General features: G+C 58.6%; 46 protein-coding genes and 1 tRNA gene (1 of these 47 cut by a window edge). 29 read left to right on the top strand and 18 right to left on the bottom strand.

The window, feature by feature from the left end:
* Positions 1–988, top strand: the 3' portion of a protein-coding gene (locus tag DLM_RS18560) for a TolC family outer membrane protein (RefSeq protein ID WP_089086375.1). 539 nt of this gene lie to the left of the window's left edge; 988 of the gene's 1,527 nt are visible here — the last part of the coding sequence; the start codon falls outside the window, past its left edge; the stop codon is at positions 986–988.
* Between the two features lie 61 nt (positions 989–1,049).
* On the opposite strand, the gene DLM_RS18555 is transcribed toward DLM_RS18560, so the two are convergent.
* The 3 genes from DLM_RS18555 to DLM_RS18545 form a co-directional block, all read right to left on the bottom strand.
* Positions 1,050–2,699: a methyl-accepting chemotaxis protein gene (locus DLM_RS18555; RefSeq protein ID WP_089086376.1), complete on the bottom strand. Its 1,650-nt coding sequence runs from the start codon at positions 2,697–2,699 to the stop codon at positions 1,050–1,052.
* 213 nt (positions 2,700–2,912) lie between these two features.
* On the bottom strand, positions 2,913–3,710 hold the full coding sequence (locus tag DLM_RS18550) for a TatD family hydrolase (RefSeq protein ID WP_089086377.1): 798 nt from the start codon (positions 3,708–3,710) through the stop codon (positions 2,913–2,915).
* Between the two features lie 34 nt (positions 3,711–3,744).
* Complete coding sequence (locus tag DLM_RS18545) at positions 3,745–6,723, bottom strand: EAL domain-containing protein (RefSeq protein WP_167467163.1); 2,979 nt, start codon at positions 6,721–6,723, stop codon at positions 3,745–3,747.
* A gap of 416 nt (positions 6,724–7,139) precedes the next feature.
* Between DLM_RS18545 and DLM_RS18540 the strand changes: the two genes are divergently transcribed.
* Positions 7,140–9,356 (top strand): TonB-dependent receptor, encoded by a 2,217-nt coding sequence (locus DLM_RS18540; protein ID WP_089086379.1) that lies wholly within the window; start codon positions 7,140–7,142, stop codon positions 9,354–9,356.
* 266 nt (positions 9,357–9,622) lie between these two features.
* Here DLM_RS18540 and DLM_RS18535 read toward each other — a convergent pair whose 3' ends face one another.
* The 6 genes from DLM_RS18535 to rsmI form a co-directional block, all read right to left on the bottom strand.
* A complete protein-coding gene (locus DLM_RS18535) occupies positions 9,623–10,693 on the bottom strand; it encodes a serine/threonine-protein kinase (protein ID WP_089086380.1) in 1,071 nt (356 codons plus the stop codon).
* Positions 10,693–11,745, bottom strand: a complete 1,053-nt coding sequence (locus tag DLM_RS18530) for a serine/threonine-protein kinase (RefSeq protein WP_089086381.1) — start codon at positions 11,743–11,745, stop codon at positions 10,693–10,695. The genes DLM_RS18535 and DLM_RS18530 overlap by 1 nt, the downstream gene beginning before the upstream one ends.
* On the bottom strand, positions 11,746–12,897 hold the full coding sequence (locus DLM_RS23190; protein ID WP_145985895.1) for a PP2C family protein-serine/threonine phosphatase: 1,152 nt from the start codon (positions 12,895–12,897) through the stop codon (positions 11,746–11,748).
* Between the two features lie 602 nt (positions 12,898–13,499).
* Positions 13,500–13,844, bottom strand: a complete 345-nt coding sequence (locus DLM_RS18525; protein ID WP_089086382.1) for a DUF1484 family protein — start codon at positions 13,842–13,844, stop codon at positions 13,500–13,502.
* A gap of 527 nt (positions 13,845–14,371) precedes the next feature.
* Positions 14,372–14,456, bottom strand: a tRNA-Leu gene (locus DLM_RS18520).
* Between the two features lie 45 nt (positions 14,457–14,501).
* Positions 14,502–15,338 carry a 16S rRNA (cytidine(1402)-2'-O)-methyltransferase gene (gene rsmI, locus DLM_RS18515; protein ID WP_167467162.1) on the bottom strand — a complete coding sequence of 279 codons (837 nt, stop codon included), beginning with the start codon at positions 15,336–15,338 and terminating at the stop codon, positions 14,502–14,504.
* Positions 15,339–15,431: 93 nt separating this feature from the next.
* On the opposite strand from rsmI, the gene DLM_RS18510 reads away from it, so the two are divergent.
* From DLM_RS18510 to DLM_RS18495, 4 genes are read left to right on the top strand one after another with little or no spacing between them, the layout of a single operon-like run.
* Positions 15,432–16,517, top strand: a complete 1,086-nt coding sequence (locus tag DLM_RS18510; protein WP_231959897.1) for a penicillin-binding protein activator — start codon at positions 15,432–15,434, stop codon at positions 16,515–16,517.
* 5 nt (positions 16,518–16,522) lie between these two features.
* Positions 16,523–16,858 carry a YraN family protein gene (locus DLM_RS18505; protein WP_089086384.1) on the top strand — a complete coding sequence of 112 codons (336 nt, stop codon included), beginning with the start codon at positions 16,523–16,525 and terminating at the stop codon, positions 16,856–16,858.
* Between the two features lie 30 nt (positions 16,859–16,888).
* On the top strand, positions 16,889–17,479 hold the full coding sequence (locus DLM_RS18500) for a phosphoheptose isomerase (protein WP_059285308.1): 591 nt from the start codon (positions 16,889–16,891) through the stop codon (positions 17,477–17,479).
* Positions 17,480–18,067: a BON domain-containing protein gene (locus DLM_RS18495; RefSeq protein WP_089086385.1), complete on the top strand. Its 588-nt coding sequence runs from the start codon at positions 17,480–17,482 to the stop codon at positions 18,065–18,067. It begins immediately after the preceding gene.
* An 81-nt stretch (positions 18,068–18,148) separates the two neighbouring features.
* Here DLM_RS18495 and DLM_RS18490 read toward each other — a convergent pair whose 3' ends face one another.
* The 4 genes from DLM_RS18490 to DLM_RS18475 all read right to left on the bottom strand — a co-directional run bounded on the left by DLM_RS18490 (position 18,149) and on the right by DLM_RS18475 (position 22,057).
* The gene (locus DLM_RS18490) at positions 18,149–19,357 is read right to left on the bottom strand and encodes an EAL domain-containing protein (RefSeq protein WP_089086386.1); all 1,209 of its coding nucleotides are present in this window, start codon (positions 19,355–19,357) and stop codon (positions 18,149–18,151) included.
* Positions 19,358–19,502: 145 nt separating this feature from the next.
* Positions 19,503–20,441, bottom strand: a complete 939-nt coding sequence (locus DLM_RS18485) for a Tim44 domain-containing protein (protein ID WP_089086387.1) — start codon at positions 20,439–20,441, stop codon at positions 19,503–19,505.
* A 50-nt stretch (positions 20,442–20,491) separates the two neighbouring features.
* Positions 20,492–21,193 (bottom strand): tRNA (N6-threonylcarbamoyladenosine(37)-N6)-methyltransferase TrmO, encoded by a 702-nt coding sequence (gene tsaA / locus DLM_RS18480; RefSeq protein ID WP_089086388.1) that lies wholly within the window; start codon positions 21,191–21,193, stop codon positions 20,492–20,494.
* A 114-nt stretch (positions 21,194–21,307) separates the two neighbouring features.
* Positions 21,308–22,057, bottom strand: a complete 750-nt coding sequence (locus tag DLM_RS18475) for a GNAT family N-acetyltransferase (protein WP_089086389.1) — start codon at positions 22,055–22,057, stop codon at positions 21,308–21,310.
* A 349-nt stretch (positions 22,058–22,406) separates the two neighbouring features.
* Here DLM_RS18475 and mnmG point away from each other — a divergent pair, with 349 nt between their 5' ends.
* The 16 genes from mnmG to glmS all read left to right on the top strand — a co-directional run bounded on the left by mnmG (position 22,407) and on the right by glmS (position 37,914).
* A complete protein-coding gene (mnmG, locus tag DLM_RS18470; RefSeq protein WP_089086390.1) occupies positions 22,407–24,299 on the top strand; it encodes a tRNA uridine-5-carboxymethylaminomethyl(34) synthesis enzyme MnmG in 1,893 nt (630 codons plus the stop codon).
* 15 nt (positions 24,300–24,314) lie between these two features.
* Entirely contained in the window at positions 24,315–24,941 is a 627-nt protein-coding gene (gene rsmG, locus DLM_RS18465) for a 16S rRNA (guanine(527)-N(7))-methyltransferase RsmG (protein ID WP_089086391.1), read from the top strand.
* Complete coding sequence (locus tag DLM_RS18460; RefSeq protein WP_089086392.1) at positions 24,938–25,729, top strand: ParA family protein; 792 nt, start codon at positions 24,938–24,940, stop codon at positions 25,727–25,729. The genes rsmG and DLM_RS18460 overlap by 4 nt, the downstream gene beginning before the upstream one ends.
* Before the next feature lie 4 nt (positions 25,730–25,733).
* Complete coding sequence (locus DLM_RS18455) at positions 25,734–26,591, top strand: ParB/RepB/Spo0J family partition protein (protein WP_089086393.1); 858 nt, start codon at positions 25,734–25,736, stop codon at positions 26,589–26,591.
* Positions 26,592–26,683: 92 nt separating this feature from the next.
* Positions 26,684–27,043 (top strand): ATP synthase subunit I, encoded by a 360-nt coding sequence (locus DLM_RS18450; protein ID WP_089086394.1) that lies wholly within the window; start codon positions 26,684–26,686, stop codon positions 27,041–27,043.
* Between the two features lie 14 nt (positions 27,044–27,057).
* Positions 27,058–27,876 (top strand): F0F1 ATP synthase subunit A, encoded by an 819-nt coding sequence (atpB, locus tag DLM_RS18445; protein WP_062787388.1) that lies wholly within the window; start codon positions 27,058–27,060, stop codon positions 27,874–27,876.
* 89 nt (positions 27,877–27,965) lie between these two features.
* Positions 27,966–28,247: a F0F1 ATP synthase subunit C gene (atpE, locus tag DLM_RS18440; protein WP_045847701.1), complete on the top strand. Its 282-nt coding sequence runs from the start codon at positions 27,966–27,968 to the stop codon at positions 28,245–28,247.
* 53 nt (positions 28,248–28,300) lie between these two features.
* Entirely contained in the window at positions 28,301–28,771 is a 471-nt protein-coding gene (locus DLM_RS18435; RefSeq protein WP_089086395.1) for a F0F1 ATP synthase subunit B, read from the top strand.
* 7 nt (positions 28,772–28,778) lie between these two features.
* Positions 28,779–29,315 (top strand): F0F1 ATP synthase subunit delta, encoded by a 537-nt coding sequence (locus DLM_RS18430; protein WP_089086396.1) that lies wholly within the window; start codon positions 28,779–28,781, stop codon positions 29,313–29,315.
* An 8-nt stretch (positions 29,316–29,323) separates the two neighbouring features.
* On the top strand, positions 29,324–30,868 hold the full coding sequence (atpA, locus tag DLM_RS18425; RefSeq protein WP_045847704.1) for a F0F1 ATP synthase subunit alpha: 1,545 nt from the start codon (positions 29,324–29,326) through the stop codon (positions 30,866–30,868).
* A gap of 39 nt (positions 30,869–30,907) precedes the next feature.
* On the top strand, positions 30,908–31,774 hold the full coding sequence (gene atpG / locus DLM_RS18420; protein ID WP_089086397.1) for a F0F1 ATP synthase subunit gamma: 867 nt from the start codon (positions 30,908–30,910) through the stop codon (positions 31,772–31,774).
* A gap of 43 nt (positions 31,775–31,817) precedes the next feature.
* Positions 31,818–33,212: a F0F1 ATP synthase subunit beta gene (gene atpD / locus DLM_RS18415; RefSeq protein ID WP_089086398.1), complete on the top strand. Its 1,395-nt coding sequence runs from the start codon at positions 31,818–31,820 to the stop codon at positions 33,210–33,212.
* Between the two features lie 15 nt (positions 33,213–33,227).
* Positions 33,228–33,650, top strand: a complete 423-nt coding sequence (locus tag DLM_RS18410; protein WP_089086399.1) for a F0F1 ATP synthase subunit epsilon — start codon at positions 33,228–33,230, stop codon at positions 33,648–33,650.
* An 82-nt stretch (positions 33,651–33,732) separates the two neighbouring features.
* Positions 33,733–35,097 (top strand): bifunctional UDP-N-acetylglucosamine diphosphorylase/glucosamine-1-phosphate N-acetyltransferase GlmU, encoded by a 1,365-nt coding sequence (glmU, locus tag DLM_RS18405; RefSeq protein WP_089086400.1) that lies wholly within the window; start codon positions 33,733–33,735, stop codon positions 35,095–35,097.
* A gap of 196 nt (positions 35,098–35,293) precedes the next feature.
* Positions 35,294–36,085, top strand: a complete 792-nt coding sequence (locus DLM_RS18400) for a DeoR/GlpR family DNA-binding transcription regulator (RefSeq protein WP_089086401.1) — start codon at positions 35,294–35,296, stop codon at positions 36,083–36,085.
* Complete coding sequence (glmS, locus tag DLM_RS18395; protein WP_089086402.1) at positions 36,085–37,914, top strand: glutamine--fructose-6-phosphate transaminase (isomerizing); 1,830 nt, start codon at positions 36,085–36,087, stop codon at positions 37,912–37,914. Before DLM_RS18400 ends, glmS begins: the two co-directional genes overlap by 1 nt.
* 209 nt (positions 37,915–38,123) lie before the next feature.
* Here the strand turns inward: glmS and DLM_RS18390 are convergent, their stop codons facing one another.
* The 5 genes from DLM_RS18390 to DLM_RS18370 form a co-directional block, all read right to left on the bottom strand.
* Positions 38,124–39,785: an ABC transporter ATP-binding protein/permease gene (locus DLM_RS18390; protein ID WP_089086403.1), complete on the bottom strand. Its 1,662-nt coding sequence runs from the start codon at positions 39,783–39,785 to the stop codon at positions 38,124–38,126.
* Positions 39,782–42,592, bottom strand: a complete 2,811-nt coding sequence (locus tag DLM_RS18385) for a M16 family metallopeptidase (RefSeq protein ID WP_089086404.1) — start codon at positions 42,590–42,592, stop codon at positions 39,782–39,784. The genes DLM_RS18390 and DLM_RS18385 overlap by 4 nt, the downstream gene beginning before the upstream one ends.
* A 53-nt stretch (positions 42,593–42,645) precedes the next feature.
* Positions 42,646–45,468: a secretin and TonB N-terminal domain-containing protein gene (locus DLM_RS18380; RefSeq protein ID WP_089086405.1), complete on the bottom strand. Its 2,823-nt coding sequence runs from the start codon at positions 45,466–45,468 to the stop codon at positions 42,646–42,648.
* Between the two features lie 95 nt (positions 45,469–45,563).
* Entirely contained in the window at positions 45,564–46,508 is a 945-nt protein-coding gene (locus DLM_RS18375; protein ID WP_089086406.1) for a FecR domain-containing protein, read from the bottom strand.
* A gap of 2 nt (positions 46,509–46,510) precedes the next feature.
* The gene (locus DLM_RS18370) at positions 46,511–47,038 is read right to left on the bottom strand and encodes a sigma-70 family RNA polymerase sigma factor (protein ID WP_089086407.1); all 528 of its coding nucleotides are present in this window, start codon (positions 47,036–47,038) and stop codon (positions 46,511–46,513) included.
* 669 nt (positions 47,039–47,707) lie between these two features.
* Between DLM_RS18370 and DLM_RS18365 the strand changes: the two genes are divergently transcribed.
* The 7 genes from DLM_RS18365 to DLM_RS18335 all read left to right on the top strand — a co-directional run bounded on the left by DLM_RS18365 (position 47,708) and on the right by DLM_RS18335 (position 57,550).
* Complete coding sequence (locus DLM_RS18365; protein ID WP_089086408.1) at positions 47,708–48,517, top strand: AraC family transcriptional regulator; 810 nt, start codon at positions 47,708–47,710, stop codon at positions 48,515–48,517.
* A 418-nt stretch (positions 48,518–48,935) separates the two neighbouring features.
* Entirely contained in the window at positions 48,936–49,322 is a 387-nt protein-coding gene (locus DLM_RS18360) for a RidA family protein (protein ID WP_089086411.1), read from the top strand.
* A 67-nt stretch (positions 49,323–49,389) separates the two neighbouring features.
* Positions 49,390–50,319: a pyridoxal-phosphate dependent enzyme gene (locus DLM_RS18355; protein ID WP_089086409.1), complete on the top strand. Its 930-nt coding sequence runs from the start codon at positions 49,390–49,392 to the stop codon at positions 50,317–50,319.
* A gap of 293 nt (positions 50,320–50,612) precedes the next feature.
* On the top strand, positions 50,613–53,258 hold the full coding sequence (locus DLM_RS18350; protein WP_119313273.1) for a type VI secretion system Vgr family protein: 2,646 nt from the start codon (positions 50,613–50,615) through the stop codon (positions 53,256–53,258).
* Between the two features lie 19 nt (positions 53,259–53,277).
* On the top strand, positions 53,278–54,150 hold the full coding sequence (locus DLM_RS18345) for a DUF4123 domain-containing protein (RefSeq protein ID WP_089084123.1): 873 nt from the start codon (positions 53,278–53,280) through the stop codon (positions 54,148–54,150).
* Positions 54,151–54,171: 21 nt separating this feature from the next.
* Positions 54,172–56,649 (top strand): T6SS effector BTH_I2691 family protein, encoded by a 2,478-nt coding sequence (locus DLM_RS18340; protein ID WP_145985894.1) that lies wholly within the window; start codon positions 54,172–54,174, stop codon positions 56,647–56,649.
* A 1-nt stretch (position 56,650) separates the two neighbouring features.
* A complete protein-coding gene (locus DLM_RS18335; RefSeq protein ID WP_089084121.1) occupies positions 56,651–57,550 on the top strand; it encodes a DUF6708 domain-containing protein in 900 nt (299 codons plus the stop codon).
* Positions 57,551–57,671: the final 121 nt, after the last annotated feature.

The raw sequence follows: 57,671 nt of genomic DNA, 5'->3' as shown, positions 1-57,671 counted from the left end.
CGGTGTCGGCCGCCGGGTGGATCTGGAACAGGCGGCAGGCCGTCTGGCGCTGGCCGAGAGCAATCTGATTACCGATACCTCCAACCTGCATGATGTATCGGTACGCTATGCCCGTCTGACCGGCAGCGATGCCCCGGCCCAGTTGAGCGATATTCCGTCGATGAAGTCTGCACTGCCCGGCAGCGGCGATTTGATCAAGAATGCCGTTGCGCACAATCCGGCCTACCTGAGCGCCCTGTCCAGCGTGCGTTCGGCCCAGGCCGAGGTGAATGTGCGTCGTGGTGCTTTCTCGCCCACGCTGGATTTGCAGGCCAGCAAGGCACCTACCGACAACTATAACGGCTACAACGGGCGTACCAAGCTCAGCTCGGTGGCGGTGATTTTCAACATGAATCTGTTCCGTGGCGGCGCAGACCGCGCCCGCCTGGGTTCGGCCGCCGAGAAGCTGAACACCACCAAGGATCTGCGCGACAAGGTGTGCCGTGACATGCGCCAGACCCTGAGCATTGCCAACAATAATATCGTCAAGCTCAAGGACCAGATGGAATCGCTGCGTCAGCACCAACTGTCCACCGAGAAGGCGCGCGACGCCTACCGCAAGCAGTTTGATATCGGCCAGCGTACCTTGCTGGATGTGCTGGACAGTGAAAACGAGTTGTTTGACGCCCAGCGCGCCTACATCAACGCCCAGTCCGATTACAAGGTTGCGGAAGCTACCGTGCTGGCCAACTCCGGCAGCCTGCTGCAAACCCTCAAGCTCAAGCCGGTGGAAGACTTCCAGACCGATAGCCTGAGTGAAGAAGAGCAGAACGCCTGCAATACCAGCTACACCCCGCCGGCCACGGTGGATGTGAAGTCGATTGCCGCCCGCCAGTACACCGCCGCCACGGCTGAGCCGCAGGCGGTGGCACCGGCAGCCGCACCGCTGGGGGTCAAGCCGCTGAAAGCCGGCAAGGCCAAGAAGCCGCAGGCTGCCAGCAGCAACTGAGCGCCCGCTGCCGCATCAGCCAAAGCCGCCTGTGAGGGCGGCTTTTTTGTGGCCTGGCGGTTTACACCCGGAAGCGGTTCAGGCTGTCATCCAGGGCGGCGGACAGTTCCTTCAGTTGCTGTGCCAGTTGATGGGATTCCTGCACCGAGCGGTTGGTGCTGTCATTCATCTGGGCAATCTGTTCCACATTGCGCGCCACGTCCTGGCTGGCCTGGCTTTGCTCCTTGATGGCCCCGGCAACATCGCCAATCTTGTCCACCGAGCGCTGTGACAATTCGCGGATCAACTGCAGCGACTGTGCCACCTGCTGGGCGCTGCCAACCCCGGTTTCAATGCGGCTATTGGCCTGCTGCATGCTGACAAAGGCCTGACGGGTGTCGGTTTGCACCCCGGAAATGCGGGTAGAGATTTCTGCCGTGGCAGAAGCCGTGCGTTCGGCCAGCTTGCGTACTTCATCTGCCACCACGGCAAAGCCGCGGCCCATCTCGCCGGCGCGGGCAGCCTCGATGGCGGCATTGAGCGCCAAGAGATTGGTTTGGTCGGCAATATCCCGGATCACCTTGACGATGTCGCCGATTTCACCCGAGCGCTGGTTCAACTGCTCAATCACTTGTGCGGTTTCGGTAATGCTGCTGGCAATCTGCTGAATCTCTGCCGCCGCCTGGCTTGCCAGTTGGCTGCTGCGGGTGGCCTCCCCGGTGGCATTGCGTACCTGCTCCTCCACGCCCTGGGTATTGTCGGACACCATCTGGATGCTGACGGTCATCTGTTCGATACTGGCGGCGCTGGCGGAGGCCGCTTCGGATTGCTGGTGCGAAGCCTTGGCCACATGATCGCTGACATGGCCCAACTGGTCGGCCACGCCAACCAGGCGTGAGGAGTAGCCGTGGGATTCCTGGATCAGCGTGCGTACCGTGCCCACCAGATCGGACACCGAGCGGCCCATGCTGCCCAGCTCGTTGCGGCCCAGATCGGGAAACTGCTGCCGCAGGTCGCGGCTTTGCGCCAGTTGCTGGCTGCTGTCGCGCATGCTGTTGAGCGGATGGCGGATGGAACGGATGATCAGCCAGGACAGCAGGATGCCCAGCAGCAAGGCAATGGCCAGCAGGGCCATCACGGCATTGCGCACCGAGGCCGAGGTGGTGTTGATCTGGCTGCCCAGGGCATTGACGGCGTCCACCGCGGCGCTGCTGATGGTCTGCAGCATCGCTTCCATCTGGTGTACGTTTTCCTTGAACTTGCCGATGGCGGCATTGCCGTCTGCCGGCGTGCTGATGCTGCCGGCTTCCACCTGGCTGCTGACGGTGTTGAAGCCGTCGGCATACGCCTGCAGTAATTCGCCCTGTTTGCGCACCGGCCCGCTCAGGCTGCTGCTCAGGCTGTTATTGCCCTCAGCCAGCGACTGCGACAGCTTGCCTACCGTTTCCTGGGCCTTGGCGTAAGTGTCTTTCCACTTGCCCAGATATTCTGCCCGCTTAGCGCTGTTGGCGATGTTCAGGTAGTAGTCTTTTTCAAAGCGCCTAAGATTGCCCATGTGTACGCGCAGTTGCGACACATCGCGGAAGAACACCAGTTCATGGCTGGAGACTTCCTCCACCCGCTGGTCGATACGACCCAGCCCTTGCAGGGTAATGCTGCCGATGATGGCCAGTGCAAGCAGCAGCAGGCCAAAACCGGTGGTGATGCGCACGGCGATGGATAGATTTTTCATTGAATTCCCCGGACTTCATTGCCAGACAGATGGATGGCGGATGGGTGTGTGCATGCGGTGCCAATCAACAGTCTGTCATGTAGATGAGCAACGGATGACGCCGGGGACGGTAGATGTTTTATGGTGGTAGCTACCCCGCGTCGTGACCATGCCAGCCACATCCGGCCGGCACATTAGCACGGTATAGCTTAACAATCACCTTTTGGCGCAGGATTATACGTTTGGCATGGCCAGGCCGATGGCCTGATAGCTATTGCGCCAGAGCGCGCCAGTTAATGTATGCAAGTCCATGGCGCGCAATCCGGCCAGGACAGCGGCAAAATTCTTTATATTGGCCGGAACATTGGGCTGCTGCTGCGCCCATTCCGGGCGGATGTCCGGCGCATCGGTTTCCAGCACCAGGGCGGACAGCGGGAGGGTGGCGGCCAGTTCGCGGATGCGGCGCGAGCCGCTATAGGTCATCGCCCCACCAAACCCTAGCTTGAAACCCAGGCCGATGAATGCCTCGGCCTGCTGCCGGCTGCCATTGAAGGCGTGGGCGATGCCGCCGGGTACCGGAATCTGGCGCAGGTATTTGAGAACGCGGTCCTGTGCGCGCCGCACATGCAGCAGCACCGGCAGATTGTATTTGCGGGCCAGCTTCAGTTGTTCCACCAGCAGGCTTTCCTGCCGCGCGGCATCCAGACCGGGCAGGTAGTAATCCAGTCCGATTTCTCCTACCGCCACCGGCGCATGCTGCTGCAGGTGCTGTTCCAGCAGTTGCAGGTGATCGTCCTGATGACGTGCCAGATAAATAGGATGCAGGCCGAAGGCAATCCAGCAGCCATAACGCGCGCGCATGGCCAGGCTGTCGGCAAAGCTGTCACTGTGGATGGAAGGCAGCAGCAACTGGCCGACACCGCAGGCCTGGGCGGTGCTGACAATCTCATCGCGCTGGCCATTGAATTCGGCGGCATCCAGGTGGCAGTGGGTGTCGATCAGGCAGGGGCCGGGGGCACTCTGAAAATGCATGCTTTCACTCCGTGATGCTTAAGCTGGGGTCAGGCTAGGCGGTTTGCAGCCGGGACAGGAAATCGGCAATCGGCATGGGCCGGCCAAACAGATAGCCCTGGAAGGCATGGCAGTGCTGCTGCAGCAGGAAGTCGCGCTGGGTGGTGGTTTCCACGCCTTCGGCAATCACCTGCAGCTGCATGCTGTCGGCCAGCGCCACAATGGTGCGGATGATGGACACATCATTGCTATTGCTGTCGATGTCGCGCACGAAGGACTGGTCTATTTTCAGTTGGTCCAGCGGCAGGCGCTTGATATAGGACAGCGAGGAGTAGCCGGTGCCAAAATCATCCAGCGAGAAGCACACCCCGTCCTGTTTCAGGGTGTTCATCTTGCGCACGGTGTCATCCACATCCTGCAGCAGCAGGCTTTCGGTCAGCTCCAGCTTCAGGCGATGTGCCGGCGCGCCGCTGTACAGCAGCGCATTGCGTACCATCTCGACAAAGCCGGCCTGGTGGAACTGGCGTGCGCTGACATTGACTGCCAGTTGCAGCCTGGCGGTGGCCGGGTTCCTGGCCCATTCCGCCAACTGACGGCAGGCGGTGTAGAGTGCCCACTCGCCCAGCGGCACGATCAGGCCGGATTCCTCGGCCAGCGGGATAAAGCTGACTGGCCCCACCAGGCCATGTTCTGGCCGTTGCCAGCGCAGCAGCGCTTCGGCACCGGTAATGTGGCCGTCGGCATCCACCTGCGGCTGGTAGTAGAGCACGAATTGCTGTTGTTGCAGTCCACGCCGCAGTGCGGCTTCCAGCTCGGCGCGGGCGGTAACGGCCTGCTGCATTTCCGGGTCGAAAAAGCGCAGCGTGTTGCGGCCGGCGGCCTTGGCCTGGTACATGGCCAGATCGGCGCGCTTGAGCAGCTCTTCCACCGAGCCGACAGCGCTGTCAAACAGTACCGCCCCCATGCTGCAGGTGCTGTGGTGCATGCCATCGAGCATGGGGTAGGGGCGGGACAGGGTTTCCAGAATATGCTGGCCAATGCTGCGTGCCTGCTGTGCTGCCAGTGCCGTTTCGCTGTCCAGGCTCTCCAGCATCACCACAAATTCGTCGCCGCCCAGCCGTGCCACGGTATCGCCTGGCCGCAGGCAGTCATTCAGGCGCTGCGCCACTTCTTGCAGCAGGCGGTCACCCATATCGTGGCCCAGGGTGTCATTGAGGGTTTTGAAATTGTCCAGGTCGATAAACAGCAAGGCACCGCATTGCTGGCGGTGCTGGCTGTATTCCAGGGCCATTTGCAGCCGGTCCAGCAGCAGGCGGCGGTTGGGCAGTTGGGTAAGCGGATCGTAGAAGGCCAGCCGCTTGATCTTGTCCTCAGCGGCCTTGCGCTGGGTGATGTCGCTCATGGTGGCCACATAGTGGCTGACATTGCCATCATCGCCCAGCACCGCGCTGATGCTCAGCCATTCCGGGTAGATGTCCCCGCTTTTGCGCCGGTTCCAGATTTCGCCTTGCCAGGCGCCCAGCTCCTGCAGGCTTTGCCACATGCGCTGGTAAAAGGCGCTGTCGTGACGGCCAGATTGCAGCAGGCTGATCTTGCGCCCCACCACTTCGTCCGTGGTATAGCCGGTGATTTTGCTAAAGGCACTGTTCACCCGCAGGATCACGGTGTGACAGTCTGTCACCACCATGCCTTCCTGTGCTTCAAATGCGGTAGCCGCAATGCGTAATAGCTGCTCGGCGTGCTTGCGTTCACTGATATCGCGCGCCGAGGCGTACAGATAAGGCCGTCCCGCGATATGCACGGTCTTGGCATTGATTTCCACCTCCAGCAGCGAGCCATCCTTGCGGCGGTGGCGGGTTTCAAAGCGCTGGCCGTGGCTGCTGCCCGCGCGTATCAACTGCTGCAGTTGTTCTGGCCGGATGTCCTTGTCCCAGTCAGACAGCACAAAGTGGCGCATCTCCGCCATCTCATAGCCCAGCATGCTGGCAAAGGACGGGCTGTATTCGGTGAGGCGGCCCTGCTCATCCAGAATGTGGATTCCGTCAGAGGCCGTTTGCAATAGGGCGGCCTGGCGCAGGGTTTCCGACAAGGCGGCATGCTCGGCAGCCTCCCGTTCCGATGTTTGCTGTTCCAGCGCACGGGTACGCAAGGCCACCAGCAGCGCCAGTTCGGCGCGGTGGCGTCGCAGTTCTGTCATTTGCCAGGCCAGCCAGCCCAGCAGGATGCTGATGGTCAGTACCAGCAGGCTGTTGATCACCAGGTGGTGCAGATTGCGCCAGCCATCCCTGGGCTGTACGTCCAGCACCCACAGTCCATTGGGCATGTTGATGCGAAAGTGAACCGGATCATCCAGTCGCAGCTCCGCCCCGCCGGAGCTGGCCAGCACCTGTACCTGACCGCTGTCCGGGTGCTGCCGCCACAGGCTGTAGTGGTAGCCGCGCTTGGACAGCCAATCCAGCCCGGCACCATGCAGCACGTCGGGAAAGCGCATCAGGGCAATCACAAAGCCCCAGAACACGGGTGGACTGTTCTTGTCCGGGTTCAGAAATACCGGCAGCCGGCCAACCGCACCCATGCCGCCCTGCACCAGCGGAAAAGGACCGGCCAGCGTCATTTGCCCGCTGTTGCGGGCCATGAAGGCTTCCTTATTGCGTGCCGGATCGGCCAGCAGATTGTGCCCCAGCGCCTTTTCATTGCCCTTGAGCGGGTAGATTTGCCGCACCACCCCGTCCGGGGCCAGTTGTAGCGACATCACGCCGGGGTAGTAGCTCATCAGCGGGCGGGCAAAGGTATCAAAATCCTCCAGCCGGCCACGACCCTGCCGCACCATGGCGCTAAGGGCATAGGTGGACGACAGCGCCCGGTCTACCGCCACTTTCACGGCATTGCCGCGGTCGGTGGCATCAGCCAGCGCCAGGGAGCGGGCCAGCTCCTCATCCTGACGCGCAGCCACATACACCACCGCCATGCCAATCAGGCAGGAGAGCAGGGCAATGCAAAGGCTGATCAGCCAGGTGCGCCAGATCTTGTTCACGGTGGTCGGTACAGGGTGGTGGAAAGTAACAGCGTCGAAAGGCCGGCAACAGGGTGCTGCACCGGTACTGACCGTTGCCGGGCAAGGCCCGAGCCAGAACGTAGTGTACTGAGCAAGTCTGGCAGATGTCATGCCGAACGCAAAGAAAATCCCTCGCATTTGCGCGTAATCAGACTACATGCATTGCCCAACCTTCCGCGCCAGCAAAATCAGCCGGCTGCGGCAATTGGTCACATCCCAGAACAAAGCCAACTTGCTACGCTCCCCTCGGCAAACGTCAAACAGTTGTTTGGCCACTGCAGGCAGGCACTGCTGTGGCCGATCGCGCCAATTGCCGCCTGCCGATAACAGTGCCGGACAAGGCGCAGTGCTTGATCCGGTATGTATTTCATTCCGTCGCTCATTTGGGAAACACCATGCAATTGCACGCCAAGCCGGCCGTCCTGGCCGTCACCCTTGCCCTGTCCGCCTTTCCCCGCATGGCACAGGCCGCCGACAGCAGCACCCAACTGGTACAACTGCCCGAAGTCGTGGTAACTGGCAGCCGCCACGACAGCCAGGCCGATGGCAACAGCCTCAGCCCGGCACAACTGGCCGCGCAAGCCGCCCGCAGCAGCGACAGCGCCCAACTGCTGCAGGACATCCCCGGCCTCAATCTGCATGCCGCCGGTGGCTTCTCCAGCCTGCCGGTACTGCGCGGCCTGGCCGACGACCGCCTGCTGGTGAAAACCGACGGTGCCAGCCTGGTGGCTGCCTGCCCCAATCACATGAATTCCCCGCTGTCCTATATGGATGCCAGCCAGGTGGACAGCGTGCAGGTATATAACGGTGCCGCCCCGGTCAGTGCCGGGGGCGACAATATCGGCGGGGTGATTGTGGCCCGTTCCGCCGCGCCGCAATTTGCCGAAGCAGGCCAGATATTGCAGACCGGCAACGTGGGTGCGTTCTACCGCAGCAATGGCGATGGCCGTGGAGCCAATGCCAGCGCCACCCTGGCCAACGACCATGTCAGCATCAACTACACCGGCTCCACCGCCCGCAGCAACAACTACGACGCCGCAGCCGATTTCAAGAAATCCGGCCTGGCCGCCACCGGCCGCGCCTGGATGGATGGCAAAACGGTAGGCTCCACCGCCTACAAAACCGAAAACCACCAACTGGGCCTGGCCTGGCGCGATAACGATCAATTGCTGGAAGCCAAAGTGGGCGTGCAACGCACGCCTTATGAGGGCTTTGCCAACCAGCGCATGGACATGACCGACAACAGCAGCGACCAGCTGAACCTGCACTACAACGGCCAGTTTGCCTGGGGCGAGCTGGATGCCCGCCTGTACAGCCAGTACGTGCGCCACAGCATGAACTTTGGCGATGACAAGCAAACTGTTTACGGCATCTATCACAATGGCATGCCGATGGATTCCGCCAGCCACACGCTGGGCGGCAGCCTGACTGCCGATCTGGCCCTGAATGCGCGCGACAAACTGAAACTGGGCAGCGAAGTCCAGCGCTACAGCCTGAACGACTGGTGGCCGGCTGCCGGTGGTAATGGAGGCATGGGCCCTAACACCTTCTGGAACATCAAGGACGGCAACCGCGACCGCGTGGACGCCTTTGCCGAATGGCAGGCGGACTGGACAGCACAATGGCGCAGCATCATCGGCGCACGGCTCAGCCAGGTGAAAAGCAACACCGGCAGCGTAGCGGGCTACAACAGCAACGTCTCCTACGCGCCGGATGCCGCCAGCTTCAACGCGCAAAACCACGCCCGTACCGACCTCAACCTCGACCTGTCCGCGCTGGCCCGCTTCACCCCGGATGACAACGCGCAATACGAACTGGCCTACGCGCAGAAAACCCGCTCGCCCAATCTGTACGAGCGCTACACCTGGTCCAGCAACACCATGGCCGCGGTGATGAACAACTTTGCCGGAGACGGCAACGGCTATGTCGGCAATGCCAACCTCAAGCCGGAAGTGGCCCACACCCTCAGCAGCAGCGCCAACTGGCACGCCGCCGACGGCGAAGCCTGGCAATTCAAGCTCAGCCCCTACTACAGCTATGTGGAAAACTACATCGACGCCCAGCGTTACGGCACGGCCAACAACAACCAGACCGCCACCACCGGCTATGTGGTGCTGCAATACGTCAACCAGAACGCCCAGCTATACGGCATGGACGTCAGCGGCAAGCTGCAACTGGCCAGAACCACCGGCTTCGGCCGCTTCGATGCCACCGCCCAGCTCAGCTACACCCGTGGCGAAAACCTCAGCACTGGCGACAATCTGTACAACATCATGCCGCTCAACGCCAAACTGGCGCTGGTAAACACGCTGGGGCAGTGGACCAGCACCGCCGAATGGCAGGCCGTCCGCGCCAAAACGGACGTCTCCGCCGTGCGCAACGAAGTCAAAACCCCCGGCTACAGCCTGTTCAACCTGCGCACCCGCTATGAAAACAAACGGTTCAGCGTGGACGTGGGCATCGACAACGTATTCAACCACTTCTACACCCTGCCGCTGGGTGGTGCCTACACCGGCCAGGGCATGACCATGAGCCGCGCCGGCATCCCCTGGGGCGTAGGCGTGGCCGGCCCCGCCCGCTCGCTGTACACCGCCTTCAACCTCAAGTTCTGACCCCGCCTGACACGCCCGCCAGATGGCGGCCACAACAAAACACCCCCGGCCATGCAGATGGAGCGGGGGTGTTTTGTTGTTTGGGGTCTTTATCGAAGTGTGGCTGGAAAGCCAATACAGACGGTGATTTCTGGTTTGTGGGAACTTGGTCGATGCACAAATTTATACACAGCAAACCCAGTTTGGCCTGAAGTCTAGATCCCTGTGGGAGGACGGTACAAGCCAGATCCCCGACAGGGATAGAAGTATTAATAGTGAAGTATATTTCACTTTTTCAACACAAAAATAGGATGTGCTCTATTTTTTGGGCTGCCTGAAAAACTAGAATAGCAGATTAGACTATTCTTCTCGGTGTCCGGTACCCTCAAGCCATAAACACTTTCCATGCTAAAGAAAACATCACTTGATTCATTGGTAGCAAATCCACTGTAGCCATTTTGAATCAAGTTAGTAACAACACCCTCTTCTCGTTCTGCAGTAATGTAGCATAGATTATCACAAAGCTCGACTAATTGATCTGCCGTCAATCTAGACTCTGGATTATAATCTAAACATCTTTCAACAATAGCTTGAAGCTCAGTAGACAGCAGAGAAAATTGAGGATTTCTAGTCATGAATTTAGGCCAAGGCTTTCGTTCCTTATTTTTTACATTAACGGCTGCCTCTAAATAAACCCCAAATGGATAATCACCAGTCAAAAGCTGAAACATCATTGCACCTACAGACCATATATCAACAGAAGGTAGTATTTTTTGGTCAGACTGTCTGAACATCATCTCAGGAGCCATGAATGGCAATGCCCCCTTAATAGTTCCAGATGTGGACTGAGTTAAGTCGCCCGCTTTTGCAGCCTCTTCAAACACCTCTTCAGTAAGTGTCGCTATTCCAAAATCAGTTATTTTTAAGTTGCTCAGTTCTACACCGGCACTAACCATAATATTGCTTGGCTTTAAATCTCGATGAATTACACCCTCTCGATGAGATGCGCTAACACCCTTCGCAATATGATGCAATATTTTTGCAGCAAAGTGAGGATCAAAATATCCAAATCTATCTAATTTCTGAGAGAGTGTTTCACCATTGATAAGCTCTTCAATCAGATAGACAGTTCCATTTTCATCAATGTAATCTAACGTTTTTGCAACATGATGATGGTTTATTCTTGCAGAAATAATTGCACTTTTTTGGAATCGTCGATTTTGCTGACCTGCTTGAGGTGTTTTCAATGCAACTTCGGTATCTAGCTCAGTATCATGGGCCAAGAAAACTTCTTGCATACCTCCACGCCCGATATGTTTTAGTATTTTATATCGCCCAGCTATGATTCTATCAATCATTACGGCATTACCTCTGGATTAGATATGTCAAATGTCACAAACATTCTTTTCTTACTATCATGCAAAGTTAGTACGCAACAACCAGGTAAAGCATCTCCAACTTTTGCATAAATGTTATTTATCGAAACAACGCCAAGAATATGTTTGACAACAAAAATAAAATCATTGTACTCAATTGAAATTGAACATCCACTTCCATACTTCACGGTTGCAATTCGATGCATCGCATTAAGTTCATTAGTTCCATTTTTAGAAACTAATAGTGCACGATGCTTTCCTGCTAGTAGATGCTTTCGAAGAATTTCCTCGACAGATGAAATGTCTGGTCTATCCGCCGGGTTATACTCCATGCATTGATTAATAATTGATATTATTTTACTAGGGAGACCGTGAAGTGCATTTTTGATTGCCAAATCATTTTTTGGCCTCGGTGGCTGCTGGGTAAGCTCCAAAGGGAGGGGAATTCCAAGCAATCGTAGTGCCATTACTCCGAAAGCATAAACATCAATTGATTTATCAAATCCAATCATGCCGTCGCCCCAGAGTTCAGGGGCCATATAACCAATAGTGCCAATAATACTAGCTGTTTTAGCTTCATCACCATTAGGGCGTGCCAAGCCAAAGTCAATAATCTTCACAACGCCATTTCTGTCAATTCTTATGTTGTTAGGCTTTATGTCTCTATGAATAATATTTGAGTTATGAATATCTTTCAGGCCGCATGCTATCTGCCAAATATCCTTAATGAAAACGGTATCCTTATGGTAGGAGCCATTCTTTAGTGTGGTTCCCTTAATGTACTCAAGAACAATTGCTTTTTTCGCGACGCTTCCTTGTGTAACTGAGATCACGTCAAATATTTGTACAACATGCTTTGAGCGCAACCGCATTAACGCTTTTTGCTCATCAATAAGACGTCGCTGATCCTCTCCGTCTTTTAGTAATTTAAAAACAACTTCTCTATTCAGATGGATATCACTTCCAATAAATATATCTCCCATACCGCCGCCATCCATTGGCCTGTGTATGTGATATCTAACTTTTGCAGTCATTTAATTGTCCGAAATTAGTTTGGTGTCAATTTCAATCAATAATTGTGGGTTTGAGCTCTCAACCTTTTTTTCTTTAGGTGCCCTTGGCTTTCTTTTTCTTTTTTGTGGTGATTGTTTAGGACCTGAATCGTGATCGGCTTTTTTCTCGGTTGGGATATTATTCTTAACTTCGTCATCGTGATTTTCATTCGCGTCAACATGCCTAGGATCAACTTCACAGTCTTCGCAATTTTTATCTAAAATGTCAGCTCTCTTGTAAGGAAAATTTTCATTTTTCTTAGCTATCTCCTCATCAAGAGAGCTCTCCCTTATCCATAGGAAATTTGTTGACGTAAATGAATCTGCAATTTCCACGCCAGCATCTCTAATATCCTGCAGAGAGTTAAGGGCAGCACCAACATCCACAATAGATAATGATGCATTATCAGGAGATCCACACCATCTAGCCAATGCCGATAGTCTATCTATTGCAACGGAAGGGGTATTTGAGTTGATCAAAATTTTATAAAATGTACCTTGGTCGACATAGTGAATTCCATCTGAGGTAATAACTATATTTTTTACATCAGAATGAATATTGTTAATATGTGGCTTGATCCCTTCTCCCATGCCTATAAATTGCAATAATTCTTTCCCATGACCACCAACTAACTCCTCCAGTGAGTCATCAACAGTTAGTCTAATCACTTCTCTGTTGGGTTTTTCAACAGTAGCATATATGCGGCTGTCACCTACATTCAATGTGTTAATTTTATTATCACCACCAATGCAAACAACCGATAAAGTAGCACCTCCAGTGCCATTGAATAACTCCCCAACAGCGTTATTCGCAGCGTGAGCAGCAAGTTCTAATCGCTTTTCAGCATCTAAGTGTCTATTGCTAATTGCAGAATAAAAGAAACTAGCAATCGCCTTATTTGCACACAACTTACCATCCCTCATGCCTCCCATGCCATCAGAAAGTGCAATGATGATAAAAGAGTGGCCAATCGATGGATTGACGTTAACTCGTATAGCAGCCACCTGATCTTGATTTTCAGTTCGTCTCAGTCCAATATCTGTGGAAAAAAAGACTGAATAATCATCCATTGCAGCTTTCCCACGATCTGGTGTTTGCCGCATTAGCCATTTCTCAAGGACTTTTTTTAGCATAAATTCTCTTTCGGCAATTCAGTTGTATATATTTATTTGGTCTGATGAATGGTGCTGATTTATCGTGCAATTTACAAACTATTTAATTGAAAGTGACGTTTAACTCTGCTAATTAATTAGCGTTGATAAATTAGATAACTAATTATTGAGTTAATTTATTACAAAATCGGAAAATGAAATGATTTAGCATGTGTGTATTATGGCTGTGGTTCTGACAAAAATGAATAGTGCCTTCATAGTTGCGTAATTTTTCTCCTAAGTATGTAGCAAAAAGCGCTGCTATGCCGTCAAATCCTCTAGGAATGGTCTGAACAAGTCCAGGTGTAAAAATATTTACACAATAAAATCAATGATTTATGGAACATCAAGATTGAAATCAGCCATTTAATCAGACCTTCCCTAGTTCTCATCTAAGTTTATGATTTTTAATGATTAATTTGTTAGTGGATTCGTCAATTTTCCGCCAACTTGGCTCAGGAAACCACCAACAGGCTGGGCTGACGGCGTTATGGGGCCGTGGTGGTGTGACGGCGCTAATGATCTAGCCATCGCCGGGCCGTGCGACAGGCAACAAAACAGCGCCTTGCGGCGCTGTCTGCCACTTACAGGAGTTGGCCGATATCGGTGCGGGCGAGGCTGATTTGCTGATGCAGCGGGGTCAGCAGCCCGGCCAGTTGGTTGGCTGCCAGCGGCATGTCCTCGGCGTGGTACAGCAGATCAAGCAGGCATTGCATGCAGTCAGCGGCACGGTCCAGCGTGCAGATGCCATCGGCAATGGTGTGCTGGATGGTCTGGCTCAGGCGGGTCAGCTGGCTGATGGGTTCGCGCAGCGCGGCATGTTCCGGCAGGCTGGTCAGGGTTTGCAGGCGGCCGAGTTGGTCTTGAAAGGTGGCCAGCGCCAGATAGGCGGCGGGAGCGGGCTGGCTGAGAGGTTGCTGGGTGTTCATGCGCGGGCCTCCTTGCTAAAGGATGGCGGGGCGGTAACGGCAATGACAATCGCGGGGGGAGGGCGCAACTGGGCGCGGGAGATGCCAGGCATGGTATGCCTCCTATGTCGGATTTAGACCCGCACCCCGCTTGCAATCGGGGTGGCAGGCACATGGCAGGGTTTGCAAGACCGGGACATAGGAACCGGCAGCCCGAAGGCTCCCCACCACGGCCCGCCATAGAAAAAGGACGTACCAATGGTGTTCGACGGACGTAAAAAATGCCGCAAAGCGGCTGTCCGCCTATGTCTTTCGGGCTTGCATTCCCGGTGCCGCTATTGAACAGCACGCGGCAATTGTTGGTTGGCGGGGCGGGCTTGTCAATACCGGGGGAGGGTGTGGCACGGCATGGCTGCGGGCTGAGCCTGCCGGTTTGTGCTGTGTTGCGCTAGTGTCCCGCCAGTGTTCCATGGCGGGATTTGGGCAACAAAAAAGCGCCTTGCGGCGCTGTTTTTGATTCTTGCTGTAATCCTTATCTGCTAAGGACTTGGTGCCCGGGGTCGGACTCGAACCGACACACCTTGCGGCGGGGGATTTTGAATCCCCTGCGTCTACCGATTTCGCCACCCGGGCATCGCAAGAGGAGGCAAGTCTATCCCATCTGCCGTGGCTTGTAAATCACTCCCCGGCGTCCTTTTTCATTTTCAGCGCATGGTCATACAGCAGCTTGCGGTTGGCACCGGTAATTTGCGCGGCCAGGGTGGAGGCTTGTTTCATTGGCAGGTCGGCGCTGAGGATGTTTATCACCCGGATGGCTTCTTCCGGCAAACCGGCCTTGTCTTCCGCTTGCGGGGCGGCGTCGATGATGAGCACGATTTCGCCGCGCTGCTGGTTGCTGTCGGCTTTTACCCATTCCAGCAGTTCACCGGCAGGCAGGCTGTGAAAGGTTTCAAAGGTTTTGGTCAGTTCGCGCGCCAGCATCAGGCGGCGGTCCGGCCCCAGTTCGGCCACGATGTCCTGCAGGGTGTCCACAATGCGGTGCGGTGCTTCGTAGCACACCACCAGGTGGTCGGCGCTCAGCCATTGCTGCAAGGTACGGCGGCGTTCGCCGCTTTTGGGCGGCAAAAAGCCGTGAAACAGGAAGGCATTGCTGGTAAAGCCGCTGGCGGACAGGGCGGTGATGACGGCGGATACGCCGGGGATGGGGCGTACCGGATGGCCGGCGGCGCGCACGGCTTCCACCAGCCGCGCGCCGGGGTCGGATACCGCCGGGGTGCCGGCATCGGATACCTGCACCACAATCTGCCCTTCCGCCAGCCAGCGGATGACTTGTTCGGCCATGCTGCGTTCGTTGTGCTCACGCAGGCTCACCAGCTTGTTGGCGTGAATGCCGTAGGCGGTCAGCAGGCTGCCGGTGACGCGGGTGTCTTCGGCGCATACCACGTCGGCCGCGCCAAAGGCCGCCAGCGCACGTGCGGTAACATCTCCTAGGTTTCCAATGGGAGTGGCCACCACATATAATGTGCCGCGACAGAAACTTTCCCGTGCAGTTTCAAGCAAGTGAGCGAACGAAGTATGCAAAGACTGGCTCCGCTGTTGGTTGGCGTCATGATGACATGGTTGACGGCTGCGCATGCGCAGGCACCGGACTATATCATCCAACTCAATGCCGCGCCGCTCAATAGCGTGGCCGGACAAAGCCCGCGCGCCCAGGCGCAGCCGGCATCCGCCCCTGTTGCCCCGGTGGCCAAGCCGCTGGCCGCGCCCGGCAAAACCCCTGTCAGGGTGAAAATAGGCGTGCTGTTGCCCACCGAGTCCAAATTGCTGGGCGAGGCGGCGGCGGTGGTGCGCAGCGGTGTGGATGCGGCGCATGATGCCGATCCGCAGGCCGAGCTGGTGGTGATTGATGCCGATGAGCACAATGCCGCCCAGCGTTACCGCGAGGCGGTGGCTGGCGGGGTGAATGTGGTGATCGGCCCCTTGTCGCGTGGCGGTATTGCCGCCGTGGCACCGTATGTCAGCGTACCTACGCTGGCACTCAATGCGGTGGGGCGCGATGTACCGACTAATCCCAAGCTGTTTACCCTGGCGCTGAATGTTGAGGTGGAAGCGCGCCAGATTGCCCGTCTGATGCGGGACGATGGCCGCAGCAGTCCGCTGATCATCGCCGATGGCGAGGTATTGTCCAGCCGCCTGAAGCAGGCTTTCGCCGATGAATGGCGCAGCCTGGGCGGCAGGGATGTGGCCCAACTGGAGGACAACGGAGACAATCTGTCTGGGCTGGCGCAGGCGCTCAGCAAGGCGGATGCGGTGTTTCTGGCGGTGGAGCCTGCTGAAGCCGCCAGGCTGAAACCGGCCTTGCCAGCGGAGCTGCCGGTGTATGCCACCTCGCAGATCAGCACGCGCAGCCCGGATCGCCAACTGGCGGGGGTGCGCTTTATCGACATGCCGTGGTTCCTGATGCCGCAACATCCGGCAGTCAAGCGTTATGCCCGTCCGGCCAGCACGCTTACCCTGCAGACCGAGCGCCTGTATGCGCTGGGGATTGATGCCTATCGTCTGGCGCTGTTGCTGGGTTCCACGCGTAACCCTGCCAGCATCAAGCTGGATGGTGTGACTGGTGATCTGAAACTGGGCCGCGACCGGGTATTTGACCGCCAATTGCCGGTATCGCTGATTGGCGAAGGCGAGTAGCACTCATGAACCGCCAGGGCCAGCAGGCAGAAGCGCGCGCCTTGTCCTTTTTGTTGCAGCAGGGTTTGCAACTGGTGGAGCGCAACTGGCTGTGCCGTGGTGGTGAGATAGACCTCATCATGCGTGATGGCCGCTATCTGGTGTTTGTGGAAGTGCGCCACCGTGCCAGCCAGCGCTTTGGCGGGGCCGTTTACAGCATTGATGCGGCAAAGCAGCGGAAACTCATGCACGCAGCCACGGTCTACCTGTCCGAGAAGCGAGTAGACGCGCCCTGTCGTTTTGATGCTGTGCTGAGCGAAGGCGAACAGCCGCTGCAGTGGTTGAAAAACATTTTTGCATAGCAGCCATCCCCCGCTGCTACAAGGAAGAGCATGGACCTGATTGAACGCGTCAACGGACATTTTCTGGAAAGCATTGCCGCCAAACAGGAGGCAATGGAACTGCTGTCGCCCGCGGTGGCGCTGGCTGCCGAGCGCATGGTTAGCTGCCTGATGAACGAGGGCAAGATCCTGGCTTGCGGTAATGGCGGTTCGGCGGCCGATGCCCAGCATTTTGCCGCTGAAATGCTGGGGCGTTTCGAGAAGGAGCGGCCCGGTCTGGCCGCCATTTCGCTGGCAACCGATACCTCGGCCCTTACTGCCATCGGCAACGATTACGACTTTGACATGATTTTTTCCAAGCAGGTGCGTGCGTTGGGACATACCAACGACCTCTTGCTGGCTATTTCCACCTCGGGCAATTCCGCCAATGTGATTGAAGCCATTTATGCTGCCCACGAGCGCGGCATGGGGGTGATTGCCCTCACCGGCAAGGATGGCGGCAAGATCAGCGAAATCCTCTCGCCCGAGGACATTCAGCTGAATGTGCCGGTGCTGCGCACCGCCCGCATTCAGGAAGTGCATATCCTGTTGGTGCATGCCTTGTGTGATGCCATTGACTACATGCTGTTGGGAGGTGAGTAAATGAAACGTACTGTCCTGTCCCTGTTGCTGGCTGCCGGGGTATCCAGCGCCTTGTCCGGTTGCTTTGCATTGGCGGCTGGTGGTGTGGCCGGTGGTGCGCTGGTGGCTACCGATCGCCGCTCCAGCGGTGCTTATGTGGACGACCAGAGCATTGAAGCCAAGGTGTCGCACCAGATTGGCGAGAAATTGCCTTCGGCGCACGTCAATACCACCAGCTATAACCGGGCCGTGCTGCTGACCGGCGAAGTGCCATCGGCAGAAGCCGGCCAGCAGGCCGAGCTGATTGCCCGCGCCATGCCCAATGTGCGCCGTGTGTTCAATTACACCGTGGTGGCTCCGTCTTCCGGTTTTTCCGAGCGTAGCAACGACACCTGGATTACCAGCAAGGTGCGTACCCGCCTGCTGGATGGCAAGGGCTACTCGCCCAACCATATCAAGGTAGTGACCGAACGCGGCGTGGTGTACATGCTGGGTCTGCTCACACCGGCAGAAGGGCAGGCGGCGGCACAGGTGGTGAGCGAAACCGCCGGGGTGCAAAAAGTGGTGACGCTGTTTGAAAGCATCACCGAAATCACGCCAGCGCAGTAAGCCGTGTGCTGACTAAAAGCAAAGCCCCGCAAGCGGGGCTTTGTTCATTCTGCCGGGGCTGTTGTCTGGCCTGCGTGTGCTTCAGCCGTGACTGCTGTGTACGCGCGGTGCCAGCACATCGGCACACAGTACGTGCATGGCTTCGTCGATTTCAATCGCCATGGACAGGGTGACGCAGGAGCGGGTGTCGGTCATCGACAGGTAAGGCTCGCTCATGTACAGCACGCCGGGCTGGTCGATGGCATGTTGGAAATACGCGCGGCGCGACCATACCGCGCCGGTGGTATCGGCCAGCGGGGCAAACTTCAGGCTGCTGGCAATGGTGTTGTGGCGGCTGTTGAGGTTGCGGCCAATCTGGCGGCCTTCGCTGTCCAGCAAGAAACAGCGGATGACATCGGGCATGGCCAGCATGGGGGTGGCAGCCTGGTCGAACGGGGTGCCTTGCATCAGTGAAATGGCCGATTGCACAAAGGCCTGACGCGCCAGTTCGATCTGGCGGCGGGTAATCTTGCGCTTGAGCAGGTCGCGCACCATCAGTTCATCCCAGCGCGAATCCAGCCGTTTGGTGATGATGTCGTCGGCATCCGGGCTGGCGGAGGGGCGGGCCACATAATAGCCCTGAACCAGATCGCAGCCGGATTCCAGCGCCACCAGCACATCGTTCTCGGTTTCAATCCCTTCTTCCACCACCAATGCACCAATTTCGTGCATCAAGCGCACCAGTCTGGACAGCAGATTGCGGGTACGTGGCTGGCTGACTGCGCTGCGTAGCAAATCCTTGTCGAATTTCACCAGGTCCGGTTCCAGCTGACATACCCGGTCCAGGTTGGAGTGACCGACGCCAAAGTCGTCAATGGCAATCAGAAAACCGGCTTTTTTCAGCAGATTCACGCCTTCGATCAGGGCTTCATCCACTTCCAGTACGTGCTCCAGCACTTCCAGCACCACATTGCCCGGCTGCAGGCCGGCTTCGCGAATGGTGTTGGCCAGCGCCATGGCCCGCTCCGGGCGGGACAGCGAGGCGGCGTCGACATTCAGGAACAGCCAGTGCGGATGGCTGTGCTCCAGTGCGGCAAAGTGATGCACATGAGCCTGGCTGACGGCCAGGTCCAGGCCGTGGCGCCGTTCGGGGGACACCATGGCATAAAAGGCCTCGGCCGGGGAGAGGGGCAGCTGGTTCTGCTCGGCGCGCAATAGTGCTTCCACACCCACGGTGCGGCGGTGTGCCAGACTGTAGATGGGTTGGAAATGGCTACCGAGAGTCAGACCGGCATGCTCGAAACGTTTCATTGCAGTACATTCCTTCCTGGAGTGGGGCTCTTGCTGGCCCGTAAGCCAATCACCTAGCAATCGGCATTCCAGTGTAGAGCATGGCCGGATAATAAAAAACGGGCCCGACCGGGCCCGTTAAGATAAATCTGCTTTAAAACCGGAATTATTCCTGCTGGATACCGGCTACCAGCCATTTGCCGCCGGTGCTGCCATCCTTGATGTAGTGCCAGTATTCGCTGAACGGCACTGCCGCTGCATTGACCGACTCGCTTACCGTACCGGAGAAGCGCACGGTGGCAATAAAGCGGCCACCTTCTTCCACGGCTTCGGCCAACTGGCAGTCCAGTTGCGGGAAGTCAGCCACATCGGTATTGCTGCCGATTTCATTGCGCAGGCCTTCAAACAGGTCTGCCGTCATGTACTTGCGGACTTCTTCCAGGCTGTCCGGCGAGTTCAGGCTTTGCAGGTGCAGGAAAGTTGCCTTGGCCTGACGCAGGAAGTTGGGGGTTTCCGTACCATCCGGCAGGCGGGCGGGTGCCACGCTGCCCATGGCCGGTGCTGCGCCATAGCCAGCCGTTTGACCCAGGCCGGAGCCAATCTTGGGAATCGGCTCGAAGCGGGCTGCATCCTGAGCATTGCTATTGAATACCGGGGCGTTGCCGGCGGGCATCGGGGTATTCATTGCTGCCTGGTTGGCCGACTTGCGGCGGAACCACATCAGGCCGCCAATACCCAGCAGGCCCAGTAGGGCCAGCGTGCCCCAGGGAATGCCGGACCCGGCACCAGCGGTATCCACCGCATTGCCGGACGCATGGTTATTGTTCATGGCCGAACCCAGCATGTAGCCGGCAGCGGCACCAGCGGCACCAGCGGCAATGGCTGTACCGACGCCCGGACCTTTCTTGGGCTGGGCTTGCGGCGCAGCCTGCGGAGCCGCTGCCGGAGCCGGCATTGGTGTGGGCTGCTGGTAGCTCTTGGTCGGGGCCGAGCGGCGCATGCCGGCGCTCTTGCCTCCGCCCAGGCGTGCGGCTTCCGCAAACGGTGCCGCCAGGACAGAAACCAGGGTGAAGGCGAGCATGATCGTCTTCGCGCGAGGTGTCATGATTTTATTCTCCAGAGTAAAGGGCTCCGGTGTGACCGGAGCATGCGGTATTAGTTCGGGGCAAACGGCTGAATTTCAAGCACGTGGGCATGGTTATCCCGGATGCAAAAGCGGATGTTGTAGTCATACAGCCGCACGCCGTAGATGCGTTCCGGGTCGTCCTGATAGGCCGGGCGCGGGTCTTGCGCCAGCACTTGTTCAATCAGTTGCGCCAATGCCGGCGGCGCGGCGGGCAGGGCGGCCAGCTGTTGCAAGGCCGGCTGGCTCCAGCAGATTTCCAGGCAGGGCGGCGGCCCGTCAACAAAGCCGCCACGGGCTTGCGGGTGGGCTTCCACAAAGGGGATATAAGGTTTGATGTCCAGCACCGGCGTGCCATCCAGCAGGTCGGCACCGGCCAGGTGCAGTCTTACGCCATTGCTCAGGTCGATCCCGCGTACTTCCACCAGCGACAGGCCCAGCGGATTGGGGCGATGGGTGGAGCGGCTGGCAAACACGCCCACCTTGGCATTGCCGCCCAGCCGCGGCGGGCGTACCAGCGGCTGCCAGCCGCGCTGGGCGGTCTGGTGGAAGACAAAGCTGATCCACACATGGGAAAAGGCATCCAGCCCGCGCACGGTGTCGGGGTGATTGAAGGGTGGCAACAGCTCGATCTGGATGTCGGCTGCCGGGGCCAGCGCGGGCTGGCGCGGGATGCCGAATTTTTCCTTGTAGGGTGAGTGGACGATGCCAATCGGGGTAAACGGATAGGTCATGGCCGGATTGTAGCCGGGTTCGTGGCGATATAAGGCGATATAAACAGAACAGCCCGGCCGAACGGGGGCTTCGGCCGGGCTGATGACAGCGACAACGCTGTGCAGGCTGGAGAATCAGCCTACGAAGTGACGGTTGTAACGGCCGGTCAGGCGGCTCATCGGCAGCAGCATGAAGAAGTCTGCGCAGTTGAAGTCCGGGTCCCAGGCCGGTTCACCGCAGATGAAGGCCCCGGCGCGCAGATAACCCTTGATCAGCGGCGGCATCGGCGAGGAGGGCGCATCATCGTGAATGCGGTCCAGCGGCAGCGGCAGGTGCGGAAACACGCGCCATTCGGCAGGGGAAAGGTGGCTGGACTCCAGTTGGCGGTACAGGCTGACGGCCTGATGGCCACCATCGGCCAGGCTGACGCTGGCGCAGCCTGCCAGATATTCCCCCCCTTTTTTCTGTACGTAATCTGCCAGGCCGGACCACAGCAGGGCAATCACACCGCCACTGCGAAAATCCTTGTGGACGCAGGAGCGGCCCACTTCAATCAGGCTGTCGCGCAGGTTGTCCAGCCGGGTGAGGTCGAATTCATGTTCGGAATACAGCGACGGGGCGCGCCGCGCCATATCGGGCGGCAGCATGCGGTAGGTGCCCACCACCAGGCCGCTGTTGGCATCTTCCACAATCAGGTGATCACACAGCGCATCGTACTCATCACAATCAATACCCAGGGCTTGTGATGACAGCTCGGCCCCCATTTCTCCGGCAAATACATCAAAGCGCAGTTTTTGGGCGCGGCGGATATCGTCGGCAGTTTCGGCAACGCGCACCCCCAGTTTGAGTTGGCGGCGACTATTGATGCTTTCATTCAATTGCATGACTTATCTCCCCTGGCGGATATGCATACAGGCTTGTCGTATTGATCCGGAATGCTGGTCTTATGCCGGTCTGGCACTGTCGGCCATGTCCGGATGCAGGCTCGGCAACTCCTTCATTTGCCAGCAGCTTTTGGCTGGGCCGGCCTTGCAACACATGCTAGTGATGCAGTTTGACGCAGACATTTCCGTCATATGACTTGTGAATGACCGGCGTTTTAAGCGCCGGTTACAGCAGGGGCGAAACAAATCAATGACTTACCTTGCTATCGGTTTTGCCGTAGAATAGGCCGTTTTTCCTGCACGCTTTGCCCTGCTTCAGTCTTGCGCACGGGCTTCCGAGTACAGCCAGATGATTTATCCCACACAGTTTGATGTGATCGTGGTTGGCGGCGGACACGCCGGCACCGAGGCCGCGCTGGCCGCCGCCCGCATGGGCCGCGCCACGCTTCTGCTTACCCACAATATCGAGACCTTGGGTCAGATGTCGTGCAATCCGTCCATTGGCGGCATCGGCAAAGGGCATTTGGTGAAAGAGGTGGATGCGCTGGGCGGCGCCATGGCGCTGGCCACCGATATCGGCGGCATCCAGTTTCGCACCCTCAATGCCTCCAAGGGCCCGGCGGTACGCGCCACCCGTGCGCAGGCCGACCGCATCCTGTACAAGGCAGCCATCCGCGAGATGCTGGAAAACCAGCCCAATCTGACGCTGTTCCAGCAGCCGGTGGATGATTTGCTGATTGAGGGCGATCAGGTGGCCGGTGCCATTACCGCCATCGGCATCGTGTTCCGCGCCCGTACCGTGGTGCTGACGGCAGGTACTTTCCTGTCCGGCAAGATTCACGTTGGCCTGGAAAACTACACCGGTGGCCGCGCTGGCGATCAGGCCGCCTCCACGCTGGGTGCGCGCCTGCGCGAGCTGGATTTGCCGGTAGGCCGCCTGAAAACCGGCACGCCGCCGCGCATTGATGGCCGCAGCATTGATTTTTCGGTCATGGAAGAGCAGCCGGGGGATAGTCCGGAGCCGGTGTTCTCCTACCGCGGCCAGCGCAGCATGCATCCCAAGCAGCTACCGTGCTGGATTACCCACACCAATCAGCAAACCCACGACATCATCCGTTCCGGCTTTGCGCGCAGCCCGATGTTTACCGGCGTGATTGAAGGGGTGGGCCCGCGTTACTGCCCGTCCATCGAAGACAAGATCAACCGCTTTGCCGACAAGGACAGCCATCAGGTATTCCTGGAACCGGAAGGCCTGACCACGCACGAGTTCTACCCCAACGGGATTTCCACCAGCTTGCCGTTTGATATCCAGCTGGCGGCGGTGCGCTCCATCCGCGGCATGGAAAACGCCCACATCCTGCGCCCCGGCTATGCCATCGAATACGATTACTTCGATCCGCGCGGCCTCAAGTCCACGCTGGAAACCAAGTCCATCAAGGGCCTGTTCTTTGCCGGGCAGATCAACGGCACCACCGGTTACGAAGAAGCCGCAGCGCAAGGCCTGCTGGCCGGCCTGAATGCCGCACTGTATTCGCGCGATGAAGAAGGCTGGTGTCCGCGCCGCGACGAGGCCTACCTTGGCGTGCTGGTGGACGACCTCATCACCAAGGGTGTGTCCGAGCCTTACCGCATGTTTACCAGCCGCGCCGAATTCCGCCTGCAACTGCGCGAGGACAATGCCGACTTGCGCCTGACCGAAATGGGCCGCAAGCTCGGCCTGGTTGGCGATGCGCAGTGGGATGCCTTCTGTCGCAAGCGCGACGCAGTGGAAGCCGAAACCGCCCGCCTGAAAACCACCTGGCTGCATCCGGCCAAGCTGCAGGATGCCGCTGCGCTGGAAGCCCTGCTGGGCAAGGGTATCGAGCGCGAGTACAACCTGTTCGACCTGCTCAAACGCCCCAATGTCGCCTACCGCGAGCTGATGACCCTGCCCGAAGCGGCGGGCGGCGTGGCGGATGACGTGGTTGCCGAGCAAGTGGAAATTCAGGTCAAATATCAAGGCTATATCAACCGTCAGAACGAAGAACTGGCGCGCCGCGACAATCTGGAAGACATCCGCCTGCCCGCCGACATCGACTTCGGCCTGGTCAAGGGCTTGTCCAAGGAAGTACAGCAAAAACTGAATCAGCAGCGCCCGGAAACCCTGGGTCAGGCCTCGCGCATCCAGGGCATCACCCCGGCGGCGGTTGCCCTGTTGATGGTGCATCTGAAGCGCGGCTTTGCCGACGCCAAAACCGAATAATTGCAAGCCAAGCGCATGACACATACTGCAGAACTGAAACAAGGGCTGGAACAACTGGCCCTGGGCCTCACCGAACAACAGTTGGCCCTGCTGGACGGCTACCTGAACCTGCTGGCCAAGTGGAACCACACGTACAACCTCACCGCTGTGCGCGAAGAGCAGCGCATGGTCAGCTACCATCTGCTGGACAGCCTGTCGCTGGTGCCGCACCTGAACGGTGGCACCCGCCTGCTGGATGTGGGTTCTGGTGGCGGCATGCCGGGCATTCCGGCGGCCATCGCCCGTCCCGACCTGCAAGTGGTGCTGCTGGACTCCAACCACAAGAAAACCACCTTTCTGCGTCAGGCCGTTATCGAACTGGGCCTGCCCAATGTCGAGGTGGTGACCAGCCGCGTCGAGGCCTACCAGCCGGAACACAAGTTCGATCGCATCACCAGCCGTGCCTTTGCCGAGCTGGCCGAGTTTGTCCGCCTCACCCCGCACCTGCTGGCCGATGGCGGTCAATACCTGGCGATGAAGGGTGTGTATCCTTACGAAGAAATCTCGCTGCTGCCGGACACGGTAGCGGTAGCCGAAGTACTACCGGTGTCGGTGCCCGGTCTGGACGCCGAACGCCATCTGGTGAGAATGGTGGCTAAATGAATGCACGCGTGATCGCGGTTGCCAATCAGAAAGGTGGGGTCGGCAAGACCACCACCGTGGTCAACCTGGCCGCAGGTCTGGCCGAGCTGGGCCGCAGGGTGTTGATTGTCGACCTCGACCCGCAGGGCAATGCCACCATGGGCAGCGGCATTGCCAAGCAGGCGCTGGAACGCTCCGTGTATCACGTGCTGCTGGGCGATGCCTCGGTGGAAGAGACGCGCCAGCCGGCCAAGGAGGGCGGCTACCATGTGCTGCCGGCCAACCGCGATCTGGGCGGGGCCGAGTTGGAACTGGTCAACGAACTGGCACGCGAAGCTCGGCTGAAGAATGCCCTGAGCCTGGTGGACGACCAGTACGACTATGTGCTGATCGACTGCCCGCCCTCACTCAACCTGCTCACCCTCAACGGTCTGGTGGCCGCCAACAGCGTGCTGATACCCATGGTGTGTGAATACTATGCGCTCGAAGGGCTGTCCGATCTGGTCACCACCCTGCGCAAGGTGCGTGCTGCGGTTAATCCGCGCATCGAAATCATGGGTCTGCTGCGTACCATGTTCGATGCCCGTAGTAATCTTTCACAGCAGGTGTCGGAACAACTGGCCAGCCACTTTGGCAACAAGGTGTTCGAAACCGTGATTCCGCGCAATGTGCGGCTGGCTGAAGCACCCAGCCACGGCCTGCCCGGATTGGTATACGACCGCAATGCCCGTGGCGCCCAAGCCTACCTCACGCTGGCGCAGGAACTGACTGCCCGCCTCGAACCCGCAACCGCAACTCCATCTGTCTGACATCATGGCCAAACTCAAAGGACTCGGGCGCGGTCTAGACGCGCTCCTCGCCACCAGCGCAGTGGCGGACGACCGCCTCACCACGCTTTCCATCGATCTGATCCGCCCAGGCAAATACCAGCCGCGCAGCCATATGAACGAAGCCGCACTGGACGAGCTGGCGGCGTCCATTCGCGCCCAGGGCGTGATCCAGCCGGTGGTGGTGCGTGAAGTAGGTTTGGGTGAGTACGAGCTGATTGCCGGTGAGCGCCGCTGGCGTGCCGCCCGCAAGGCGGGCCTTGCCGAAGTACCGGCGGTGGTGAAAACCGTGGCCGACGAAGCCGCACTGGCCATGGCGTTGATCGAGAACATCCAGCGCCAGGAGCTGGACCCTATCGAAGAAGCACATGGCCTCAAGCGCCTGATCAGCGAGTTTGGCCTGACCCACGAGTCGGCAGCCGATGCTGTCGGACGCTCACGCAGCGCGGTATCCAATCTGCTGCGCCTGCTGGCGCTGCCCGAGCCGGTGCAAGCCATGCTGCATCAGGGCCAACTGGAAATGGGTCATGCCCGTGCGCTGCTTGCCTTGCCGGTGATGCAGCAGCTGGAACTGGCGCACGAGGCGGTGGAAAAGGCCTGGTCGGTGCGTGAAGTGGAGCGGCGCGTACAACAATTGTCTGACCAAAAAACCACACCGCCGGCCGTGGAAAAACGGATCGATCCGGACATTGCCCGGCTGGAGCAGGAGGTGTCCGAGCGTATCGGTGCCAAGGTCAGCATTCGTCATGGCGCACGTGGGCAGGGCCGTTTGCAGGTGGAGTATGCCAACCTGGATGACCTCGAACGCCTGCTTGAAAAACTTCAAGCAAAATCAAGCAAATGATTTTATGTTGCACTGCAATGGTGCGGGCGATGTTCAGTTTGACGCAAATCAAGCGCTCAGCCTATAATCGAGCGATTTTTTAAGTGTCGGACATGCAAAATCCGGAAGTCGGGCGCGTACTGCGCCTGCAAGCAAAACTGCTTGTAGTGGCTGTACTACTTGGTGCCGTGCTAAGCGCCGGCACCGTCGTTGTTCCGGTGTCGGTTCTGCTTGGGGGGCTGTCGGCGCTGATTCCCGCCGCAGTGTATGCAAGAATCGCCTACGCCAAGCGGCATGTCCCACCTGCGGTGCTGATGAAGGCGCACTTCAAGGCAGAGGCAGTCAAATTCATGCTGACTGTCTTAATGTTTGGTGCATCTTTGGTGTTTTTCAAGGATTTATCGGTAGTGGGTTTGCTGGCAGGCTTTTTCGCCACGGTGTCCGGCTACTGGTTAGGGCTTCTAATCAAATAATTGAGAAAAGAGCGATGGCAAGCAACGCAATTGAGTACATTAATCACCACCTTACGTTCTGGAATTCCGATCCGTCCCCGGCTCGTGGTTTCTGGAGCCTGCACGTAGACACTTTCTCCGTCTCCTTGTTCCTGGCTTTCGTGTTTGCCGGTGTATTTGCCATGGTGGCCCGTCGTGCCAGCCTGGAAAATCCGGGCAAGCTGCAGTTGTTCGTGGAATCCATCATCGAACTGGTGGATACCCAGGTTAAGGAAATTTTCCATGCCAAGAGCAAAGTCATCGCCCCGCTGGCGCTGACCATCTTCTGCTGGATCTTCCTGATGAACGCAATGGACATGCTGCCGGTTGACCTGCTGCCGAATCTGGCTCAGTGGATCGGCCACACCTTCTTCGGTCTGGAGCCGCATCACATCTACTTCCGTTCGGTTCCGTCCGCAGACGTGAATGCCACCTTCGCCATGTCGCTGTCCGTATTCCTGTGCATCATCGGCTTCTCCATCAAGGCCAAGGGCCTGGGCGGCTGGGGCAAGGAACTGCTGACCGCTCCGTTCCACACCCACAACCCGATTGGCGCCATCATCCTGGCCCCGCTGAACTTCATCTTCCAGCTGGTAGAACTGGCCGCCAAGCCGATCTCTCTCTCGCTTCGTTTGTTCGGTAACCTGTATGCCGGCGAACTGATCTTCATCCTGATCGCACTGCTGCCCTGGGGCGCACAGTGGATTCTGGGCGCACCGTGGGCCATCTTCCACATCCTGATCATCACCCTGCAGGCCTTCGTGTTCATGATGCTGACCATCGTGTACCTGAGCCTGGCAGTGGAAGCGCACTAAAGAGTTTGTGGTATCTGTTTTTTTAGAGCTTTACCTTTGTTTTAGTTTTTTTTACCAACCATCCTTGCATAAGTCTTAGGAGATACATAATGGAAGCACTCGTTTCTCAGATTCAGTCGATGACCGCTATCGCAGCTGCTCTGATCATTGGTCTTGGCGCTCTTGGCACTGCTATCGGTTTCGCCATTCTGGGTGGCAAATTCCTCGAGGCCTCCGCCCGTCAACCGGAAATGATCCCGGTTCTGCAAACCAAGCTGTTCATTATCGCCGGTCTGCTGGATGCGATCTCCATGATCGGTGTGGGTGTTGCCATGCTGTACACCTTCAGCAACCCGTTCCTGTCCGCTGCCAAAGCAGCTCTGGGTGGCTAATTTTTAGCCAGTAAACGGTTGGTGTAGAAGTCATTTTCTGGAGGAAAACAAGCGTGGAATTTAACGTAACACTACTGGGCCAGGCGATCACGTTCGCCATCCTGGTATGGTTCACCATGAAGTTTGTTTGGCCTCCGCTTACCAATATGATGGATGAGCGTGCCAAGCGTATTGCAGACGGCCTGGCCGCTGCAGAACGTGGCAAGCAAGATCTGGAAGCCGCTGAAAAACGCGTTGGGGATGAACTCCGCAAGGCCAAGCAGCAAGCAATGGAAATCATTGCTTCTGCCGAGAAGCGCGCTACCCAGATCGTGGACGAAGCCAAAGAAAATGCCAGCACCGAAGGTGCGCGCATTGTGGCTGACGCCAAGGGTCAGATCGATCAGGAAGTGATGCGTGCCAAGGAGGCCCTGCGTGAGCAGGTAGCCCAGTTGGCCGTGATCGGCGCAGAGAAAATCCTGCGCAAAGAGATCGATGCGGCCAAGCACGCCGACCTGCTTTCCTCCATCAAAGCGGAGTTTTAATTAACTCATGGCAGAACTCATTACCGTCGCAAGGCCCTACGCCGAAGCGGTATACAGCCTCGCCACCGAAACGCGTACGCTGGACCAGTGGTCCGATGCGCTTGCGTGGCTGGCTGCCATGGTGAACAACCCGGATATGGTTGAAGTTGTCACCAATCCGAAACATACCGCAAAAGAGGTTGAGGCGCTGATGCTGGAAGTGCTCGGCGAGCGAGCCAACGAAAGCGTAAAAAACTTTCTGGCCGCCCTGATCGAGAACCACCGCCTGATGCTGCTGCCGCATATCGCCAGTCAGTTTGAACTGTTCAAGGCCGAAGCGGAAAACATCGTTGATGCGCAAGTTGAAACGGCGTTCCCGCTGACTGAAGAACAGAAAGCCGAACTCACCAGCACGCTTTCCAAGCAGTACGGCAAAACCGTACGCCTTGATGTGCGTGACAATGCCGATCTGATCGGTGGTGTGCGCGTGCTGGTCGGTGACGATGTCATCGACAGTTCCGTGCGCGGCAAGCTGCAAGCGATGGCGGCAAGCCTCAAGAATTAGGAGAGATCATGCAGTTGAACCCCTCTGAAATCAGCGATCTGATCAAGGCCAAGATTCAGAACCTGGCTGAAGGCGCTGAAGTCCGTACCAAGGGTACGGTAATTTCCGTGACCGACGGTATCGTTCGTGTCCACGGTCTGGCAGACGTGATGCAGGGCGAAATGCTCGAGTTTCCGGGCAACACCTACGGCCTCGCCATGAACCTGGAGCGCGACTTTGTCGGCGCCGTGGTGCTGGGTGAGTACGAACACATTTCCGAAGGCGACGAAGTCAAGTGTACCGGTCGCATTCTGGAAGTGCCGGTAGGTCCGGAACTGGTGGGCCGTGTTGTCAATGCCCTGGGCCAGCCGATCGACGGCAAGGGTCCGATCAACGCCAAGCTGTCCAGCCCGATCGAAAAGATCGCGCCGGGCGTGATTGCGCGTCAGTCGGTATCCCAGCCGATGCAGACCGGCCTGAAGGCGATTGACTCCATGGTACCGGTAGGCCGTGGCCAGCGTGAGCTGATCATTGGCGACCGTCAGACCGGCAAGACCGCCGTTGCTCTGGACGCCATCATCAATCAAAAAGGCACTGGCGTTGTTTGTATCTACGTCGCCGTAGGTCAAAAAGCCTCCTCCATTGCCAACGTGGTACGCAAGCTGGAAGAACACGGTGCCCTGGGTCACACCATCATCGTGGCCGCTACCGCTTCTGAAGCCGCTGCCCTGCAGTTCATCGCCCCGTACTCCGGTTGCGCGATGGGCGAATACTTCCGCGACCGTGGCGAAGATGCTCTGATCGTATACGATGACTTGTCCAAGCAAGCCGTTGCCTACCGTCAGATCTCCCTGCTGCTGCGCCGTCCGCCGGGCCGTGAAGCTTACCCGGGTGACGTTTTCTACCTGCACTCCCGTCTGCTGGAACGCGCTTCCCGCATCAACGCGGACGAAGTAGAAAAACTGACCAACGGTGAAGTGAAGGGCAAGACCGGTTCGCTGACCGCACTGCCTATCATCGAAACCCAGGCTGGTGACGTTTCCGCCTTCGTTCCGACCAACGTGATTTCCATTACCGACGGCCAGATCTTCCTGGAATCCGACCTCTTCAACGCAGGTATCCGTCCGGCCATCAACGCCGGTATTTCGGTATCCCGCGTGGGTGGTGCGGCCCAGACCAAGGTCATCAAGAAGCTCGGTGGCGGTATCCGTCTGGCACTGGCCCAGTATCGTGAACTGGCTGCGTTCTCGCAGTTTGCTTCCGACCTGGACGAAGCTACCCGCAAGCAGCTGCAACACGGTGAAGTGGTTACCGAACTGATGAAGCAAAAGCAGTTCGTACCGCTGGCCACTGCCGAAATGGCACTGACCCTGTGGGCTGTGAACAAGGGCAGCTACGAAGACGTTCCGGTGAAGAAGGCCCTGGCATTCGAAGCTGAGTTCCTCGCTTACGTGCGTGCGAACCACAGCGACCTGCTGGCCGCCGTTAACGCTTCGGGCGACCTGTCCGGCGACAACGAGAAGGTACTGGCCAAGGCGATGGAATCGTTCAAGGCTGGCTACAGCTTCAACTGAGCCTTTCGACTCACGTCGTAGCTAAAGAAAGGTTCAGGAATGGCAGTCGGTAAAGAGATTCTCACCAAGATCCGAAGCGTGCAAAACACGCAGAAGATCACTCGCGCGATGCAAATGGTGTCAACCTCCAAGATGCGCAAAACGCAAGAGCGTATGCGCGCTGCCCGTCCTTATGCCGAGAAGGTGCGTACGGTTATGGCGCACCTTGCTCAGGCAAACGCGGATCTTGGTCATCCACTGCTTGCACGCCGTGACGTTGTCAAGCGCGCTGGTATCATCCTGGTTTCCTCTGACAAGGGCCTGTGTGGCGGCCTGAACGTGAACTCGTTCAAGCGCTTCTATGCCAAGGTCAAGGAACTGCAGGAACAGAACGTCGAAGTCGACGTGTGCTGCCTCGGCCAAAAAGCCGTAGCCGCCTGCCAGCGTGCTCGCCTCAATGTCGTGGCAAGCGCAGTCCAGCTCGGCGATGTGCCGAAGATGGACAAACTAATTGGCCCGCTTACAGTGCTGTTCAAACAGTACGCTGAAGGCGAACTGGACGCGGTTTACATCGTCTACTCCGGTTTCATCAACACGATGAAACAGGAACCGACGCTCGAACAGCTCCTGCCGTTGACTCCGCAACACATGGTGGTGGAGCACTCGCATTCGTGGGATTACCTCTACGAACCGGATGCCCCCAGCCTGATGGAGTTCTTGGTCAAGCGTTACCTGGAGTCGGTGGTTTATCAGGCTCTGGCCGAAAATATGGCTTCCGAACAGGCAGCGCGTATGGTGGCCATGAAAGCTGCAACCGACAACGCGGGTAATACGATCAAGCAGCTGCGCCTTGTGTACAACAAGGCCCGTCAAGCGGCGATTACCACTGAGCTGTCTGAGATTGTGGCTGGTGCCGCAGCGGTGTAAGCCGTTACACAGACTGTAAAAGTTAAATGTTTAGGAACCGATAATGAGCCAAGGCAAAATCGTACAAATCATTGGTGCGGTGATCGACGTGGAATTCCCGCGCGACGCCATGCCGAAGGTTTATGATGCCCTGAAGCTGGTTGACGCTGACCTGACGCTCGAAGTCCAGCAACAGCTGGGCGACGGCGTGGTCCGTACCATTGCGATGGGTAGCTCGGACGGCCTGAAGCGTGGCATGGCTGTAGCCAATACCGGCGCACCGATTTCGGTGCCGGTTGGTAGCGCCACTCTGGGTCGCATCATGGACGTACTGGGTAACCCGGTTGACGAAGCTGGTCCGGTGGCTACCGACGCACGTCGCGCCATTCACCAGTCCGCTCCGAAGTTTGACGAGCTGTCTTCCGCTACCGACCTGCTGGAAACCGGCATCAAGGTGATTGACCTGCTCTGCCCGTTTGCCAAGGGTGGTAAGGTTGGTCTGTTCGGCGGTGCCGGTGTAGGCAAGACCGTGAACATGATGGAACTGATCAACAACATCGCGAAGGCCCACTCCGGTCTGTCCGTGTTCGCTGGTGTAGGTGAGCGTACCCGTGAAGGTAACGACTTCTACCACGAGATGAAGGACTCCAACGTACTGGACAAGGTTGCGATGGTGTATGGCCAGATGAACGAGCCGCCGGGCAACCGTCTGCGCGTTGCACTGACCGGTCTGACCATGGCCGAGCATTTCCGTGACGAGAAGGACGCTTCCGGCAAGGGCCGTGACGTTCTGCTGTTCGTGGATAACATCTACCGTTACACCCTGGCTGGTACCGAAGTATCCGCTCTGCTGGGCCGTATGCCTTCCGCAGTGGGTTACCAGCCGACGCTGGCCGAAGAAATGGGCCGACTGCAAGAACGTATTACTTCGACCAAGGATGGTTCCATTACCTCCATCCAGGCCGTATACGTACCTGCGGATGACTTGACCGACCCGTCTCCGGCTACCACCTTCGCCCACTTGGACGCTACCGTGGTTCTGTCCCGTGACATCGCTGCCCTGGGTATCTACCCGGCCGTTGACCCGCTGGACTCCACTTCCCGTCAGCTGGACCCGCTGGTGGTTGGTGACGAGCACTACTCCGTAGCCCGTGGCGTGCAATCCACGCTGCAGCGCTACAAGGAACTGCGCGACATCATCGCGATTCTGGGTATGGACGAGCTGTCGGAAGATGACAAGCTGGTGGTGGCACGCGCACGTAAGATCCAGCGCTTCCTGTCCCAGCCCTTCCACGTAGCTGAAGTATTTACCGGTTCCCCGGGCAAATACGTCTCCCTGCGCGACACCATCAAGGGCTTCAAGGCGATTCTCGCTGGCGAATACGACCACCTGCCGGAACAAGCGTTCTACATGGTTGGCTCTATTGAAGAAGCCGCTGAGAAAGCCAAGACCCTTTAATTAAGGAGAGGGCTTATGTCCAAGATGCATGTGGAAGTGGTAAGCACTGAAGAACTCATCTACTCGGGTGAAGCCGAGTTTCTGGTTGCTCCGGCACTGGAAGGTGAGATCGGTGTCTATCCGCGACACGTGCCGCTCCTGACCCGTATCAAACCCGGTGTGCTGCGCATGACCGTACCGGGTAGCAAGGAAGAAGTGTTGGTGGCTGTCTCCGGCGGCATGCTGGAAGTGCAGCCCACCCACATCACCGTCCTGGCTGATACGGCGATCCGCGGCGAGGATCTCGACGAAGCGCGTGCCAATGAGGCCAAGCGTGCAGCAGAAGAATCTCTGCAGCATGCCACCGACGACCTGAGCACGGCAAAGGCTCACGCTGCCCTGGCAGCCGCCATTGCCCAGCTCAAGGCGCTGGACTACCTCAAGAAGCGCGTGCACTAAAAGCGCGGGAACGAATCGTGTATAGTTGCAGGCTGCCACAACCGTGGCAGCCTTTTTCATTTTTGGTCAGCAAAGAGTTCGCATGGACAGCCTCAGTATTGTCATTCTGGCGGCAGGCAAGGGTACCCGCATGTACTCGGCCAAGCCCAAGGTATTGCATCCCATCGGTGGCGCACCGATGCTTGCCCGCGTCATCGCCACGGCCCGCAGCCTGAATCCGGCGCGGCTGGTGGTGGTATACGGTTTCGGTGGCGATCAGGTCCGCCAGGCTATCAAGGATGAAGACATTGTCTGGGCCGAACAGGCCGAACAACTGGGTACTGGTCACGCACTGAAGATGGCCTTGCCGGCACTGCCGAACGAAGGCAAGACCCTGGTGCTGTACGGCGATGTGCCGCTGACCCGCAGCGAAACCCTGCAACAACTGATTGCTGCTGCTGGCGATGGTATGGCGGTGCTGACCGACGTGCTGGAAGATGCCAGCGGTTATGGCCGCATGCTGCGTGGCAACGACGGCAAGCTCAAGGCCATTGTCGAACACAAGGATTGCACGCCAGAACAACTGGCCATCCGCGAAATCAATACCGGCATGATGGTGCTGCCCAACCGCCAGCTCTCTGGCTGGCTGCAGGCGCTGCGCAATGGCAATGCCCAGGGTGAATATTATCTGACCGACGTGCTGGCACTGGCCGTGGCAGATGGCGTGACGGTGGAAAGCGCCAGCGTGTCGGCTTCGTGGGAAGCTGCCGGCGTGAATAACAAGCTGCAACTGGCCGAGCTGGAGCGCATCCTGCAGCAAAATCAGGCGCGCGCGCTGCTGACTGCCGGCGTCACGCTGGCCGACCCGGCGCGCATCGACATCCGTGGCCAGCTATTGCATGGCCGTGATGTCAGCATCGACGTCAATTGTGTGTTCGAAGGCGTGGTGGAGCTGGGCGACAATGTCGAGATCGGTGCCAACTGCGTGCTGAAAAACGTCAAGATCGCGGCAGGCAGCCGTATTGCCGCCTTCTCGCATCTGGAAGATGCCGTGGTCGGGGCGGATTGCCGCATCGGCCCGTATGCCCGTCTGCGTCCGGGAGCGGCCTTGTCCGATGAAGTGCATATCGGCAATTTTGTCGAAATCAAGAAGAGCACGGTTGGCCTGGGTTCCAAGGTCAATCATCTCACCTATATTGGCGATGCCGAGATCGGCAGCAAGGTGAACGTGGGTGCCGGTTCGGTCACCTGCAATTACGATGGCGTCAACAAGTTCAAGACGGTCATCCAGGACAATGTGTTTGTCGGTTCCGGCACCTTGATGGTGGCCCCGGTCACGCTGGAGAGTGGCTCGACGATAGGCGCAGGTTCGGTGATCAGCCGCACCGCCCCGGCCGATACCCTGACCGTGGCCCGTGCGCGTCAGGTCAGCATTCCTGGCTGGAAGCGTCCGCAGAAAAAGAGCTGATTCCCGGCAGGATGCACACCATGCCCGCTGCGCTTTCCACAGGAAGGCCCGGTGGGCATTTTCATTTGTCGTCTGTCAGCAAAGCTGTGGCATTTCTTTCGTTGCAAAAGAAAAATAACAAATTTTGCAGTGAAGGCGATTGATAGCGGCATATTCAGCCGTTATCATGGCAAAACTTTCGAAACGAAACGTTTCAATGACCAAACGAAATACCCAGCAACGCCGCCATGCCATCGCCACCCTGGTGCAAGAGCGTGGTGAAGTCAGTGTCGATGAGCTGACCCGGCGTTTTGCCACTTCCGAAGTCACCATCCGCAAAGACCTTGCCCTGCTGGAAACCGGTGGCCTGCTGCTGCGCCGTTATGGCGGAGCCGTTGCCTTGCCCAGCGAAATGGCGGTGGAGCCGGAAGTGGGCCAGGTGTCCGACCGCAAGCTGGACATCGCCCGTGCGGCGGCGGAGCGCATACGCGACCACAACCGCATCATCATCGACAGCGGTACCACCACCAGCAGCATGATTCCGCTGCTGGGCAGCAAGCGCGGCCTGGTGGTGATGACCAACTCGCTCAATGTGGCGGCAGCGCTGCGCGAACTGGAAAACGAACCCACCCTGCTGATGACCGGCGGCACCTGGGACCCGCACTCCGAATCTTTCCAGGGCCAGGTGGCCGAGCAGGTATTACGCTCTTACGACTTCGACCAGCTGTTTGTCGGTGCGGACGGCATCGATCTGGAACGTGGCACCACCACCTTCAACGAACTGGTGGGCCTGTCCCGCGTAATGGCGGAAGTAGCGCGCGAAGTCATCGTCATGGTGGAGTCGGACAAGATCGGCCGCCGCATTCCCAATCTGGAATTGCCGTGGCACACCATTCACACCCTGATTACCGATGAGGCACTGCCGGCGGAATCCAGGGACATCATTCAGGCCAAGGGCGTCACGCTGATTTGCGCGCCCGCTGGCAACGATAGTGCAAGGAGAAAATAATGTGTGGCATCGTTGGCGCCATTGCGGCGCGTAATGTGGTTCCCATTCTGGTAGATGGCCTCAAGCGCCTGGAATACCGTGGTTATGATTCCGCCGGTATTGCCGTGCATACCGGCAATGCCATCAGCCGTGTACGCCGTGTCGGTCGTGTGGCGGAAATGGAAGCCGCCGCCGCGGCAGAAAACCTGCAAGGCACGCTGGGCATTGGCCATACCCGCTGGGCCACCCACGGCGGTGTGACCGAGCACAACGCCCACCCGCACATCTCCTTCGACAAGATTGCCGTGGTGCATAACGGCATCATCGAAAATCACGAAGCACAGCGTCAGCAGCTAAAAGCGCTGGGCTATGAATTCACCTCGCAGACCGATACCGAAGTGATCGCCCATCTGGTGCATCATTACTATCAAGGCGGTGTCAGCCTGTTTGATGCGGTGAAGCAAGCCACCCGCCAACTGAGCGGCGCTTACGCCATCGGCGTCATCGCGCTGGACCGCCCGGACGAACTGGTGTGCGCCCGCATGGGCTGCCCGCTGCTGGTGGGGCTGGGCGAAGGTGAACACTTCATCGCCTCCGACGTGTCTGCCATCCTGTCCGCCACCCGTCGCGTCATCTTCCTGGAAGAGGGCGATATCGGCCTGCTCACCCGTGACAGCGTGGTACTGCATGACAAGAACGATCAGGTGATCGAACGCGCCGTGCATGTGTCCGATGTATCGCTGGCCTCGCTGGAACTGGGCCCGTACAGCCACTTCATGCAAAAGGAAATCCACGAACAACCCAAGGCCCTGTCCGACACCATCGAAGCGGTGCTGGAAAACGGCTTTGCTGCCGGCCTGTTCGGTGCCCGTGCCGCCGAACTGCTACCGCAAGTGGAAGGGGTGAAGATTCTGGCCTGCGGCACCAGCTTCTATGCCGGCCTGACGGCCAAATACTGGATCGAAAGCATTGCCGGCATCAGCTGCGATGTGGAAATCGCCAGCGAATACCGCTACCGCGACGCCTTTGCCAACCCCAGGCATCTGGTAGTTACCATCTCCCAGTCCGGCGAAACGCTGGACACCATGGAAGCGCTGAAGTACGCCAAGGAACTGGGTCACAACATGGCGCTGTCCATCTGCAATGTGCGCGAATCCGCCATTCCGCGCGCCAGCGAGCTGGTGTTCTACACCCGCGCCGGTGCCGAAATCGGCGTGGCTTCCACCAAGGCCTTCACCACCCAGTTGGTGGGCCTGTTTGCCCTGGCGGTGACGCTAGGCAAGCTGCGTGGCCGGGTGGATGCACAGGCCGAACATGGCTATCAGGAAGCACTGCGTCAGTTGCCCGGTTCGGTACAGCATGCGCTCAATCTGGAGCCGCAGATCAAGGCCTGGTCCGACAAGTTTGCCGCCAAGCAAAATGCCCTGTTCCTCGGCCGTGGCCTGCACTACCCGATTGCACTGGAAGGCGCGCTCAAGCTCAAGGAAATCTCCTACATCCACGCCGAAGCCTACCCGGCTGGCGAGCTGAAACACGGCCCGCTGGCGCTGGTGGACGAAAGCATGCCGGTAGTGGTGATTGCCCCCAACGACGCGCTGCTGGAAAAGGTGAAGTCAAACATGCAGGAAGTACGCGCCCGTGGTGGCGAGCTGTTCGTGTTTGCCGACCTGGACAGCCATTTCAGTGAATCCGACGGTGTGCATGTGATCCGCACCCCGCGTCATGTCGGCGTGCTGTCCGCCATCGTCCACACCATCCCGGTGCAACTGCTGGCCTACCATGTCGCCCTGGCGCGCGGCACCGACGTGGACAAGCCACGCAACCTGGCAAAATCCGTCACGGTGGAGTAATCACCGGGCAGGCTTTTGACTACACCGAATAAAGTTCGTCGGAGTCTGATCAAGCAAAAGGGGCCGTTGGCCCCTTTTGCTTTTCCAGTCAGCGGGTGTGATCAGTCGCCGGAGGCGAGTTGATGTGGCGTGAGTGCTTTTCGGCCAAAGCAGTCTTTTGACTGATGCGTGCGGAACGGTGGGTTGACGCAGATTTCCGGACCCGCTCCTCAACGAGAGAGTTGAATGACATCATTGAAAAGATCATGCAGCACGGGCTGGTGTGTTACCGCAATGACGGTGGTATCAGGCAAGACCTGGCGCAAGGTGCGCAAGCAGGCATGCGCCGACGGCTCGTCTAGCTGGTTGGTGGCTTCATCCAGGATCAGCACGGCTGGCCGCTGCAGCATGGCTCGCAGCAGCGACACCCTTTGCTGTTCACCACCGGACAGTACACGTCCCCAGTCAGCCACCTCGTGCAAGCGCTCGGTCCACGCGGCCAGGCCCATGGCCACCAGGCCGTCGCGCAATTGTTGCTCTGGCCATGGTTGTAGCGCCGGGTAGCTCAATAGCTGCGCCAGACTGGCGTGGAACAGATAGGGTTGCTGTGGCAGGATCAACACTTGTGGGTGGGTGTCATGCTGGCCACGGTAATACGGCCAGATCCCTGCCAGCGTGCGAATCAGCGTGGACTTGCCCAAGCCGCTAGGGCCGTCCAGGCGCACCCATTGGCTGTGGGCCACTTCGCGGTTCAGTGTCTGCAGCATCGGGCTGCCGTCCGGATAACACACTTGCAATTGCTGCAGGCTCAGCCTGGTATTGGACGATGCCTCAGCCGAGGGCTGGCGATCCTGGCAATGTGCTGCGTCCAGACTGGTGACAAAGCGATGCAGACGCTGTACCGAGGCCGACCAGCGCGCCAGCTCATCGTAGGCGCGCACAAACCAGCTTAGTGCGTTACTCACCTGCATGAAGGCGGAGTTCACCTGCATCAGCCCACCCAGCGTCAAGGACTTGGACAGGAAGGCTGGCAAAGCGGCAAACAGCGGAACCATGCTGTTGATGTAGTTGTAGCTGGTGCTGAACAGGCCCAGATTGCGTTCGCGCTGCATCAGCCGATACCAGTTGGCCGCAACGCCGGCAAAGTCATCCGCTACCTGGCGTCGTGCCCATGGCTCACCGCCGTACAGCGCAATCTGTTCGGCATGTTCGCGCTGGTGGCGCAGCGTGCTGCGCAAATCGGCCTCTCGCTGTTGTTGCTGCACGTTCAGGCGTGTCAGCTCGCCGCCAATCCAGTGTGTGAGCAGCGCCCCGAACAATGCATAGCCAAGGGCAAACCACAGCAGGTAGCCAGGCACCACCAACTGACCATCGCCCCATGGCAAAGTGAGCTTGCTGGACAGTTGCCACAGGATGAACACGAAGGACAGCAGCTTGGCCACCGCCGATACCAGCGAGCGCAGCAGGTCGATGCTGTCGGTCACTAGCAAATTGACGTCTTCGGCAATGCGCTGGTCGGGGTTGTCCGGCTCGCCGTACAGGCCAAGGCGATAAAAAGCGTGCTCTGCCAGCCAGGCGTCCACGAGCTGGCGTGTCATGGCTTCGCGCCAGCGCAGAATCAGCAGCTTGCGTACCCAGTCCAGTGCCACTGCCACCACCACGGCGGCGCTGATCAGCAGGCAGTAACGGCCCAGTAGCGGGTAGATGCGCGGCGTGTCCAGCGCGCCCAGTGCGTCGTAGAAGTCCTTGTTCCAGAAGTTGAGCCATACATTCATTTGCACCAGGATCAGGCCCATGCCAAGGATGGCCAGCAGCAGCAGCCAGGCCTGCCAGTTATGGCGTGAGCGCCAGTACGGTGCCGCCAGTTGCCAGAATTGACGCAAGGTATTCAAGGTTGGGTCTCCATCAGTTTGGGGTCAGGCAGGGTCAGCAGCAGGGCCAGGTTTTGCTCCAGCTGCAGTCCTGCGGCCAGCGTGCGCACAGTGGCTGCGTCCAGTGCGCCGGCCAGTTGGGCCGTTTGTGCCAGATAACGGCTATCGCCGTAGTGACGTACGCTCAGTTGCAGGCGGTTGAAGCGGCTGTCGTCGTCGTTGAGGCGGGCGCTGGCCTGTTGCCGGCCATCCTCCAGCGCCGGTTGCAGGATGGCGTCGTCCAGTACCGCTGCCGGCTGTGCCAGGATGGTGCGGACACGTGCCAGCAGCTCGTCCAGCCGTGCCGGGTCGGTGCTGAACTGCCATTCGCTTTCCAGGCGGTCAGTGTCGGGGTCGAGTTTCAGGCTGAACTGCACGCTGTAAACACCGGCGGCTTCCTCGCGCAGCGACTTGCGCAGCGCAGCGTGCAGCGCCCGCCCCAGCGTGGCTACCTGCAGCGCGCGCTCACCCTGCCACACCATCGGCACGCTGCCGTAGGCCTGGACGCGGGCCACCGGCTCTCGCGCGATGGCGTGCCGGCTTTCAAAGCGGCCCGGTAGTGGTAGCAAGGCGCGCGCCGCCGCCGCGTCCGGTTGGCGTGGGATGGCCGCCAGATAAAGCTTGGCCGCGGCCAGCACCTCGGTTTCGCTGGCCGCGCCGCTAAGGTAGTGCGTAACCGGCCGCGCCGTCAGTTGCTGCCACAGCGCCAGCAGCCCGGCCGGGGTTTGTCGGCTTAGTGCGGCCACGGTAGGTGCTTGGTCGGCAGCCGTTTGGGCATAGCGCAGCTTGTCCAGCGCGGCGTATGCCTGGCTGGAGGCACTGTTGTCGCGGCCCAGGCTGTCCTGTTGCAGCCGCAGCAGCGTCGGGTCGATGCCAGCGTGTAACTGGCGGGTCTGATAGTAGTGCCACAGCGTCGCCAGCTTGTCGGCCGGGATGCTGGCCGATTGCGTCAGCCGCTGGGCGGTTTGCGATTGTGACAGGCGGACATGCTCGGCTTGCTCCCAGCGTTGCAACTGGGTGGTCTGCCAGCCGGCTGGGGCAGTGGCGGCGGCCAACTGCGCGGCCAACTGCCACTGCCAGCCATCGGCACCCGGCAGTCTGTAGCCGGCGGCCGAGTCGGCCAAGTAGCGTAGCTTGCCGTTTTGGTTGGGGCGGTACTGCCAGACCAGGCGGTCGCCGTTCGCCAGTTGCCACATCGCCACTTGCTGGGCCTCGTCGCGCCACAGCAGCGTACTACCGGCGGCCGGCAGGGCGGGTGGCAAGGCCGGTAGCGGGACGGAAGCCGGTGCCGACGCCAACGGAAGGACGGGCAAGGGTTTGGCGGCTAGGTCTGCCTGCAGTGCCAGCACCTGCTGTGGTGTCGGCAGCGGCACCGGCTTGAGGCCGGGTGCCATCATGAACAGCAGGCGGTCGGGGCTTTGCAACCAGCCGCGCAGGTGGGCAATGACTTCATCGTTACTGATACCGGCCAGGATGGCTTCGGCCATCGGGCCTTTTTGTGCCGGGTCTTGCAGCACGCGTTCGTCGGTGACGGCGCTTTGCAGTTCCTGCAGCCATTTTTGCGCGTCCCAGCCGGCGCTGCTGCGTGGTGAACGGCGGGCCAGGGCAAGCAGGTCTTGGCGCAGTTGGGTAAGTTTGGTGTCGTCCGGTGCTTGTGCCAGCAACAGGCGCTGCAACTGCAACAGGTGCTGCATGCCTGCCTGGTGCGCGCCAGGGTCCACGGTGGCGGCAAAGCCCAGCGTGAAGGTGGTGCCGCCGATGAAACCCTTGCGCGCCACCACGCTGCGTACCCCTGCCGGTCGCAAGGGCTGGTAACGCGCCAGCTCCTGCTTGAGCAGTTTTTCGGCCAGATTGTCCAGCAGGCGGGTGCGGAAACCGGCGCTGTCCTGCGCCAGGCTGCTGCGGCTGCGCAGCACCCAGCCCACCTGGCTGCTGCGGTTTTCCGTGTCCTGCAGCCGGTTGGTACGCAGCGTGTTGCCCAGCACCGGGTTACGGTCGGCACGCACTGGCAGCACTGCAGCCGGCCGCTCGGCAAACCAGTGGCGGATGCGGGCTTCGACCTGGGCGACATCGACATCGCCGACCACCAGCAGCGTCATATTGTTGGGCTGGTACCAGCGCTGGTAGAAGCGCTGCAGGCTGGCTGCCGGCTGGGTGCGGATGCTGCGCTCGGTGCCGATGGTTGGCCGCAACGGCTGCAGCCCGCCATCGCGCAGTAGCAAGCGGCGCTGTTGTTCCATGCGCTCGCGCGCGCCGAGCTTGCTGCGCCACTCTTCCAGCACCACGCGCCGTTCCTGTACCAGGCTGCGCTCGCTGATGCGGGCGTGGCCGGCAATTTGCGACAGCAGGAACAGGCCTTGGTCCCATTGCGCCAGATGGGCTTTGCCGGACAGATTGAGCATGTACAGCGTGCGCTCGTAATTGGTCATCGCGTTGTACTGCACGCCGGAGCGCCAGCCCATGGCCGCCATGCGCCGGGCAATGCCTTCCGGCACCTCACGACTTTCGTGAAACACCATGTGCTCCACCAGATGCGCCACGCCGGACTGGCTGTCGTCTTCCTCTAGCGAACCGGCGTTCACGAGTAACTGGATGCCCAGCGTATCGGCTGGCTGGCTGGTGGGTACGATGAAATAACGCAGGCCATTGGGCAGCGTGCCGCGATGAATGGCCGGATCCCAGCGGAAGGGTTCCACCGTCTGGGCTGCGGCATGGGTAGATAACAGGGTGGTCAGGCCATAGGCGGCAAGCAGGCAAAACCAGCGTGCCAGGGTAACAAGATTCTTCACGGAAAACCTCGGACAAGGACGGGGCGGCGTTATTCAGACACCGCCCCGCAGAATCAGAACTGGTAGCCCAGCTCCAGGGTGAAGGTGCGACCACGCTCGTAGGTGGCGTAGCTGTCGCTGACGCTGAGCATGTTCTTGCGGTTGGTGAGGTTCTCGATGCTGAGTTTCACCTGCGCACGCTGGTCGCCGCTGATGCGCGGGTTCCAGGCGATGACGGTATCCAGCGTCAGCGAACGCGGCAGCGTGGTCTTTCGCCATACGTCCACGGTTCTGCCTTGGTAGGTGGTGCTTCCGTCCTGCAGCATCTGCTGGTAGCCGTCGCGGATGCGCAGCAGATTGCTGATGCTGAGGCTGTAGGCCGGCAGCGAGGTGATGGCGCCTAAACGCAGCGTCCATGGCCGGTTGTAGTTGTCCGCCGGCATATCGCTATAGCGGATGAACTTGCCGTCGTACTGGATGATCTCGTCCGCCGCCTTGTCGCTGCTATAGGTATCGGCGTAGCTGGAATAGTTGCTCTTTACATCGCTTTTGTTGAAGGCCAGCCAGAAGCTGGTGCGGCTGTTACCCAGCCGCCACGGGGTGCGGCTACTCCAGCTGAGCGTGAAGTCGCGGGTTTGGCTGCTCCCCTGGTTGGTGTACATGTAGCACTGGCTGGAGGCACACTCGCTCTGCCCGGTGACTAGGCGTTTGACAATCTGTTCCTTGCCGTCGCGGCGCGTCAGCCGCACGTCGAACAGGCCGCCAGCCCAGTCAGGCTCCCAACTGAAGCCCACTGTGGCTTCGTCATCGTAAGGGCTGTCGATGTCGGACAGGCGGTTGGTGGTTTTGGACTGTACCGGGCTACTCCATACCAGCGAGTTGCTGGGGCGGGTTTGCGTATATTGCAAGGTGTGAATCTGGTCCTGCAATGCGTAAGCCAGCAGCGAGCGGCCATAGTAGCGGTTGGCACCGGCGTTCAGCGACAAGCCCGGTGCCGCCTCCCAGGTCAGGCTGCTGCGCGGTGCCAGGTTGAAATCGCGCGTCAAGGTGTCGTGGTCGGCACGCAGCCCCAGCCGCAACTGCCAGTCCCGCCAGCGCATCTGGTCATCGATGTAGGCCGCACTGCTTAGCGCTTCCATTTCGGCACCGCCAGCCTGGTAGGTAATGAGGCGGCGGAAGTACTGGCCCCGTCCCTGCGTCTGCGTCGCGGTAGCCGAGCAGCCCTCGGTGTCGACGCTGCCGTCGGCGTACTGGCACGAAGCCATTGCACCGCTGGTGGGCAGGTTGCTGGCAGTCAGCCAGTAGCGGGTAGTGCTCAGGCGCAGGTACTCGGCAGTCTGGTGCTTGATGTCGATACCGGTGCCGATCTTGTGTGATAGCGCGCTATCGCCTGCCAAGTCGAACGAGGCACCCAGCTTGTAGTTGACCGTGCGCAGCGTCTGGTCCACATCGCCCCACGCTCCTTCAATGCTGCTGGGGTTGCTCTTGCTGGCATCGCCCCAGTTCTTGGCCGTGGACCAGCGCCAGGCGCGATAGTAGTCGGCATCGCTGCGCCGCGACTGTTCGTTCTGCATCAGCGATAGCTGCTGATTCAGCGTGACATCACCCAGCTCGGACACCAGGCGGCCGGACAAGGCCACCCCACCACTGCGGATCTGGTAGTCGCTGTCCTTCCCATCGGCAATGAAATAACCATTTTCTGAGGGCGCGTAGCTGAACGTGATATCGCCGCTGTGCGGGCTGTCTTTCGGCGACCAATCGGCCTTGATGGCCAGCGCGTCCATGCGCCGGGTCTGGGTTACTTCCTGGCTGACCACATTGCTGCTGTTGTCAGTGCTAAAGCGTTTGAGCGGAATCTCCGATTCGCGCCGCACGGCGGAGACCACCACGCCCCAGTCTTCGCTGGGGCGAGCCTCTACATTGGCCTTGTAGGTCCACTTGCGGTAACGCGGCTGGTTGTCGGCATCGGACGACTGTTCAAACGCGCTTTGGCGCTTGGGGTCGATGATCTGCTCACTCCACGCCGATGAGGTATAACCGATGCTGACGCTGCCACCCAGCTTCTTGCGCGCGCGGCACAGCTCGGCTTCCACCACACCGCCGGTGAAGCGGCCGTATTCGGCCGGCACATTGCTGTCCAGCACGCGGGCATTGCATAGCTGGCTGCTGTCGTAGGCCAGTGCCTGTGCCTGGCCGGGGATGTATTCCGGGTTGGTGGTGACTATCTTGTTGCCCGGATCCAGATCATTGGCGATGGACAAGCCATCTACCAGCATCTCGTTCTGGTAAGGCTTGGCACCGTGGATGCTGATTTCCGCCGGACTGATTTCGCCGCCGGTCGCGGAGGATAGCTGGGCTTCGTCAAACTGGATGTTGGGGTTGATGCGCAACTGGCTTGTGAGATCGCCGTTGGCTGCCGGCAGCAGCTGCAGCATTTGTTGGTCCAGTTTTCCCGGCGTACGCAGCAAGGGAGCCGTCACGACCACCGGCTCCAGCATGGCGGGTTCTTTCTCCGCAGAGCTGCTTGGACGTTGCACTAGCCGATAGCGCTGATCCGCTACCCGTTCGACACGATAGGGCGTAGCTTCCAACAGCCGGGCAAAGCCTTCGGCCACGGTAAACTGGCCGCTGAGCGCCGGGCTTTGCCGACCTGCCAGCAACTGCGCGTCAAAGGCGAGAATCACGCCAACGTCAGCCGCGTAACGCGCCAGCGTGGCAGCCAGTTGGCCTGCGGGCAGTTGTACCGTATGGCGATCCGACGGCAGGCTGGCCGCCTGGGCCCAGGCGGTGGTGGGGCCGAGTGAGGCTAGCGCAGTCAGGCCGTAACACAAGGGCTGCAGAGCCAGGCTAAGCTGCGTCAAACGGAGAAGTGTGTGCGGTGTCGTAAGGTTCATCATGGACTTACCAGCAAATGAGAATCAGTTGTTATGCTGGTAGGCCGAACGACTCCATCAAAACAGACACCCCCTGGCTAAAAAAATTTTCGCAGTGTCTACCGCCGCGTCAGCAGCGTCCATAACGGGCCGCGCCGCACGATCTTGACCGGCAAGGTGGCAGTAATGGCCTGCAGCGAGGCTTGCGGATCATCTTCGGAAAACGCACCGGATACCGGCAAGGCCGCAGCCTGCGGGTCGCACAACAAGGCACCGGGGTAATGCGGTGCCAGTTGTCTGATCACATCGCCCAGGCGGGCATTGACCACCACGATGCGACCGCTGACCCAGTCTGGCGTGGTGTCGTCTGGCGGCAAGGGCAAGCGCCGCGCGCTATCGCTCAGCTCGCCGTGCTCGCCGGCTTGCAGGATCAGCCCGGCACCACCGGACCACGGTTGCAAGCGCACCGCGTGTTGCTGCACGGCCACGCAGGTCCGGTCGCTGGCCAAGCCCACGGTGAAGCGTGTTCCCAGCGCCGTGATATGACCATGCCGGGTTTCCACCAGCAGCGGACGGTAGGGGGCGTGATTGTCGCTGGCGGTGGCTACCGCCACCTCGCCCGCCAGCAGGCGGAGCAGCCGCTGGTTATCGTCAAAGCTTACCTGTAGCCGCGCGCCGGCACGCAGCACCAGCTTGCTGCCATCGGCCAGCGTCACACGCTCACGGCGGCCGGCGTTCGCATGGAAAGACAGCGGTGCCACGCTGTGCTGCAACCGCAGCCAGGTCTGCCAGCCTGCCCCCAGACAGCCCAACAACAGCACGCACTGGCGCAGCGTGCGGCGGCGTCCCTGGCGCTGTTGCAGCAGTTGCTGGCCGATGCCCGCCGGCAGTGCTTGCAACCGGTCGGTCAGGCTGGCCAGTTGCTGCCACGCCTCTTCGTGCAAGGGGTTGGCTGCACGCCATTGCTGCCAGGCGGCGTGGTCTTTATTGCTGGCTTCGCCCGCACTGAACAGCACGTGCCATTCGGCCGCCTGTCGCAAGATAGCCGGAGTGAGTGTTGCCATGATCAGTCCTGAGCCAACTGATAGGCCAGGCAATGGCTCAGTGCCTTGACCATGTATTTCTTGATGCTGCTGACCGACACCCCCAGCGTACGGGCGATATCGGGGTAGCTCATGCCGTCCAGTTGCGCCAGCAGGAACGCCTGCTTGGGACGGCTACCCAGCCCGGCCAGCATGGCATCCACCTGCAACAGCGTTTCGATTACCAGCGCTTGCTGCTCCGGCGACGGCACCAGCGACTCCGGCTGGCCGGCCAGCACTTCCAGATAGGCGCGCTCCAGATCCTGGCGGCGGAACAGGTCTATCATCAGCCCGCGCGCGATCGTCGCAAGCAATGGCCTGGGTGCCTGCAGTGAAGCAAACAACTGCTTGTGCAACACGCGCACGAAGGTATCGTGAGCAAGATCGGCCGCGTGATCCTGGCTGGGGCCTAGCTTGCCGCGTAGCCAGCCTTCCAGCCAGCGATGGTGCTGGCGATAAAGTGCATCGACGCTTTGGGCGGCGTTGTGGGCCAGAGGACCTGGAGGGGACATGCCTTGCTCTTATAAAAATGATAACCATTATCATTTATAAAATATGACCGTCCTGTCAACTACATGCCTCGCACATAAAAAAATCACAAGCATCATTATGAAAATGAACTTGATAGCGCATGCCGGGTATGCATTAAGGATTTGAATATCTTGCTATGAATAAAGACCACTCTGCGCGCGGGTTTGTACGCAAGCGCTATGCTTTTATTTCTTGTGCGGCCGGTGATGACTTGGCGGGCTGCCCGACCCGTCGCCTTACTGGTCAAAATCTTGGTGAATAACAGGCAGGCCGCTGGTCATGTTGGATAAGAGCGAAGCCGACCATGACCCCGCGTGATTCCGCAGTTAGCCGCGCTGGCCACCAGCCTGTCCGCCCCGGCCAAACCGTTGAAGCGGATCACCTGCCCAGCAAGCTAGCGCCTGGAGCTGTCTGGTGGCCGGAGGCTACTCCTTTTGACAACAGGCATTGCATCGCGAGAAGCGTGCAGATCTATCTTGGTGAGCCTGCGCTCCCTTCGTGCTCAGACGCCGCTCTTGCCAGCGCGCGATATCGAGCCGCATCAGGGCTGTAGTATATTTAGCGCGATGAGCGGGAACGGGGGCTTCTGGCTGCTTGCATGGGGTGAACGTGTCTTTAATGTCGCCATCAGCGCAGCTCTGTGATTCGACATGGGTAATCGCGTAGCGTACAAGCGACTGGCCGGCTTGCCTGGGTTGGTGCTGAGTGTTGGCCAGTTCGAAGCCTTCAGCTTTGATCGGCATTACCATCTTGACTACCATATCGGGCTGGTAACAAGGGGCTTGCAGCGCCAGCAGTTCAGTGGCCAATCGCTATTGCTTGGGCCGGGATGTATTTCCCTGATGCCGCCAGGAGAAATTCATGATGGTGCAGGCGAAGGCGGTGATGCCTATACCCTGAAAACTCTCCGGCTATCGCAGGACTTGCTCAAAAGCGTAGCCGCCGAACTGACCGAGGTTGAGCGTGAGCCCGCCTTGGCAGGGATGGTGCTTGAAGATCCAGCACTGGCTGCTCGCCTGCTGCGCTTGCACGACACCTTACAACTGACAGCCGATCCTTCTTCCTTGCTGGTACAGTCCGAATGGCTGTCGTTGCTATATTTTCTGTTTACCCAATCTCGCGCCATCAAGCCGGTGGTCGTCAAAGGGACGCTCTCTGCTTTGCAGTGGCTGCGAATCAAGGATTACTGCTGCAGTCACCTGGCCGAAAAAATTACGCTGGATGAACTGGCTGCGGTGTGTGGGCTGGGGCGTTTTCATTTTTTGCGCCAATTCAAGCAAACCGTGGGCATGACGCCTTATGCCTGGCTGCTTCGCCTAAGGTTGGAGCAGGCTTGCGCGCTACTGGCGCGTGGCAAGTTGAGCATTGCCGATGTGGCACAAGGCGTGGGCTTTTACGACCAGAGCCATTTCAATCGGGCCTTCCGCCGGGCTTTTGGCGTGGCACCATCCGGATACTGAGCGCGCAGGCCACAACCCTGCTGCCGATTCTCGCTCAAGCAAGTCAATTTTTTACAAGTCGGTGCTTTACCCACTCTCTAGGATGCGCATCGGTGCGGGACGTGTTGTCGCGTAACAAGCCGCCGTGGCGTATGCCTGTTCAGCCGGCGGTTCTCGCTCATCCCGCGCAGGGATTTTCCAGTGACAGCATTGCCACTGCCTGCGTTCTTTACCAATGACTATTGGGAGCCAGGCCTCCTGCGTTTTGTCACCGCATTGGCGATGCCAGCGGCGGAGATTGACAACCTGCTTGCACCTGTCCGCCAGCTTTTGCTATGGCCCGCGTCATTACGCCTCCAGTGCCGGCAGTGAACTGCCATCAGCCAGCATCTATATTTCCGGCACTGCCTTGAGGCACCTATTCAATGGAGCTTACATCGTGTCCCAAGCCATTACGCGCTTTAGCAGCACACTACCGTTTCCGTTCTCCCGCGCAGTCCAGGCGGGTGGTTTTCTGTTTCTGTCCGGTCAGGTTTCGATGTCTGAGCAGGCGGAGCCGATGCGCAGCGATATCACCACCCAGACCCACAACATCATGGCAGCTATCGAGCGCACCTTGCAGTCCTGCGGCTCGTCATTGAATGCCGTGGTGAAGGTGACGGCATGGCTATCCGATATGAAGCACTTTGCCGAGTTTAACCAAGCCTATGCCGCTTATTTTCCTGCTGGTTTTCCGGCGCGCTCGGTGGTCTGTGCCAAGCTGGCATTCGAGCTGGATGTCGAGATCGAGGTGCAGGCACTGGCACCGGACCAGCTCACGTCCTGAATGCAGCATCATCAACGGTTGACAGTAGCCACCCCGGCTTCACCCCGCTATCCCGAAAGTCTTTGCCATGAATCTACACATTGATACTCCGCTGCTGGAGTCACGCGCCTTGAGCGTACAGGCAGGCCGGTCCATTTGGCTCAAACTCGATGCGCTACAGCCCGCCGGATCCTTCAAAATCCGTGGGATCGGGCATGCCTGCCGTGTCTACCAAGAGCAGGGCGCACGACGCTTTGTGTCCTCCTCGGGGGGAAATGCCGGGCTGGCCGTGGCTTATGCCGGGCGATGCCTGAACATCCCGGTAACGGTGGTGGTGCCGGAAACCACCACCGAGCGGGCCAAGGAACTGCTCAGGCTGGAGGGGGCGGAGGTCATCGTGCATGGGGGTTCATGGCAAGAGGCCAACCAGCATGCGCAAACCTTGTTGGGCGCGACCGATGCCTTTCTACATCCATTTGATAATCCGCTGCTGTGGCATGGGCATGCCTCGCTGATCGATGAGGTCGCCATGGCACAATGCAAGCCGGATGCCGTAGTGCTTGCCGTTGGTGGCGGCGGGCTGCTTGCCGGCATCGTGGAAGGGCTGCAACGCAATCAGTGGCATGATGTGCCGGTATTCGCGGTAGAAACCGAAGGGGCGGCCTCCTTCCATGCCGCCGTGTTGGCCGGGCATACCGTGGAGCTGGAGCGCATCAGCAGCATTGCCACCTCGCTTGGCGCGAAACGGGTGTGCGAACAGGCATTGCATTGCGCAAACACGCATCCGGTACACAGCCTGGTGGTGTCGGACGGCAGCGCGCTTGCCGCTTGCGAGCGGTTTCTGGCGGATCACCGCGTCCTGGTCGAGCCGGCGTGTGGCGCGGTCCTGTCCGTGGTCTATGAGCAAAACCCAGCACTGGCGCCTTACAACAAGATTCTGGTGGTGGTATGCGGCGGTGCCACAACCTCCATCGAGCAGATTCGTAGCTGGGCCAGCCAGCCGGGTATCCAGCAGTAAACGGCCAGTAAAAGGCAGTGTGCATCGCTGGCAGACTGTCCTCACTTGCACTGGCTGCTTTCATTTGAAAAGCAGCCATCTTGATTCATGCGGGAGCTGTCTGGTGTGGCCGACGAACTGCCCGTTGTGAATGCACAGCATGATCCTCCGGCTCCTTCCTCCCGCATGCAGTCGCATCCGTAGAACTACGCATTCATGCCATTCAGCCTTGTTCGATCCATGCTGAAGGCATAAGCTGTTGAACTTTCAACAGAATGTGATGATTCACGTCAGCCGACGTGATAGCCCGCACCATGGATTTCTCCTCCCTGCTCGCCAGCTTCGCCGCCGCCTTTTCCCAGCACCAGCGCCTGCTCACCCTGCAGCTGGATGGCGGACAGATCGCCGCCGAGCAGTTGCTGCCGCACACGCTGGACGGCAGCGAGGGCGTGTCGGAGGCCTATCGCTATCAGCTCACCTGTTTATCCCCCGACGGCACTATCGAACTCAAATCCTTGTTGGGTGTGGCGGCTCGTCTCGGGGTGCTGGATGCCGACGGCAATGAGGTGGTGCGTTGCGGGGTAGTATCGCGCGCCGAGTTGTTGGGGTCGGATGGCGGTTTTGCCAAGTATGGCCTCACCATCGAGCCGCCGTTTGCCCTGCTGCGGCTGCGGCGCACTTCGCGGGTGTTTCAGGACTTGTCGGTGCCGGACATCGTCAAGCAGATCCTGGCCGAGCATCAGGCCAATAACCCGGTGTTTGCCCAAGTGCAGACGCTGGAGTTCCACACCGCCAGCGCCAGCCCGCGCAGTTACTGTTTGCAATACCGCGAGAGCGATTTCGACTTCATCGTGCGCCTGCTGCACGAAGAGGGTTACGCCTGGCGTTTCGAGCATGTCGATGGTGAGCATCCGCAGGTCAAGCTGGTGGTGTTTGATGATGCGTACAGCCTGCCGCCCGCCGCCAGCGAGCGGGTGCGCTTTCACCGCAGCGATGCCACCGAGGAAGAAGACGGCCTCACCGATTGGAGCGCCGCCCGTCAGGTGGTGTCCGGTGCGGTGGCGCTGGCCAGTTTCGATTACCAGCCGGTGAGCACCCAGCACAGCGGCGATCAGAGCCGCATCCAGCAAGGCCGCAGTGGCGATGCCCTGCAATCCACCCTGCAGGATTACGACCCGCAGTCGCTGTACTACGCCAGCGATGCCGAGCAACTGAGTCAGTATGCGCAGCGGCGTCAGCAGGCGCACGATGTGCAGGCCAAGCAATTCTCTGGCAGCGGCTCAGTACGCAGCCTGCTCGCTGGCCAATGGTTCCGCCTGGATGAACATCCGCTGCACGAGGGCGACAGCAGCGAGCAGCGTGAATTCGTGGTCACCGGCCAAACCTTCCGTGCCAACAACAATCTGCCGGGTGATCTGGCCAGCAGCCTGCGCGGCTTGCTGGGAGATAGCAGCACATCAAACGACAGCCAGAACAGCAGCCCCTTCCAGACCCAGATCACCGCCCAGCGCCGCGGCATTCCGCTCACCCCGGCTTATGCCCACAGCACGCAGGCCAAGCCGACATCTAAAGGTGTACAGACCGCCACCGTGGTGGGGCCCGAGGGGGAAGAAGTCCACACCGACGAGTTGGGCCGCATCAAGGTGCAGTTCCACTGGCAGCGGCCAGACGAACACCCCGGCAGCGGCGCCAATCTGGACGACCGCTCCTCCTGCTGGCTGCGCGTGGCCATGCCCAGCGCCGGGGCCGGCTGGGGCCACCAGTTCATCCCGCGCATCGGCCAGGAAGTGCTGGTCGACTTTATCGAAGGCGATATCGACCGCCCGGTGATTGTTGGCGTGCTGTACAACGGCAGCCACGCCACCCCGGCCTTCAGCGGTGCCGGCGCTTTGCCCGCCAACAAGACCCTGTCCGGCATCAAATCCAAAGAACACCAGGGCGGCCAGTACAACGAACTGCTGTTCGACGACACGCCCGGTGAAGTCCGCGCCAAGCTCAGTAGCGAAGCGGGCAAGACCCAGCTCAACCAGGGCTACCTCACCCACCCGCGCAGCAATGGCAAAGCCCAGCCGCGCGGCGAAGGCTTCGAACTACGCACCGACCAGCACGGCGCCATCCGCGCCGGCCACGGCCTGCTCATCAGCACCGAAGCGCAAAACGGCGCATCCGGCAAACAACTGGCGCGCGAACACGCACAAAGCCAGCTCGACGCCGCGCTCAGCCTCAGCCAAAGCCTGGGCGACACCGCCGCTGCACAACTGGCCGACAGCATGGAAACCGGGCCGGACGCCATCAACTCCGACAACGGCAAAGACGGCAACAAGGACAGCGGCCACCTGCAACACCACGCCGCCGCGCTCAAAGCCTGGGAAGCCGGCAGCAACACCGACAAAGACGGCAAGACGGCAAAAGACCAGGCCGGCCAACAGCCGCTGCTCATCCTGTCCGCCCCGGCCGGCATCGCCAGCCTGACCGAACAAAGCCACACCCTCAGCGCCGGCACCAACCTCAACCTCATCGCCCAACGCGACGCCAACCACACCACCGGCCGCCGCTGGCTGCACAACGTCGGCCAGCACATCAGCCTGTTTGTGGCCGGGGTGAAAGACAAAGTGGCGCTGAAACTGATCGCCGCCAAAGGCAAGGTGCAGGTGCAAGCGCAGAGCGATGCGATGGAACTGACGGCGGATAAGGATGTGACCGTTACTTCGGCCAAGCAGAACATCAACTTGAATGGCAAGCAGGAAATCCTGCTGACCAGCGGCGGCGCTTACGTGCGGATCAAGGATGGCAAGATCGAGCTGCACGCCCCCGGCACCGTCAGCTTCAAGGGGGGTAGCCATGACTGGAGCGGGCCGGACAGCCTGAATGCCCCGATGCCCGAACTGAAAGTCAAAATGTGTGAAATGCGCGCCCGTGCGGCAGCCGCAGGCGGCGACGCAATTGTCCAGGCATCGTGAAGATCTACGGAATAGCACAATGAATCAAGATCTCTGGCAGCCACTCACCGGCGCATTTCTGACTGAAGGCTCACATGGGCGATTCAATTTCGCCATTGCATCCGCAGAGCAAAGGGCAGAACTGCCAGATGATTGGCCGTGGATATTGCTCACGCCAAAGGGCTTTGAAGACAATGAAGGCCTGATGCCGTCCTTGTTGCATCTATCTGCGCTCACGCCAGAAGACCAACAAACCTTGTTTACTCAGCTGGAAACTGCACAGCAGGAAAACGAGCCCCCTTCACTCAGCACACTCCTGTCAGCCACTGCATCCCCAGCCACCATGGCACGCCATCTATGCCAAGCCCAGGTAGTGGTCCATCAAAAGCAAAAATTCTGGTTACGCATTTTTGATGGTCGGGTCTGGTCGCAATTGCCGGGCGTGCTCAATGCCCAGGCCATGCTGGGTTTGTATGGCCCAGCCAAGCAATGGGCCAGCAATTTGTATGGCTACTGGGCTTTGACGGTGCCTCCCAGTTTAACCACAGCGAAGCACGCTACTCCTGCCATGGATTGGGAAGCTTTGCTAAGAATTGGCGCGGTAAACCGCGCATTGGCACAAACCGGCTGCTTGAAGTGGCAAGACGCCAGCAAACGGGCCAAATGTGTGGACAGCCTGATACAACGAGCACAACAGCGATATCAGCTTGGCCGGCTTGAAGACCAAGTGAGCTTTGCCTGCTATGGCATTCTCCACGGTAGCCAATTTGATTCACACCCATTAATCCAGCGCGAACTTGCCAACTTGATGGCACAAAGCCCCGAACAACGCGCGGACAGCACTTTAGTAGATTGCCTTGCGCTACTCACGGAAGAACAGTGGGCCACCATCCAGGCTTCCGCGATTGAATAATGCCTAGCCAGACGAGAAAACATGAGCACCAACCCCAGTTGCGAATACTGCGATAAGCGTGGCGTACCGATTTTCCCGGCCCGGTATGCAATTGCACTCCCCCATACCGGCGCACCTGCCGTCGCCAATAAACCTGCTATAGCACTGCCAGACGCAAGTAGCCAATACACGCTAAGAACTCTACGCAGCGGCTACCTGTATGTGTACGATGAAGCGCGTAAACGCTGGGATGACTATTTCGTTACCGAGGATGGTTATTTCTTCAAGACCAGCACGCAAGCCAAGGGACAGCCTCTGGTTTTGCCCAAAAAACCGTTTAGTTGCCCGGATGAAGGGCATCGCGCCATCGCCAGTTGCATCACCATCCCCGATGCCAAACGCGCCACCAAAGTGTGGCTGGCATTTTCAGATGGCCAATGGACAGATGCCGTGCGCAAGCGCCATGACAGCGCAGACTACCGCAAAAAACACATGCGCTGTATCGACGTCAAAGCATACAGCGCCAGTGTGGATGCCAAACACTGCCTGCCCATCAAGGATGTTGGCAACAAGATTGCGGAATATGCTCTGGATAAGACGGCGCTAAAAAAAGCAGTAGGCTTCTCCCCCATCCCGCAGGAAAGCCGCAAAGGCCGTGCGGAACGTTTGATAGCGGAAGCAGAAAAACTGGCCCCCGGCAAAGGCTTCATCGTGGCGCTGAATGATGCGGTTGGCATCACCGCCGAGCTCTCCGCCCTGATGATTCATCACGCCAGCACTTTCGCCAACAAAAAGGAAAACAAACACCCGCTGATGGCCAGCCTGGCCATCAGCCAGATCAAGGTGGCGGTGGAAGAGCAGGCACTGGAAGCAGAGCAGCAAGCGGCAGAAGAACTGGCCAATGACTATATATCCCAGCCAGACCTATCGGTTTTGTTCTCCGATACCGCCAGAAAGCGTAAAGAAGCGCAGTACGATGCCCTACGCACGGTAACGCCAGCCGAAGCCAAGCGTGCGCAACAGCATGCCTGGGACAAATATCGCGCCAAATTCAACGAAGCAGCCATGCACGCATGGCAAGCCAAGTTTGAAACGGAAAGCCAAAAGCTCGACCAGACCACCATACAGCCACTGGCCAAGGCTTATCTTGCTTGGCTGGGCGGTCAGCACATCAAGCAATCCTTCCAGTGCAATTACGATGAAGACAGCCTGGATAGTGGCGAGGCCTATACGCGCGCTGTCACCTTGGCCATATCCGGCACACAAGACAAAAAGCTTTGCCTGGATTACCTGTCGCAAATGCTGTCTGGTAACTTTGAGCCGGAAAACTTCCTGCTTAACGCGCTGGCACTGAATCAAAAATCCCTGAAAGACCAAATTAAAAAGGCGGTTGGCGCACCCAGCATTGATCCACGTATTTTTCCTGCCGATGCTTACATTGGCTTTCAGGGAGGGGGCGCCGAGAAAATCGCCCATGGGGACACCAGTCTGAATGCTTATCTGCTGACAATCAGCGCCCCCCTGATCAAGCTGTTTGATGGCATCTCCAACAAAGTGGCACGCCCACTCTGGACGGCGATGGCCATGCATAGCCGCAAAGTGTTCGTGCAGGTGGAAGTCACCGGCAGCAAGAAAGCCTTCCGCACCCGCTTGATCAGGGAGCTGGTAAAGCAAAGTGGCAAGACAATGAATCCACGCGAGATGGAGCGCGCCGTCAGTGCGCAGCTGCGTAACCTGCAAGCGGCTGGCATACCGCTGGAAGGAAGCGAAAAAAAGACCTTCACCCTCTTGCTCGACCCCAAGCAAGTTAGAGGTATACCCAATGGGCTCACACCTTCACAGCAAGCGAAATGGTTGGCTGGAAGTATTCATACTCCAGTCCAGTTAGAAAATATAGTTATGGGCGAGTGGCGAGCTGCACTTTCTGGTGCTAAAGGTGCCATCCCTTTTGTAAGTGGATTGATGGCAGGAGTTTGGCAGTGGGCTGTGCTAGATAAGCTAGGCCAGGATGAAAAAAATGCAATGAGTCACGAGGGGCATGAAGCTAGTGGACGTGTTTGGGGCGCAAGCTTTGCATTGTGGGCAAATGTTGCAGATTTAGCTGGCCGCAGTCTTGCCAGAACATCTTCTCGATTTAAGGGTGCCGCAGGTATTGCTGAATGGTTCAGCACATGGCTTGGGCGGATTGCGAAAGGTGGCGGCTTTATAGGAGGGGCTATTGTAGCCTATTGGGATGGGAAAAATGCCATACAGGCTTATGATAAAAAAGACTGGGTAATGGCTTCCCTTTATAGTGCATCTTCTATATCAGGATTAGCAGTAGCGATTCTTCCGTTCCTCAGTGCAATTCCATTCTGGGGCTGGGTGGCAATTATGTTTTTAATTATCACCACTTTTTTCATAGAGCTATACAAAGACAGCAAGTTAAAAGTATGGCTCGAGAAAAACTACTGGGGATCACGAACTTATAAAAATCCAGAAGAAGAACAAATGCAGTTTGAACTGGCACTTAAAGGATAAAATGGAATACACTGGACAGATTACTCCATTCCCTTTGAATCGAAAACTATCAGATCAGGAGCGAAATAATCAATTAAAACAGGATGAGAAATTAAAAAAACCCCTCCTACATCAACTTACCGTTATAGAAATTAATTCAAATTGGATAGAAGTAGTTGATAAATATTTCTTTGACAAAGGAACTCTAACCTTTGCAGCCGGGATAGCATTTTTCGGAATAATGGTTGTAAACATATTAGCCATTATCGGTGCAGCGATACCAATATTGAATGGCGACATTGGCGCATCTGTACTGCTCTTACCATTACTGATTGGATTGCCCTTCAGTTATTTTGCATGGAAAATTTTATGCAAGGAAATTAATTTCACCCACTACCCCATTCGATTTAACAGAAAAACAAAGACTATTCATGTTTTTCGACAGGATGGTAGCATATTAAGTGCAGGGTGGAATGAAATATTCTTTACACAAATGCCACTTACTCGAGGAGCGTGGGATATCGTTGGGCACATATTAGATGATGACGGCATCACAGTGCGAGAAACTTTTGCATTACCTGCAACGACGATGAGTGGCAAAGATCGCGAGTCTTCAAAAGGATATTGGGAATTCATTCGAAGATATATGGAAGAAGGCCCTACTAGTGTTTTAGACATACTCACTGTCTGCCTGCCGATAAAAGACAGGAAAGAAACACTAGCTTTCAGTTATAAGCGAGTAGCTCTCTCTTTAGGCAGCAACCTTCATCCATTTATTCTCTTTTATTATATGCTTTACCCTGGCCGCATGATCGCCATGCATTTCAGCAAGATTCCACAATGGCCAGCAGAAATTGAAGCCCAATGCCGGCGCATGGAAGGATATGATCCATATTTCAGGGATGCCAGCATGAATCCTTAGCCCATGCAATTTCCAGTCATTCGATACAACAAAGGAGAATGGGGAATGTTTTGACTTGATTATTCCTCTGCAGTTCTAGGGGCTATATTTCTTTGTTAGCTTTCTCCACCGAGACACCTTT

This window comes from Aquitalea magnusonii, from assembly GCF_002217795.2.
Lineage (GTDB): Bacteria > Pseudomonadota > Gammaproteobacteria > Burkholderiales > Chromobacteriaceae > Aquitalea > Aquitalea magnusonii_B.
This window is presented reverse-complemented; position numbering and strand designations above follow the sequence as displayed.

Bases quoted from the DNA above. Each gene is read 5' to 3' on its own strand.
- DLM_RS18555 (WP_089086376.1), bottom strand. From the start codon at position 2,699: ATGAAAAATCTATCCATCGCCGTGCGCATCACCACCGGTTTTGGCCTG.
- DLM_RS18550 (WP_089086377.1), bottom strand. From the start codon at position 3,710: ATGCATTTTCAGAGTGCCCCCGGCCCCTGCCTGATCGACACCCACTGC.
- DLM_RS18540 (WP_089086379.1), top strand. From the start codon at position 7,140: ATGCAATTGCACGCCAAGCCGGCCGTCCTGGCCGTCACCCTTGCCCTG.
- DLM_RS18535 (WP_089086380.1), bottom strand. From the start codon at position 10,693: ATGATTGATAGAATCATAGCTGGGCGATATAAAATACTAAAACATATC.
- DLM_RS18530 (WP_089086381.1), bottom strand. From the start codon at position 11,745: ATGACTGCAAAAGTTAGATATCACATACACAGGCCAATGGATGGCGGC.
- DLM_RS23190 (WP_145985895.1), bottom strand. From the start codon at position 12,897: ATGCTAAAAAAAGTCCTTGAGAAATGGCTAATGCGGCAAACACCAGAT.
- DLM_RS18525 (WP_089086382.1), bottom strand. From the start codon at position 13,844: ATGAACACCCAGCAACCTCTCAGCCAGCCCGCTCCCGCCGCCTATCTG.
- DLM_RS18510 (WP_231959897.1), top strand. From the start codon at position 15,432: ATGATGACATGGTTGACGGCTGCGCATGCGCAGGCACCGGACTATATC.
- DLM_RS18505 (WP_089086384.1), top strand. From the start codon at position 16,523: ATGAACCGCCAGGGCCAGCAGGCAGAAGCGCGCGCCTTGTCCTTTTTG.
- DLM_RS18500 (WP_059285308.1), top strand. From the start codon at position 16,889: ATGGACCTGATTGAACGCGTCAACGGACATTTTCTGGAAAGCATTGCC.
- DLM_RS18495 (WP_089086385.1), top strand. From the start codon at position 17,480: ATGAAACGTACTGTCCTGTCCCTGTTGCTGGCTGCCGGGGTATCCAGC.
- DLM_RS18490 (WP_089086386.1), bottom strand. From the start codon at position 19,357: ATGAAACGTTTCGAGCATGCCGGTCTGACTCTCGGTAGCCATTTCCAA.
- DLM_RS18485 (WP_089086387.1), bottom strand. From the start codon at position 20,441: ATGACACCTCGCGCGAAGACGATCATGCTCGCCTTCACCCTGGTTTCT.
- tsaA (WP_089086388.1), bottom strand. From the start codon at position 21,193: ATGACCTATCCGTTTACCCCGATTGGCATCGTCCACTCACCCTACAAG.
- DLM_RS18475 (WP_089086389.1), bottom strand. From the start codon at position 22,057: ATGCAATTGAATGAAAGCATCAATAGTCGCCGCCAACTCAAACTGGGG.
- mnmG (WP_089086390.1), top strand. From the start codon at position 22,407: ATGATTTATCCCACACAGTTTGATGTGATCGTGGTTGGCGGCGGACAC.
- rsmG (WP_089086391.1), top strand. From the start codon at position 24,315: ATGACACATACTGCAGAACTGAAACAAGGGCTGGAACAACTGGCCCTG.
- DLM_RS18460 (WP_089086392.1), top strand. From the start codon at position 24,938: ATGAATGCACGCGTGATCGCGGTTGCCAATCAGAAAGGTGGGGTCGGC.
- DLM_RS18455 (WP_089086393.1), top strand. From the start codon at position 25,734: ATGGCCAAACTCAAAGGACTCGGGCGCGGTCTAGACGCGCTCCTCGCC.
- DLM_RS18450 (WP_089086394.1), top strand. From the start codon at position 26,684: ATGCAAAATCCGGAAGTCGGGCGCGTACTGCGCCTGCAAGCAAAACTG.
- atpB (WP_062787388.1), top strand. From the start codon at position 27,058: ATGGCAAGCAACGCAATTGAGTACATTAATCACCACCTTACGTTCTGG.
- atpE (WP_045847701.1), top strand. From the start codon at position 27,966: ATGGAAGCACTCGTTTCTCAGATTCAGTCGATGACCGCTATCGCAGCT.
- DLM_RS18430 (WP_089086396.1), top strand. From the start codon at position 28,779: ATGGCAGAACTCATTACCGTCGCAAGGCCCTACGCCGAAGCGGTATAC.
- atpA (WP_045847704.1), top strand. From the start codon at position 29,324: ATGCAGTTGAACCCCTCTGAAATCAGCGATCTGATCAAGGCCAAGATT.
- atpG (WP_089086397.1), top strand. From the start codon at position 30,908: ATGGCAGTCGGTAAAGAGATTCTCACCAAGATCCGAAGCGTGCAAAAC.
- atpD (WP_089086398.1), top strand. From the start codon at position 31,818: ATGAGCCAAGGCAAAATCGTACAAATCATTGGTGCGGTGATCGACGTG.
- DLM_RS18410 (WP_089086399.1), top strand. From the start codon at position 33,228: ATGTCCAAGATGCATGTGGAAGTGGTAAGCACTGAAGAACTCATCTAC.
- glmU (WP_089086400.1), top strand. From the start codon at position 33,733: ATGGACAGCCTCAGTATTGTCATTCTGGCGGCAGGCAAGGGTACCCGC.
- DLM_RS18400 (WP_089086401.1), top strand. From the start codon at position 35,294: ATGACCAAACGAAATACCCAGCAACGCCGCCATGCCATCGCCACCCTG.
- glmS (WP_089086402.1), top strand. From the start codon at position 36,085: ATGTGTGGCATCGTTGGCGCCATTGCGGCGCGTAATGTGGTTCCCATT.
- DLM_RS18380 (WP_089086405.1), bottom strand. From the start codon at position 45,468: ATGATGAACCTTACGACACCGCACACACTTCTCCGTTTGACGCAGCTT.
- DLM_RS18375 (WP_089086406.1), bottom strand. From the start codon at position 46,508: ATGGCAACACTCACTCCGGCTATCTTGCGACAGGCGGCCGAATGGCAC.
- DLM_RS18370 (WP_089086407.1), bottom strand. From the start codon at position 47,038: ATGTCCCCTCCAGGTCCTCTGGCCCACAACGCCGCCCAAAGCGTCGAT.
- DLM_RS18365 (WP_089086408.1), top strand. From the start codon at position 47,708: ATGGGTAATCGCGTAGCGTACAAGCGACTGGCCGGCTTGCCTGGGTTG.
- DLM_RS18355 (WP_089086409.1), top strand. From the start codon at position 49,390: ATGAATCTACACATTGATACTCCGCTGCTGGAGTCACGCGCCTTGAGC.
- DLM_RS18350 (WP_119313273.1), top strand. From the start codon at position 50,613: ATGGATTTCTCCTCCCTGCTCGCCAGCTTCGCCGCCGCCTTTTCCCAG.
- DLM_RS18345 (WP_089084123.1), top strand. From the start codon at position 53,278: ATGAATCAAGATCTCTGGCAGCCACTCACCGGCGCATTTCTGACTGAA.
- DLM_RS18340 (WP_145985894.1), top strand. From the start codon at position 54,172: ATGAGCACCAACCCCAGTTGCGAATACTGCGATAAGCGTGGCGTACCG.
- DLM_RS18335 (WP_089084121.1), top strand. From the start codon at position 56,651: ATGGAATACACTGGACAGATTACTCCATTCCCTTTGAATCGAAAACTA.